Raw genomic sequence first — 47,857 nt, forward strand, 5'->3', positions numbered from 1 at the left:
TTGCTGGTGGAGCAGAACGCGCAGCAGGCGCTGTCGCGGGCGCACCGGGCGTACGTGCTGGAGACCGGCCGCATCACCCGCGCCGGCACCGGCCGGGAGCTGCTCGCGGATGCCGGTGTGAAGGAGGCCTACCTCGGGGTCGCCTGACGGCGGTGAGGTGGGGCGGTGCCCCTGGCCGCGGCGCGGCGCGGTGGCGTGGTGGCGCGCGGATGCGAGGCCGATGCCGCGAAGCCTTGCGGCGGGGCGCGGCGGCCCATCGGCTGCCGGGCCGGTGCCGCGAAGGCGAGGCGGCTCCCGCCTGCCCGGCCAGGTCCGTGCGGCGAAGTCTTTCCCAGGGGCGGCGGCCCGTCCGCTGCCGGGCCGGTGCCGCGAAGGCGATGCGGCTCCCGCCTGCCCGGCCGGGCCGGTGCCTTTCCCAGGGTGTGGCCCATCGACTGCGGCCGGTGCCGCGAAGGCGGCGCTCCCGCCTGCCCGCCCGAGTCCGTGCGGCGAATGCCTTCCCGGGCGCGACGGCCCGTCCACTGCCGGGCGGATGCCGCGAAGGCGGCGCTCCCGCCTACCCGGCCGGGCCGGTGCCGCCAGAACTCCGTGGCACAGCTCCTGCCGTGAAAACCGCCACCGCCTCCGGGGGTGTGGCGCCCCCTCGACCGCCGCGCCATGCCGCCAAGGCGGCGCGGCATCCACCCGCCCCCCCGCGCCCGTGCCGCCAAGACCTCCCGCCACCGCCCCCGCCACCGCTGACCACCGCCACCGCCCCAGCCACCGCTGACCACCGCCCCCGCCACCCGCGCCACCACGGCGAGGCCCCGTCACCCCACCGAAGCCCGCCGGAACTCCGCGCGCCACAGGTCCAGTTCCTCCACCCGCACGAGAGCCAGCCCGCCCGCGGCGAACGCCTCCACCTCCTCGCGGGTCAGCGGCCACGGCGGCCCCGCCTGCTCGCCCTCGTCCCGCCGCGCGATGACGAGCAGCGTGCCGCCCGGCGCCACGAGCGACGCCACCGCCGCCGTGGCCGCCGCGCGGTGCGTGCGGGGGAGCGCCTGCACCGTGAAGTTCTCCACCACCAGGTCGAAGGCGCCCACGAGCTCCGCAGGAAGCGCCAGCAGGTCCGCCACCCGGTAGTCCACTGTGGACTCCGGGTACCGCTTCGCCGCCACCTCGATCGCCGTCGGGGAGACGTCGAACGCCGTGGTGGCCCAGCCCAGCTCCGCGAGGTACTCGGCGTCCGCGCCCAGCCCGCAGCCGACCACCACCGCCCGTCCGCGTGCCGTCCGCTCCCGCGCCCAGTCCACGAGCAGCGGCGAGGCGCTTCCGCGGTCCCACGGCATCGGCACCTCCCCGGCCACTCCCGCCGAGTACAGCCGGTCGAACCAGCCCGTCGGATCGTCGCAGGCGATGGACCGTGCTGCGAGCCGTCCGGCCTGTGCGTCCCAGCCGCCCGAGGTGTGCCGCAACAGCGCGGGCACCACGGTGTCCCACGAGGACGGCGGTGGCATCTGGTGACCGACACCGTCGAGCGGCAGCAACTCGGCACCGGGGATCTCGCGTGCAAGCGCTTCCGCGTGCTCGAAGGGGAACAGCGGATCGGCCGTGCCGTGGACGACCAGTGTGGGCACCGCGATCTCGCCCAGCCTGTGCCGCACCGGCTCCGGCGGTTCGATCAACGCGTGGTTGGAGGCGCACGCCAGCCCGCCGGACCGCGCGATCACGCGCTCGGCCACGGCCCGCGTGCGGGCTTCGTCGAAGTATGCGGGCGCGGCGAGTTGCCGTTCGAACTCCACCAGGTGCTCCGCGGTCGAGGGCATGGGCTGCACGGCGAAGTACTCCTCCAGCCGCGGGGACATCGGCGGCAGCCCCGCCCAGCCAGGGCTGGTGGAGATCAACGTCAGCGACTCGACCCTGGCGGGATGGCGCACGGCGAGGTGCTGCGCGATCGTCCCTCCCATGGAGACACCGACGACGTGCGCGCGCTCGATCCCGTACTCGCCGAGCACCCGCAACGCGTCGGTGACCAGGTCGTCGAAGCCGTACCCCGGCTCACCCGGCGGGTAGTGCACGGACTCGCCGGTGTCGCGGTGGTCGTAGCGCAGCACGAACCGGGCGCCCTCGGCGAGCCGGCGGCAGAAGGCGGGATCCCACCAGTCCATCGTCGCGCCCCCGCCACCGATGAGCAGGATCGCCGGATCCCGGGGTTCGCCGAACGCGTCGCTGCGCAGATCCATTCCCCGACACTAGGGACGGGACGGCAGCAGCACCACCCCGTCGTCGTCCGAATACAGGACGTCACCCGGATGGAACGTGATCCCGCCGAACCCGACCGGCACGTCCACCGCGCCCGCCCCGGCCTTGCTGCTCTTGCGGGGGTTCGTGCCCAGCGCCTTGATCCCGATCGGCAGGCCCGCGAGCACCGCGCTGTCGCGCACGGCGCCGTTGATCACCAGCCCGGCCCAGCCGTTGTCCACGGCCGCCTTCGCGATCAGGTCCCCGGTCAGCGCGCTGTGCAGCGAACCGCGCCCGTCCACGACGAGGACGGCGCCCTCGCCGGGCGTGTTCAGCAGCTCCTTGACGAGCCCGTTGTCGTGGTAGCAGGAAACGGTCCGCACCGGGCCGGTGAAGGCCCGGTGGGCGCCGAACTGCCGGAACTGCGTGTCGCAGACCTGGAGCCGGTCCCCGTGCTCGTCCACCAGGTCCGCGGTGCTGAAGGAAGGTGTCACGGCCGCCATGATGCCCGATCGGCCACGACGGCGCGGGTCATGGTCCTCAGTAGACGGTCAGCGGAAGAACAGCCGGGCGACGAGACCCGTGACGACGACCCAGAAGATCGCGGCGAGCCCGTAGTTCACCAGCACGGCCAGCTGCGGGTTGTCGATGGGGAACAGGCCGGGGAAGAACAGGGCCAGCGGTTCCGCGATCGCGCGGATGAAGCGCGTGAAGGCGTTGCCCGCGTTGGCGCCCAGCAGGATCAGCAGGATGTAGATCACTTCGATGAGGGCGAACACGGCCCCGACGCCGGTGACGATCCTGGCGGCGGAGGCGCGGCCCGAGTATGTTCGTGTCCTGGTCATACCGGAGAAATTCCTCCCCTGGCCGGGTGAGAAACTCCCGTGGGGGCCAAATACTCCGTTCGTCGGCGGCCACTGCTCCATCCGCTCCAGCGCCGCCGGGATCCGCGCGGCCCCCGGAACTACTGTAGGTATTGTTCAGCCACCCTGGCCGGAGGACATCGAGGCGGTACGCGGGAGATGAACCAGGACAGGGCGGCCAGGGTCTGGTCGTCCATCGTCGAGTGCGCACGTCGGGAAGCCGCTGCCCTGTCACTGCGGCACGCGTGCCTGGCCTGCGCGGAGGCCGTCTCAGCCGATGCGGCGGTGTTGTTGCTGACCAGTAGTCTGCAGACGGGGCATCTCGTGTTCGCCACGAACCCACTTGGCGAGGAGCTGGTGGAGCTGCAGACCACATCGGGACAGGGTCCGGCGCTGGACGCCGCCGGCGGGTTCGGCCCTGTCCTCGTACCGGACCTCGCGAGCGCCGAGAGCCGGGCCCGGTGGCCGGGCTACGCCCCCGAAGCGGTGCGGGCCGGCGCGCGGGCGCAGTTCTCCATCCCGCTGAGGATCGGTGCGGTGCGGGTGGGCGCGCTGGACCTCCACCGTCGTGAGGCGCGCGACCTGACCCCTGATGCACTGGCGGACACGATCGTCTACGCCGACGCCGCGCTCGCGATCGTCCTCGACAGCAGGGCGGGGACGAACGGTGGGGAAAGCGGGGAAACCTTCTTCGGACACGGGGCCGAACTCCACCAGGCCGCGGGCATGGTGTCGGTGCAACTCGGAGTACCGGTGGGGGAGGCCATGGTGCGGCTGCGCGCACACGCATACGCTCGCGGTGAGCGACTGGGGGCGGTGGCGAAGGCGGTTGTGCAGCGCCGGCTCAGGTTCGCTCCCAGTGACAAGTCCGAAGGGGAGCACCGATGAGCGGGCCCGACACGAGGGTGACACGGGTGTTCGTCGAACTCGCCGACACCCTGGTCGCCGACTTCGACCTGATCGACTTCCTGCACGGGCTGGCCGCCCGCTGCGTCGAGTTGCTCGCGGTCGACGCGGCCGGGCTGCTGCTGGCGGACGCGCACGGGGTCCTCAACGTCGTCGCCGCGTCCGACGAGCAGGCCCGGCTGCTGGAACTGCTGCAGCTGCAGAACGAGGAGGGCGCCGCGATCGACTGCTACCGGCTGGGCCGCCCGGTGCAGTGCGCCGACCTGAGCCAGGCGCCGCAGTGGCCGAGTTTCTCCCGCGCCGCGCAGGACGCGGGCTACCAGGCCGTGGTGGCCGTGCCGATGCGCCTGCGGGACGACATCGTGGGCGCGGTGAACCTGTTCGCGGCCACGGCCGGCGAGCTGGGTGAGGAACGGATCAGCGTCGGGCAGGCGCTCGCGGACATCGCGACCATCGGCATCCTGCACGAGCGGACCCTGCGGCGGCACGAGGTGCTGGTCGAGCAGCTGCAGACCGCGCTGACCAGCCGGATCACGATCGAACAGGCCAAGGGGGTGCTCGCCGAGCGGCTCGGCATCGGCGTGGAGGACGCGTTCGTCGCGTTGCGGCTCTACGCCCGCAGCCACCGCCGCCGGCTCGCCGAGGTCGCGCTGTCCGTCGTGGAGCGGCGGCCGGAGGGTGACGACGTCGTGGCGGCGTACCTGCGCGCGCACTGAGGGCCGCTCAGCCGATCCGCAGGTCCACGCAGGAGTAGAACGCGTTGGTCGTGTCGGCGATGTTCCAGACGGCGAGCAGTTTCTGCTGGCCGGTGAAGTTGCCCAGATTCACGGTGTGCGACACCGTGGTCGGGGGCTGGGCATCGCCGCCGTCGACCGTCTGGACGAGCGTGTCGCCGATGTAGTACTCCCAGTTGCTGGTGCGGTGCGCCGCGGTCATCGTCCACGTGAACGTGACCGTCCTGCCGACCGACGTCACCCGCCAGCCCTTGGCGTCGTCGTCGAGTTCGGCGAAGCGGGTGTTGCCGCCGCTGCAGCTGCGCAGCCCCTTGGGTCCTTCGACGCTCTGCGGCTCGTACTTGATGTCGCCGCACGCGACGATGCCCTGCGCGCACTGCGCCTGGCGGCTCGGCGGGGAGTTGATGTAGCCGTGCGCGCTGGCGACGCCTCCCGGCAGTGCGAGCGCGACGAGCGGGGCGAGTGCCGCTCCGGCGACGAGGGTCCTGACGTGTTTCCCGATCATGGTCGCGCCTCCTCTTCCGCTGGCTGCGGGACGGAGTTGTCTGAACCTTTGTGGTCTAGACCATAACGCCGGGTAATGGGTCGGTCAAGTACCGTTATGGTGGAAATTCCCCTACTTTCCTTGCGGGTCAATGGATCTTGACCGAGGCGAGCAACGCGCGCCACTGCGCGCCGGTGGTGAAGGCGGGCCCGAGGTCGGGCAGTTCGGCCAGATCCGCGTCACTCACCGGCGGCACGTCCGCGCCCAGCCGGTTCAGCTCCAGCGTCACGCGCGCCAGCGTTTCGAGCGCGATCGTGCGCACCACCGCCTCCTCGACGCTCGCCCCGGTCACCGTCACCCCGTGCCCGCGCAGCAGGCACACCGGCCGGTCACCCATCGCCGCCAGCATCTCCTCCGCCAGCTCCCGCCGCCGGATCAGCACCGACCTCGGGTACACGGGCACGCCGCCGACGGCCAGGCGCATACCGGGGATGTCGAACGCGCCGTAGACCGGCCGCAGCGGCAGGCCCGCGAGCCCGCACACGAGCAGCGCGGGCGGGTGCGCGTGCACCACCGCACCCACCTCCGGCCGGGTGCGCAGCACCTCGGTGTGGATCGGCAGCTCGTTCGGCACCCGCCATTCGCCGAGGTCGTCGCCCCGCCCGTCCAGGTCGACGAGCCGCACGTCGGCGGGTTCGGTGTACCGCAGCCCGCGTTCGCGGGGGCCACGGGTGCGCACCAGGAGGTGGCCGGGGTCGACGCGAGCGCTGACGTGGCCCAGTATCCCGTCCACGACGCCGTGTGCGGCCAGCACCCGGCACGCGTCCGACACCGTCTGCCACAGTTCGTCCACAGTGGACCTCACAGCTTGAACGAGTCGGCGGCGGAGGCCAGCACGATCTCCTCCGCCGTGCGGAGCCGGGAGGCCAGCCCCTGCTCGTGCGAGTAGCGGGCGAACGTCTCCAGCACGTGCCGGTTGCGCTCCAGGCCGTAGTCCCAGTAGCCGGGGCCCAGCACCTCCAACGTCTCCGCGAGGTGCTGCTGCAGCCACGGCAGCATCACCTTGAACGCGTTGCGGTGGTGCAGATCCGCGTACGCCACCTCCAGCGAGCGCGTGAACGCCTTCGTGAGCGAGCGCGCGAGCCACGGGTGCCGCTCGTGCAGCTCGCGCCGCAGCACCACGGTGTGCATGATCGGGAAGATCCGCGTCCGGCGGTAGTAGTCCTTCTCCACCGCCGCGAAGTCCTCGAACAGGTGCCGCACGGTGGGCACGCGGCCGAAGCACGACGGCTGCGTGGCGCTGTAGATCGCGTCGAGCTCGCCGTCGGCCAGCATCGCGGACAGGGTCTGCCCGGGGCCGATCGGCGTGACGCTGACCGAGTCCGGCAGGTTCAGCGCGATCTTCTCCGACCGGCCGGGTTCCTCGACGCCGCCGGTGAAGTACCGCACCGAGTCCACCGGCACGCCGTACTCCTCGGCGAGGATCCCGCGCTGCCACACGCACGCGGTCAGCTGGTACTCGGGCAGCCCGACCCGCTTGCCGACGAGGTCCTGCGGGCGCTCGATGCCGCTCGCGGTGTTGATGTAGATCGACTGGTGCCGGAAGACGCGCGACGGGAACACCGGCAGTGCGACGAACGGCGGGGCGTCGCGGTCCAGCGTGAGCAGGTAGGAGGACAGGCTCATCTCGCTGACGTCGAACTCCTGGTACCGCAGCTGCCGGTAGAAGGTCTCTTCGACGGGCAGGGACAGGAAGTTGAGGTCGACGCCCTCCGGGCGGACGCGCCCGTCCTGCAGCGCGTGCATCCGGTCGTAGTCCCAGCAGGCGAAGGACAGCTGGAGGCGGGTCATGCGGGAACTCCTTCGAGGTCGGGAACGGGGGTGGGCCGGCGCCGGGCGAGCGGCACGCACAGCAGCAGCGCGACGAGCGCGCACAGCCCGCACACGGCGAACCCGGCGAGGTAGGAACTGAGCGCCGGGGTCCCGGCGGGGGTGGTGAGGCTCGCGAACAGCACCCCGGCGACGGCGCTGCCGCTCGCGTTGCCGACGGCGTACATGACGACGGAAAGTCCCAGTGCGATCCCGGATTCGGCGGCGGGCACGGCGCGCAGCACGAGCAGTTGCGTGGCGGCGAGCGCGACCGCGAGGCCCATCGAGTCGAAGCCGAGTGACACGATTTCGACCACCGGCACGGCGTGCCCCAGCGCGAAACCGGCGAAGCCGACCGTGATGGCGGCGAACCCGAGCGCCGACGTGAGCACGAGCCCGCGGGGCCGGGCGGCGCGCAGCACGACGATGCCGAGCACGCTGCCGACGGCCTGGGGCAGCGCGAACCAGCCCGCGGTCAGGCTGCTCCAGCCGTAGCCGAAGCCGGACGAGACGGGGGTTTGCGCGAGGCGGGTGACGGCGGAGAGCGAACCGTAGATGCCGAAGGCGATCAGGAAGGTCATCGCGTAGGGGAGCGCGACCTGGGGGCGCAGCAGGTACGAGACGTCGATGAGCGGTGTGCGGGCGGTGCGTTCGCGCCACCACCACAGGGCGCCGAGCGCGACGCCACCGATCAGCAGGCCCAGCACCTGCGGCGAACCCCAGCCCCACGACGGTCCCTGGCTGAGGCCGAGCAGCAGCGCGACGAGCGCGAGGGTGAGCAGCACGGCGCCGGGCACGTCCAGCCCGCCGCGGGCGCGCTCGGGCGAGTCGCGGACGAACACCGCGGTCGCGGCGAGCCCCAGCAGGCTCGCGACCGCGCCCGCCACGAAGAAGAGGTGCCAGTTCTGCGGGTGGATGCCGACGATCGCGCCCAGCAGCAGGCCGCCCGCGATGCCGAGGCCCGTCCCGACGTGGATCGCGCTGATCGCGGTGTGCGCCTGTTTCGGGGGCAGCGTGTCGCTCGCGATCGCCTCGGGCAGGGCCAGCATGGGCAGTTGCGCGCCGATGAGGACGCGGCCGAGCAGGACGAGCGGGAGGTTCGTGGCGAAGCTGTCGATCAGGCAGCCGGCGAGTACGAGCGCCATCGCCAGCAGGATCACGGGTTTCTTGCCGATCAGGTCGGCGAGGCGGGTGAGGACGGCGAGGAAGACGGCGCCGGAGAGCAGGCCGGATGTCAGGATCCAGGACGTGCCCGCGGCGGAGGCGTGCAGTGCCTTGCCGATCGCGGGGAGGAGGGGCAGGAGGCCGACCTGCATGAGCTGCAGGGCGAAACCGAGGTAGGTCAACGTGACGACGGCGGCGCGGCCGTTCGCGGGTGCGCTCATGGGAGGAACTCCGATCGTCGATGATCGAGCGAGCCGTACGCTAGCACAAGTACGTAAGCATTTACGTATGAAGTTACATATTTGGAGGCCCCGATGTCCCTGCGCCACGCGCTGCTCGCCCTGCTCGAGGCCGGGCCGATGACGGGGTACGAGCTCGCGAAGCAGTTCGACCAGTCGGCGGACCGCGTCTGGCACGCGCCGCACCCGCAGATCTACACGGAGCTGCGGAAACTGGAGCGCGAGGACCTCGTGGCAGCGGACGAGGTGGCGCGGGGGACGAAGGCGGTGAAGCGGGCGTACCGGCTGACGGAGGCGGGGGAACGCGAGCTGCGGAGGTGGGTGTCGGAGGTCGAAGCGCCGTCACCGGTTCGTGACGCGGCCTACCTGAAGGCGACGTACTTCGAGTACGCGGACCCCGAGGTGGTGCGGCGGCAGTTCGAGGCGCACCGGGCGCACCACCAGGAGCAGCTGCACCGGTGGGAGCGGCACGCGGCGCAGCTGCGGGCGCGGGAGACGGAGCTGCTGCAACGCCGCCTGGCGCACGCCCCGCAACCCCAACACGAGGCGATCGTCGCGTACAAGGTCCACGTGTACGAGGGCATGGCGGAGCGCGCCAGGGCGGAAATCGCCTGGGCCGAGCGAGGACTGGCACTGGTGGAGAAGCTGGGGTGAGGGGGGTGGGGGCTTCGGGCGGAGCCCGGGGTGGCTGGGCTTCAGGCGGGTTTGGCGCGCTGCGGGTTGGGCTTCGGGCGGGTTTGGCGCGCTGGTCGGTCGGCTTTCGGGCGGCTGGGGTTTGGGGCCGGAGGGCTTCGGGCGGGTTCGGGTGTGCTGGGGGCTGGGCCTCAGCACGGCAGGGCTTCGTTCGGGTTTCGTGGCAGGACTTTGGTGGCGGTTAGCGCCTCCGAGCATCCTGGCTTCGGGGCGGAGGTCAGGGCGGCAGGACGTTGCCCGGAGTTCGGGGCGACCAGTCGCGGGCTCTGCGATGGCGCCACGCGAGTCGGCGCGGGTTGCCGTTGAGGCGGTTCGCGCGGGGACGGAGTTTCCGGTCATCGATCGGTTCGGTGACCGGGTAGTGCCAGTCGGAGGAATCGGGTCTTCGCGCTGGCGCCTTTCCCGTCCCTTGGCGGCAGTCGCGCGGGCGTGGTTCCGCGCTGGCGCCCCTCGGCCCCGCGGCTGATGGCCATGCATCGGCCGAGGCTCAGCGTTCGCGTGGGTGGGCCTTCGCCGCTGCGCAGCCGCTGAACGTCCCGTCAGTCGAGGTCGGCGAGGCGCTTCTCCGCTGCCGAGGCGGTGCGCTTGGCGGACGTGAGTGCCTTCCGCGCGGCGGAGACCTCTGCTCGGAGTGCACGTTCGATCTGGGTCGCTTCCGCGAGCTGCGCCCGGAGATCGGCCACGGCGTCGGCTGCTTCCGCGGCCCGCTGCTCCGCCTCGGAAAGGGCTTCCTCGGCCGCTTCCCGTGCCTCGATCGCCGCGGCCGCCTCGTCGCGGATGGCTTGGCGGCGGGCCTCCTCCGCGCGCTCTCGCTGCCGGGCCGCTTCCGCCTGCTTCCGCTCGGTCTCTCGCTGCCGGTCGGCCGCTCGCTTGCGGTCGGTTTCCTGCCGCTTGCCGGTGGCTCGCTTGCGGTCGGTTTCTCGCCGCTGGTCGGTGCGCGCCTGCTTCCGCTCGGTCTCCCGCTGCCGGTCAGCGGTCGCTCGCTTGCGGTCGGTTTCCTGCTGCCGTTCGGTGGCTCGCTTTCGCTTGGTCTCCCGCTGCTGGTCGGTGGTTCCCTTGCCGTCGGTCTCCCGTCGCCGGTCAGCGGTCGCTCGCTTGCCGTCGGTTTCCTGCTGCCGGTCGGTGGCTCGTTTTCGCGTGGTCTCCCGCTGCTGGTCGGTGGTTCCCTTGCCGTCGGTCTCCCGTCGCCGGTCAGCGGTCGCTCGCTTGCCGTCGGTCTCCTGCGTCCGCTGGGTGGTGCCCCGCTTCCCGGCGCGGTCCGGCCGCTCCGTGGCGCCCTGCTTCCCGGCGCGCTCCCGCCGCCCCTCCGCCCCGCCGGCGTCCCGCGTCCGGGTGCTGCCCGGCTCCGGGAGCACCGCCGCCGTCAGCCATTGTTCCGGCGTGCCGGGCGCCAGTGCGGCGCTCAACCGAGCGGCGCGGACCGCCTCCAGCGCTTGTTCGTCCGACACCGCGGCTTCGAAGGTGTCATCGATCTGCCTGCTCGTCGCGTCGCTGTAGGTGTAGGCCGCCTTGCGCGCCAGCCACTGCGCCCGCTTGTTCAGCAAGCCGATCAGCTCGTGCCGCCGCCGCGACAACGTCCGCAGCTCGTCCCCCGCCAGCGACTGGTGCGCCGCCCGCAACGCGGCACCCACCTCCGCCAGCCGGTCGATCTCCTCCGGGCAGTTCCGGCTCACCTGGTTGACCAGCCACGCCGCCACCGTCGGCTTGCGCAGCCCCGCGATCCGGTCCGCCAGCGCGCGATCCGGCCGCGCCTGCTTCGCCCGCTCGTCCCGCAGCGCGGTGAAGTCCTCCCGCTTCGCGGCGAACAGCTCGTCCGACACCGTCTCGAAGTCCATCGCGCCCAGTCAAGCACGATCCCGGTGCCTACGCCCCGCAGCCGATTGGCATAGACCACGACTCTTTCGGGTGACGACGTTGTGCGGGGGCCGCGCAACCCGGAACGTTCGTGCGAAAGCCGCGAAAAGGGAAGGAAGTTCTCACGAAATCCTCGCGGAAAAGGGAAAACGGCAACGCCTGCTAGTGTCGGTCCTCATGAGCGAGGCAGCCGTCCGCGTCGAACGCCGTGGCCCCGTCACCACGGTCGTCCTGCACCGCCCCGAAGCCCGCAACGCCGTCGACCGACCGACGGCCGAAGCCCTCCGGCAGGCCTTCGAGGACTTCGACGCCGACCCGGACGCCTCCGTCGCCGTCCTCTGGGGCGATGGCGGCACGTTCTGCGCCGGCGCCGACCTCAAGGCCATCGGCACGGACCGGATGAACCGCCTCGCTCCCGACGGTCCCGGTCCGATGGGCCCGACCCGCCTGCGCCTCGGCAAGCCCGTCATCGCCGCCGTCGCAGGTCACGCCGTCGCCGGCGGCCTGGAACTGGCCTTGTGGTGCGACCTCCGCGTCGCGGCGGAGGACGCTGTCTTCGGGGTGTTCTGCCGCCGCTGGGGAGTGCCGCTGATCGACGGCGGCACCGTCCGCCTGCCCCGCCTCATCGGGGAGAGCCGGGCGATGGACCTCATCCTCACGGGCCGCCCCGTCGAGGCCGCCGAAGCGCTTCAGATGGGCCTGGTGAACCGCGTCGTGCCCGCGGGCGAGGAGCGGGCCGCGGCCGAGGAACTGGCCGCCGCGATCGCCCGGTTCCCGCAGACCTGCCTGCGTCACGACCGCCTGTCCGTGCTCGACCAACAGGGCCTGCCCGAGGCGGAAGCGCTTTCCCGGGAATGGGAGCACGGAATGGCGTCGTTCGCGGCGGACGCGGCCGCCGGGGCGAACCGTTTCGCGGCCGGAGCGGGCCGCGGCGGATCATTTTCGGATATTTGAGCGAAAGCGCGTTCGAAATACTTCTGGTCACGGTGGGTCACCAGCGAGGGGCATGCTTTCGGACGATGTCGGCGCGGGGCGGGTCCGTGCCAGCATGGGCCGGATGGTGATCTTTCCCGCGCGGGCACGGCAAAGTCCGCGATTGTGACCCGTTGCTCAAAGCGGTGTTGGTCTCGTTCGCGAGCCTTTCGGGTACTCGCGCGGCAAAGTGGGTATTGCCATGGGTGTTCGCCACGTAAGCTGGGAAAGGGGGACTGGGGACCGTGAACGGACCATTCGGGCGTACAGCCCGATTCTGGCGCCGTATCCACCTTGGTCGTAATCCGCTGGCCAGACGCTCCGACCGCGTCGAGGCCGTCGTGCTGCTGGTCGCCGTACTGGGGTTGCTCATCGCGCTGCCGCTCGCCGCGCTCGTCGGGACCAACACCTATCGCGGGCAGCTCGCCGTTTCCGCGCAGCAGCAGGCCTCGCGCCACCTCACCACCGCGACCCTCGTCGAGAACGCCCCGACGCCCGTGCCCGCCACCGACGGCGCCTACCTGAGCGCGAACGGCGGCACCACCGGCACGCACGCCCGCTGGACCCTTCCGGACGGGGCCGAGCGGGTCGGCACCGTCGCCGCGGATCCGGGTTCGCCTGCCGGGACGCGGGTGCCCGTGTGGCTGTCGGACGCCGGAAACCCCGTGCCCGCGCCGATGACCTCCTCCGACGCCACGACGACCGGGATCCTCGCCGGGATCTTCGCGTGGCTGGTGGTCGCGCTGGGGCTCACCGCGGTGTACTGGAGCGTGCGCCTCGTCCTGGACCGCCGTCGCGCCGTGCACTGGGAGCGGGAGTGGCAGTACGCGGGAGAACGCTGGGCTCGTTTCTGAGCCGTCGCGCGGTGACGTGGGGGGCTGGGGCCCTGCGGTGTGGACTGTGGGTGATGACTGTCGGGACCGCGGCCTCCGGGTGATGTGGGGTCACGGGGGCTGAAGACGCCGCGGTGCGGGACTTCGCGGATGGATGCCCGAGCCGGTGCTGTCGAGTGGGGAAGCGCCCCGGTGGGCCGTGGGTTTCGGGACCGCGGCCTCCGGTGACATGGGGGATCAGGAGAGGCGGGCATCCCGCCTGGAGCGGCGCGTGCCCGCACTGCGGGCGGGCGCACGCGGGGCGCGTGACGCCGCGCCCCGCCGGAAACTCGCCGTGCGGCCGCCCGAAACCTGCCGTGCCCCGTCGGAAACCTGCCGTGCCCCGTCGGAAACCCGGCGTACCCCGTCGGAAACTCGCCGTGCGCCGCTCGGCCCCGCCGCGCCGCGTCGGAAACCCGCCGTGCGCCGCCCGAAACCCGCCGCGCCCCGCCGGAGACCCGCCGCGCCGCACCCCCGAAACCGCCCCTAACGCACCCCCCGCGGCCGGAACTGGATGCTGATCCGCGGCCCGACCGGCTTGCCCGTCTTGGGAATCGCGTGCTCCCAGGTCCGCTGGCACGAACCGCCCATGACGATGAGGTCGCCGGGGCCCAGGGCCTGCCGGATGGTCTGCCCGCCGCCACGCGGCCGCAGCAGCAGGCTCCGTGGCGAACCCACCGACAGGATCGCCACCATCGTGTCCTCACGGGAACCGCGGCCGATCGTGTCCCCGTGCCACGCCACGCTGTCCCTGCCGTCCCGGTACAGGCACAGCCCCGCCGTGCGGAACGGCTCCCCGAGCTCGGCCGCGTAGTGCTCGCTCAGCGCCGACCGCGCCTCCACCAGCACGGGATCCGGCAGCTCGTCCTGCTCCCCATAAAAACTGAGCAGCCGCGGCACGTCGACGACCCGGTCGTACATCCGGCGCCGTTCGGCGTGCCACGGCACGCGCTCCATCAGCCGTTCGAACACCGTGTCCGCACCACGCAGCCAGTCGGGCAGCACGTCGATCCACGCGCCGTCACTCAGCGGCGTGCGCCGGATCGCCGACAGCGGCCGGAGCGACGTCTCGTCGGTCTGCCCGAACAGCGAGCACTGGAGTCCCACGGTCATGTCCGCCAGTGTACCCGCTGTTCGAACACCTGTGCGAACTTTTCACCCCTTCACGCACACCACCTGCTTGAGGTGCGCCACCACCTCGACCAGATCGGTCTGCGCGGCGATCACGGACTCGATGTCCTTGTACGCCGCGGGGATCTCGTCCACGACACCCGCGTCCTTGCGGCACTCGACCCCGCTCGTCTGAGCGGCGAGGTCCGCTTCGGTGAACGTCTTGCGCGCCTTGGTCCGCGACATCCGCCGTCCCGCGCCGTGCGACGCCGACAGGAACGACGCCTCGTTGCCGAGCCCGCGCACGATGTAGGACCCGGTGCCCATGCTGCCCGGGATGATCCCCAGATCACCCGAGCCCGCGCGGATCGCGCCCTTGCGGGTCACCAGCACGTCCACCCCGTCGTACGTCTCCTCCGCCACGTAGTTGTGGTGGCACGAGACCGGCTCGTCGAACCGCACGCCCGGCACCTCGTCCGCGAGCGCCCGCTGCACGAGCGCGACCATCGCGGCCCGGTTGCGCGCCGCGTAGTCCTGCGCCCAGAACAGGTCCCTGCGGTACGCGGCCATCTCCGGCGTGCCCGCGACGAACACCGCGAGGTCCCGGTCCGGCAGATCGGCGTTGTGCGGCAGGCGGCGCGCGATGTCGATGTGCCGCTTCGCCAGCTCGTTGCCGATCCCGCGCGAGCCGGAGTGCAGCATCAGCCACACGCGGCCCTCGTCGTCCCCGCCCTGTTCCAGGCACACCTCGATGAAGTGGTTGCCACCACCGAGGCTGCCGAGCTGCGCCCGCGCGCGGTCACGCAGGTTCTGCACGCCCGCGTGCAGTTCCCCGAAGGACGACCAGAACTCGTCCCACCCGCCGACACCGGGCACCCGCGCCGGGTTCACCGGGGTCTTGTGCATCGCGAACCCCACGGGCACCGCCGATTCGATCCGCCGGCGCAGCCTGCCGAGGTCGTCGGGGAGGTCGCTCGCGGTCAGGGAAGTGCGCACCGCGCTCATGCCGCACCCGATGTCGACGCCGACCGCGGCGGGGGAGACGGCGTCACGCATCGCGATGACACTGCCGACCGTCGCGCCCTTGCCGTAGTGGACGTCCGGCATCACCGCGAGACCGTGCACCCACGGCAGGTTCGCGACGTTGCGGAGCTGCCGCATCGCGGCGTCCTCCACCGACGACGGGTCGGCCCACATCCTGATCGGTACCCGCGCGCCTTCCAGTGCGGCGTGCATCTTCGTTTCCTCTCCTCGGCTACTGCTTCTTCACGGTATCCGCATGCGGCAACTGGTTTGCTCGTTCCCGATGACCACGAAACGCGCCGGGCTGACGGTGGTCGCACTGGTGTCCCTGCTGGTGTTCGCCGCGACGGGCGTCGGCTGGAGCCAGGTGCACCGGCTGACCGCGGGACTGTCCACAGCCGACGTCCTCGACCCGGGTGCGGCGAGCACCACGGGCGAGCAGAACATCCTGCTCGTCGGCCTGGACAGCAGGACGGATGCGCAGGGCGAGCCGTTGCCCCGGAACCTGCTGGACCAGTTGCACGCGGGGGATTCGAGTGACGGCGGCGACAACACCGACACGATGATCCTCGTCCACATCCCCGCCGGCGGCGGGGCGGCGACGGCGTTTTCCATCCCGCGTGACTCCTATGTCCGGCTCGCGGGCGGTTTCGGCCGGCACAAGATCAATTCCGCCTACACCTACGCGCAGGTCGCGGCGGCGAACCGGTTGCGGGCCCAGGGAGTCACGGGCGCGCAGCTGAACGTCCAGGCGGCGCAGGCGGGGGCGAAGAACGCGGTCCAGACCGTCGAGCAGCTGACCGGGCTGACGGTGACGCACTTCGCGTCGGTGAACCTCGTGGGCTTCTACGACATCAGCGAGGCGATCGGCGGGATTCCCGTGTGCCTCAACGCTCCTGTGCGCGATGCGTACTCCGGTGCGGACTTCCCGGCGGGTGAGCAGACGATCTCCGGCGCGCAGGCGCTCGCGTTCGTGCGGCAGCGGCACGGGCTGCCGAACGGGGACCTCGACCGGATCCGGCGGCAACAGGCGTTCCTGGCGAGCATGGCGCACACGGTGCTGGCCGCGGGAACCCTCACGGATCCGGCGAAGCTGACGAAACTCGTCGGCGCGCTCCAGCAGTCCGTCACGATCGACCAGGGGTGGGACGTCTTCTCCTTCGCCCAGCAGCTGCGGAACCTCAGCTCCGGGCAGATCCGGTTCGAGACGATCCCGGTCGGGAACACCGACCTCAAGACGTCCGACGGGGACGCCGTGCAGGTCGATCCCGCACAGGTCCAGGCCTTCGTCCAGCAGGCGACCGGCGGTGCCGCTCCGTCCACAGTGGCGCCGCCCACGACGGCGAGCAGGGTCACGTCACGGCCCGCGACGCCGCCAGCGGCGCCGCCCGTGACGGCCGGGAACGTGACGTGCGTCAACTAGTGTCCACTCAGGAACGGCAGGAGTGCCGCGGTCAACTGCGCCGGGGCGTCCTCCTGCACGAGGTGCCCGGCGCCCGCCACGCGGTGGAGCCTGCTCCCGGGGATCCGCGCCACGAGCCGCTCGCCGTGCTCGATGGGCAGCCACTCGTCCTGCTCGCCCCAGCACACCAGCACGGGTAGCGCCAGCGAGCCGTAGCGGTCCTCGATCTCACGGGTGTACCGCTCGTCCGCCTGCGCCACCTGGCGGTAGAAAGCGGCCTGCCCCGTCGCGCCGAGCCACGGTTCGACGAGCCGGTCGCGCACGTCCGGCAGCAGGCCCACGGCACTGGCACTGCTCACGTACTCCCGCACGAGAGCCCCGTGCAGATGCGGCGGCAACTGGTGGAAGACCGGGGCGTTCTCGCGGACGAGGCGGAAGAACGGGGTGCCCCACGTGCCCTGCGCGACGGCGTCGACGAGCGCGAGCCTGCCGTGGCGGGCGCCGTGCAGCAGCAGTGCGCGCAGCGCCACGGCGCCGCCGAAGTCGTGTGCGACCACGGCGGGGGAGTCCAGCCGCCAGTGCTCGAGGAGTCCGGCGAAGATCCGTCCCTGCGCGGCGAGCGACACGTCCTGCCCGTCGCGCTTCTCCGAGGCGCCGTAGCCGAGCAGGTCCCAGACGAACACCTCGTGCGTGCCGGCGAGCGCCCGCGCCACGTTCCGCCACACGAAGGAGGAGAACGGGGTGCCGTGCAGCAGGACGACGGGCGGGCCCTCCCCGAGCCGGTCCCAGCGCACGGCGCCGTCAGGGGTGTCGAAGGTTCGCGTCAGCTCCATGGTTACCGACAATAGGGTTCAGCTGGTAACTTCGCCGGGTGAGCTACTCGCGGCCAGGAGCGCCGGGCGCACTGGCGCTGCTGGAAACCTTCTGCAACTCCGCGCGCTTCCTCTACGGGGAGGACGCGTTCGCCGACGTGCCGAGCGCGGAGAAGTGGCTGCGGGAGCACGGGATGCGGGTGCCGGCGCTCACCGAGCGCGAACTCCGGCGCCTCGTCGAGGTCCGCGAAGCCATCAGGGACCACCTCGGCGGCGAGTCCCCGGCCGTGCTCAACCGCCACGCCCGTGCGGTGTTCACGGCTCCCCAGTGGACTCCGGGAGGAACTCCCGTGCTGGCCGCCAAGGAGCGGGGCGGGCTCGTCGCGGACCTGCTGTCCGTGTTGTTCCTCGGGGACGTGACGGGGGAGACGGCGCGGCTCAAACCGTGCCGGGCGCCGGAGTGCCGGTGGGTGTTCTACGACCGCTCACCGGGCCGCAACAGCGTCTGGTGCAGCATGGACATCTGCGGCGCGCGCCACAAGATGCGGGGCTACCGCGCCCGCCGGGGCTGAGGGCGCGAAAAGAGCGCCGGCGCGGCACCGGATGGCGCCACGCCCGCGGACGTTCCTCCTCAGAGGCGTTCCTGCAGCCGTTCGGCGGCTTCGAGCAGATCGCTCGCCCAGCGGGCGCCGGGCTTGCGGCCGATGCGTTCCACCGGACCGGACACCGAGACCGCCGCGATGACCGTGCCCGAGGAATCCCGTACGGGCGCGGAAACACTCGCTACCCCCGGCTCGCGCTCGGCGACGCTTTGTGCCCAGCCGCGGCGGCGCACCTCCAGCAGCGTCCGTTCGCCGAACACCGCGTCCGCCAGGATCGCGCGCTGCGTGTGCGGATCCGCCCACGCGGCGAGGACCTTCGCGCCCGAACCGGCCGTCATCGGCAGCCGGGAGCCGACGGGCACGGTGTCCCGCAGCCCGCTGGACGGTTCCGCCGCCGCGACGCACACGCGCTGCACGCCGTCGCGGCGGTAGAGCTGCACGCTCTCGCCCGTGCTGTCGCGCAGCTTCGGCAGGACGGACCCGGCGGCGTCGAGCAGCGGATCCGCTGTGCCACCGGCGAGTTCCGCCAGCGCCGTGCCCGGCCGCCACCGGCCGTCGGGGCCGCGCCGCAGCAGCCGGTGGACCTCGAGGCCGACGGCGAGGCGGTGCGCGGTCGCCCGCGGCAGTCCTGTCCTGGTGCACAGTTCCGCGAGGCCGCACGGATCCTCGGCGACCGCCTGGAGCACGGCCACTGCCTTATCGAGCACACCGATACCGCTCTGCTGGTTCGAAGGGCTATGCTGTCCCACGAAGCGATATTAGCTTCCCGAATCATGGGAAGTCCACAATCTGGGAAACAACGAACTCGAGCTGCCCGCGCGCGGCTCGGCGGGCGTGGTCGAGTTCCTTTGCTCCCAACCAACCTCTTGGGAGGAGCGCAGATGACCGCCACACGGCCCCGCACGCTGGCCGAGAAGGTCTGGGATGCGCACGTCGTGCGCAAGGGCGAGGGCGCGGAGCCCGATCTGCTCTACATCGACCTGCACCTGGTGCACGAGGTCACCAGCCCGCAGGCGTTCGACGGGCTGCGGCTGGCAGGCCGCCCGGTCCGCCGTCCGGACCTCACGATCGCGACCGAGGACCACAACGTCCCCACGGTCGACATCGAGCTGCCCATCGCGGACCCGGTGTCCCGCACGCAGGTCGACACCCTTCGCCGCAACTGCAAGGAGTTCGGCATCCGGCTGCACCCGATGGGCGACGCGGAGCAGGGCATCGTGCACGTCATCGGCCCGCAGCTCGGCCTGACGCAGCCGGGGATGACCGTGGTGTGCGGCGACAGCCACACCTCCACGCACGGCGCGTTCGGCGCGATGGCCTTCGGCATCGGCACCTCCGAGGTCGAGCACGTGCTCGCCACGCAGACGCTGCCGTTGCGGCCCTTCAAGACCATGGCGATCAACGTCGACGGGCAGCTCCGGCCGGGTGTCACGGCGAAGGACATCATCCTCGCCGTCATCGCGAAGATCGGGACCGGCGGCGGCCAGGGCTACGTGCTGGAGTACCGCGGCAGCGCGATCGAGGCGCTGTCGATGGAAGCCCGCATGACCATCTGCAACATGTCCATCGAGGCGGGCGCCCGCGCCGGGATGATCGCCCCGGACGAGACCACCTACGCCTACCTCAAGGACCGCCCGCACGCCCCCAAGGGCGCGGACTGGGACGCCGCGGTGGCGGAGTGGAACGAGCTGCGCACCGACGAGGGCGCGGAGTTCGACGCCGAGGTGCACCTCGACGCCGACAGCCTGACCCCGTACGTGACGTGGGGCACCAACCCGGGGCAGGGTCTTCCGCTGGGCGAAAGGGTGCCGGACCCGGAGACGATCGCGGACGAGAACGAGCGCTTCGCCGCCGAGAAGGCCCTGTCCTATATGGACCTGAAGCCGGGCACCCCGCTGCGCGAGATCAAGGTCGACACGGTCTTCCTCGGCTCCTGCACGAACGGCCGGATCGAGGACCTGCGGGCCGCCGCGAGCGTGCTGCAGGGGCACAAGGTGGCCGACGGGGTGCGGATGCTCGTCGTGCCGGGCTCGATGCGCGTGCGCCAGGCCGCCGAGGCGGAGGGACTGGACAAGGTGTTCCTCGACGCCGGTGCCGAGTGGCGGCAGGCGGGCTGCTCGATGTGCCTGGGCATGAACCCGGACCAGCTCAAGCCGGGTGAGCGCAGCGCGTCGACCTCCAACCGCAACTTCGAGGGCAGGCAGGGCAAGGGGGGCCGCACGCACCTCGTCTCGCCGCTCGTGGCGGCGGCCACGGCCGTCCGCGGCACCCTGTCCAGCCCCGAGGACCTCTGACCCGAAGGAGTCTCCCACCATGGAACCGTTCAAGACACACACCGGTGTCGGGGTGCCCCTGCGCCGGTCCAACGTGGACACTGACCAGATCATCCCGGCCGTCTACCTCAAGCGGGTCAGCCGCACCGGCTTCGAGGACGGCCTGTTCGCCGCCTGGCGGGGCGACGAGACCTTCATCCTCAACCAGGAGCCCTTCAAGGCGGGCAGCGTGCTGGTCGCCGGGCCGGACTTCGGCACCGGCTCCTCGCGCGAACACGCTGTCTGGGCATTGCTGGACTACGGCTTCCGGGTCGTCATCTCCGCCCGCTTCGCGGACATCTTCCGCGGCAACGCCGGCAAGGGGGGCCTGGTGGCCGCCCAGTGCGAGCAGATGGACGTCGAGCAGCTGTGGAAGATCCTCGAGAACGACCCCGGCACGGAGGTCACGGTGGACCTCGAGGAGAAGACCGTGCGGGCCAAGGACTTCGTCGCGAGCTTCTCGATCGACGACTACACCCGCTGGCGGCTGCTGGAGGGGCTCGATGACATCGCTCTCACCCTCCGCCACGCCGAGGAGATCGACGCGTTCGAGTCCCAGCGTCCCAACTGGAAGCCGGTGACTCTCCCGCAGGGGGCCTGACCGGCACGGATTCCCTGCTCAGCAAGGGAATCGGGAGCCCGAAACACCTCGCCGAACGGCGCGCGGAAGCCCCCCAGGGGGTCGCTCGGAGGGCGGAAAGCACGCCCCGAGCCGGAAAAAATTCCGCGCGCCGTTTGGAATTTCCGGCCGATTGGTAATACCGTGTGCGCAAGTCGGCCGAAGTGGCCGTGTGACAAGTAGTTCTTCATGGAGGACTGGAATGGCCAACAAGGCCCAGCTGATCGAGGCGCTCTCCGAGCGTTTGGGCGACAAGAAGGTTGCGTCGGAGGCCGTCGACGGTCTCGTCGACATCATCATCCGGACGGTCAACAAGGGCGAGAAGGTCAACATCACCGGCTTCGGGGTGTTCGAGAAGCGCGCCCGCGCCGCCCGCACCGCGCGCAACCCGCGCACCGGTGAGACCGTGAAGGTGAAGAAGACCAACGTGCCGGCCTTCCGCGCCGGAACCACGTTCAAGGATGTCATCAGCGGCGCGAAGAAGCTGCCGAAGGCCACCGCGGTGAAGCGTGCCACCGGCACCACCAGCCGCAGCACCGGCACCACGGCTTCGCGCGCCACCACCACGACGCGTGCCACCGGCACCCGCGCGACCGGCACCCGTGCCACCACGAGCCGCAGCACCACGGCGACCCGGCCCACCGCCACGCGCAGCACCACCACGCGCAGCACGCGGACCGCCGCCGCCACGAAGACCGCTGCCGCTCCGAAGACCGCGGCGAAGTCCACCACGGCGAAGAAGGCGTCCACCGCCAAGGCGGCGCCGAAGGCCGCGGCCAAGACCACCGCGAGCAAGACCACGGCGGCGAAGAAGACCACCACTTCGCGCGCGAAGAAGAAGTAGCAGTAGCCCGTTCACTCGAACGGCGTCCCGGCAGGGCCCCCGCGATCACTTTCGCGGGGGCCCTGCCGCGTTTCGGGGGCTGGCTTGGGAGTGGGGGCGGCGGCGGGGGAAGCCGGGCGGGGCGGGGAGGTTCGATGGGGGGGGGCCGCCTGCAGGGCGGGAAGTCCGATGGGGCGGGGGAAGCTCCGCGGGGCGGGGAGACTGGCGGGGCGGGGCGGCGGAGGCCGACAGGCGGGGGAAGCCCAGTGGGCGGGGGAGCCGGACCGGGCGAGGGAAGCCGGGCGGGGCGGGGGAGCCGGACCGGGCGAGGGAAGCCCTGGGGAAGGGGAAGCCGGGCAGGGCTGGGAAGCTCGATGGGGTGGGCGCCGCCTGCAGGGCGGGAAGTCCGATGGGGCGGGGAAGCTCCGCGGGGCGGGAAGACTGGCGGGGCGGGGGAAGCTGGGTATGGCTGGGAAGCCCAATGGGGCGGGCGCCATGTGCAGGCCAGGAACCCCGCTGCGGAGAGGGAAGCCAGGCAGGGCGGGCGAGCCCGACGGCGGGAAGACCCCAGTAGGGCCGGGGGAAGCCAGGCAGGGCGGGGAAGCCCGATGGGCGGGGGCAAGCCTAGTGGGCGGGGAAGCCGGACCGGGCGAGGGAAGCCCCTGGGTAAGGGGAAGCCGGCAGGAAGTCAGGCGGGCAGCGCCATAGGGGCGCGAGCCGCCCGCGCGGCGGGAAGTCCTCCTGCCGGTGGAAAGCCCAAGGCGGGCGGTGACAAGCCCCTACGGCGAGAGGCCCCTGGCGCCGGGTGAAGACTTGGCATGGCGGCAGAACTCCCGTGGCAGAAGCTCACAAGGCCAGGAGCGGCCCGGTGGCCGAAAGCCCCTACGCCCCCAGAGCAGCCAACACCACCCGCCTCAGAAGCCCCACACCGCCTGAGAAGCCCCGCAGAAGCCCCCCGCGCCGCCGCAGAAGCCCGCCCACACCGCTCCCAAGCCCTCCAGCAGCCGGAACCCCGACCACCGCGCCCCAAAACCCACCCCCCCGAAAACCCCCCCCCCCAGCCCCGAAAGCGCTCACAGCAACCCCACCCCCCTCGGGAATGGACCCCCGCGAGTACCAAACCCCGGCCCGCTATATCCCCGCCCCGGACCCCCTTTCCGGACGTTCGAAAGGCCCCCGGAAAAGCCGCCGCGAACAATGCGCCAAACGTCAGGACCGGGTGGCGCTGGGATGGGGAAGTGCGGTCGGGTGGTAGTCCGCCGCCACGAGACGGGGGCCGCCGTTGGAACCGGGCGCGCTGAACGACAGCACCCAGACCGAACCCTTCTTGCTCGGCACACCGCCGTTCTTGCCCGTCGGCAACGGCAGGCCCGCCGCCAGCCGCGACACGACGTCCGGGATCACGCCACCCTGGCTGCACACGGCAGGCGTGCCCCCGCCCGCCGCGATCGCCAGCAGCCGCGCCAGTCCGCGGTCCGGCTCCGCCCAGTACGCCTCCTCCGCCAGCAACGGCTCCTGCACGACCTCCGCCCCGAGGTCCTCCGCGAGCCCCCGCACCGTCTGCACACAACGCAGCCTCGGCGCCGAGAACACGTGGTCTACACCGAACAACGGCAGCAAGCGCCGCAGCGCCTCCGCCTGCCGCTGCCCCGCCGGCGAAAGCGGGCGCAGGTCGTCGTCGCCGTTCCACTCCTCCCGCTTGCCCGCCTTCGCGTGGCGGACGAGCAGCAGGGTGCCCAGCGCGGGCGGCAGCGCCCTGAACTCCGCCAGCACCGCCACATCCGTCTCGTACGTCAGCACGTCCGCCGCCTCGCCCACGGGCAGCCAGCGCAGCTCGTCGACCTCCTCGTTCGGGGAGAACGCCCCGGCACCGGCACGGGCGCTGTAGTACTCGACGACCTTCTCCTCGCCGCGCACCGGATACCGCACGACCCGCAGCCGCCGCCCGAGCACGACACCGAACCCCGTCTCCTCGGCCAGCTCCCGCACCGCCGCGGCCGGGAACGTCTCACCGGGGTCGAGTTTCCCCTTCGGCAACGACCAGTCGTCGTAGCGCGGCCGGTGCACGACCGCGACCTCCGTGCCCCGCCCGCCGTCCCGCCAGAGCACCGCCCCCGCCGCGGAAATCACCCCTGTGCCCCGTGGCGGACGAGCAGCTCGACCTGGTGGTCCCGCACGTTCGAACCCTCGGCGGGCGAAGGCGACCACTCGCCGGTGGACGTCAACACCCAGCAGCGCGTGGCCGGGTCGAGCGCCGAGTCCAGCACCTGCTCCAGCTGCGCCGTCAGCTTCGGGTCCTTCACGCACACCAGCGCCTCGATCCGGCGGTCGAGGTTGCGGTGCATCATGTCCGCGCTGCCGATCCAGTGCGTGCCCCCGGCGCGGAAGTGGAAGATCCGCGAGTGCTCCAGGAACCGGCCGAGGATCGAGCGCACCGTGATGTTGTCGCTCAGCCCCGGCACACCCGGCTTCAGCGCGCAGATCCCGCGCACCACGACCTGCACCGGCACCCCCTGCTGCGACGCGCGGTACAGCCCGTCGATGACCTGCTCGTCCACCAGCGAGTTGCACTTGATGCGAATGCCCGCCTGCCGGCCGGCGTGCGCGTGCTCGATCTCCTCGCCGATGAGCCGCAGGATGCCGCGGCGGATGCCGTTGGGGGAGGTGAGGATGTTGCGGTAGGTCTCCTGCCGCGAGTACCCGGTGAGCACGTTGAACAGGTCCGTCAGGTCCGCGCCGATCGCCGGGTCGGCGGTCAGCAGCCCGAGGTCCTCGTACAGGCGCGCCGTCTTCGGGTTGTAGTTGCCCGTGCCGATGTGGCAGTAGCGGCGGATCGTCGAGCCCTCCTGCCGCACCACCATCGCGATCTTGCAGTGCGTCTTGAGCCCGACGAGCCCGTAGACGACGTGCACGCCGGCGCGCTCCAGCGTGCGGGCCCACGTGATGTTGGCCTCCTCGTCGAAGCGCGCCTTGATCTCCACGAGCGCCACGACCTGCTTGCCCGCCTCGGCCGCGTCGATGAGCGCGTTCACGATGGGGGAGTCACCCGAGGTGCGGTACAGCGTCTGCTTGATCGCCAGCACCTTGTCGTCGGCCGCGGCCTGCTCGATGAACCGCTGCACGCTCGTGGAGAACGAGTCGTACGGGTGGTGCACCAGCACGTCACCCTCGCGCAGCGTGGCGAAGACGCTCTTCGGCGTCTCCCGCTCCGCGAACGCCGGGTGCGTCGCCGGCACGAAAGGGCGGTCCTTGAGCTCCTTGCGGTCCAAACTGGACAACTGGAGCAGGCAGGTCAGGTCGAGCAGGCCCGGCACCTCGACCACGTCGTGCGGGTCCACCTCCAGCTCCCGCAGCAGCAGGTCGAGCATGTGCTCGCTCATGTCCTGCGCGACCTCCAGCCGCACCGGCGGGCCGAACCGCCGCTGCGCCAGCTCGCGCTCCAGCGCCTGCAGGAGGTCCTCGTCGCGGTCCTCCTCGACCTCGAAGTCGGCGTTGCGGGTCACGCGGAACACGTGGTGCTCGGTGACCTCCATGCCGGTGAACAGCTCACCGAGGTGCGCGGCGATGAGCTCCTCCAGCGGCAGGAACGTCGCCCGCCGGCTCTCCCGTTGCTGCTCCACCCGGATCAGCCGCGGCACGTTGTTCGGCACCTTCACGCGCGCGAACCGCTCTGTGCCCTCCTCCGGGTCGCGGACCGTGATGGCGAGGTTGAGCGAGAGGCCCGAGATGTAGGGGAACGGGTGGGCCGGGTCGACGGCGAGCGGCGTGAGCACGGGGAAGATCTGCTCGCTGAAGTAGTGCGACAGGCGCAGCTGGTCGGCCGCGTCGAGGTCGGACCAGCCGACGATGTGGATGTCGTGCTCGGCCAGCTCGGGGCGGACGTGCTCCTCGAAGGCCAGCGTGTGCCGCTCCACCAGGTCCTGGTTGCGCTTGGCGATGTAGGCCAGCTGCTCACGCGGGGTCAGCCCGTCCGCGCTGCGCACGGGCAGCCCGGTCTCGTCGCGGCGCTTGAGCCCGGCGACCCGCACCATGTAGAACTCGTCCAAATTGGACGCGAAGATCGCCAGGAACTTGGCCCGCTCCAGCAGCGGCTGGGAGGCGTCCTCGGCGAGCGCGAGCACGCGCGCGTTGAAGTCCTGCCAGGACAGTTCGCGGTTGAAGTACCGGTCGTCGGGCAGTGACTCGCCGCTCGCGGCCACGGGCGCGGTCACCGCGGGCGGCGCGGAGGGCACGGCGCGGAACTGTGTGCCCCTGCTGTCGTCGGTAGCGGGTGCGGTCGTGTCCGGGGTGGTGCTCTCTTCGCTGCTCACACCCGCATTGTTCCTCACTTCGCCCGTGTTCGCCGCTACGCCGATCGCCGCATTCAGCACAGCGCTGGTGAAACGGACAGTGATCTTCAGAAGTTGCCCCAGTGGTCGCGGGAAGTTCACGCGGCGCTCCCCTCGCAGAGCAGTTGCCCGGTGTGCCGCCCGAGGCCCAGCTCCCCGGCCCGTGCCAGGTCGGCGGGGGTGTCCACATCGCGCCGGAGGCTCGGCGCCGGCAGGCCGAGCGGGACCGCACCCGTCGCCGCGTGCGCGAACGCCGAGCCGGCGCCGAAGCGCGGTTCCAGTGCCGCGCCCGGTGCGGACAGCAGGAGTGTGGTGCCGGTGCCCGCCGCGTCGGCGGCGAACGCCCGGCGCCCGCCGGCTTCGGCGAGCGCGGCCGTCAGTTCCTCCGGGCGCAACGCGGGCAGGTCCGCCTGCAGCGCGCCGACGACCGCGGCCGGATCGTCCGCGCGCAGCAGCGCCTCGCCCCGGCGCAACGCGGCGTTGAGATCACCGGCCCCGTGCTCGCCGACGACCTCCGCGCCGGTTTCGCGGAGCGTGGCGACAGCGGCGGGATCGGCGGCGACGACGAGCACGCGCCGCACGACGGACACCGCCGCGGTGACCGTGTCCGCGGCCAGGGCCAGCACCAACGCCGGGTGCCGGGCGTCGGCGACCGCGCCGCGGAGGCGCGACTTGCCCAGCCGCGGCGGCTTCAGCGGCACGATCAGGTCGACGGGGACGGGCACGGCCCCCATCTTTCCCGATGCCGCCCCCTAGGATCAGCCGGTAGCAGCACAGACCACAGGAGGAGCTTTGTCCGGTCGCGAGAAGGGCGGGTTCTGGGTCGGATTCGCCGCCGCCCTCTTCTACCCCGTCACGTACCTGGCGCGCCGCGTGTACGAGGGGGGCGACCGCATCCCGCTCGAGGGCGGGGCCCTCCTGGTGATGAACCACGTCTCCCACATGGACCCCGCGGTCGACGCGGTGTTCGTGCACCGGCAGAAGCGCGTGCCGCGGTTCCTCGGCAAGGACAGCCTCACGCAGGTGCCGGTGTTCGGCAAGATCTTCCTGGGCGCCGGCAGCATCCCGGTCTACCGCGGCACCAGCAGCGCGGGGGACAGCCTGCGGGCCGCGCACCAGGCGCTGCGGGACGGCAAGGTCGTCGTGATCTACCCCGAGGGCACCATCACCAAGGACCCCGAGGGCTGGCCCAAGCGCTCGTACACCGGCGTCGCGCGGCTCGCGCTCGGCAGCGACGTGCCGGTCATCCCGATCGCGCGCTGGGGCACCAGCGAGATCCTGGACTTCTACCACAAGAAGATCCGCCTCTTCCCCCGCAAGACGATCACGCACAAGGTCGGTGAGCCGGTCGACCTTTCCGCCTACCGCGGTCAGGAACCCACCGCGGCGGTGCTGCGCGAGGTGACGGAGCTGCTGATGGACCGCGTCACGGAGCTGCTGGCGGAGATCCGTGGCGAACAGCCGCCGTCGAAGAAGCCGGAGCCGGCGGACGGGCAGTGATGGACGTCCAGCGCATCACGGTGCTCGGGGCGGGGTCGTGGGGCACGGCCTTCGCGAAGGTGCTCGCGGACGCGGGCCGCGACGTGACGATGTGGGCGCGCCGCGAGGAGGTGGCGGCGCGGATCCGGGACGAACACGCCAATCCCGGGTACCTGCCGGACATCCGGCTGCCCGCCAACCTCACGGCGACGGCGGACGCGGCGGAAGCACTTAACGGCGCCGAAGCGGTGGTGCTCGCGGTGCCGAGCCAGAGCCTGCGCGCGAACCTCACCGGCTGGCGCGAGCTGCTGCCGCCGGACGCGATCCTCGTCAGCCTCGCGAAGGGCGTGGAACTGGGCACGCGCAAGCGGATGAGCGAGGTGATCGCGGAGATCTCGGGCAGGGCGGAACACGAGATCGTCGTGGTGTCCGGCCCGAACCTGGCGCGGGAGATCGCGCAGGAGCAGCCCGCCGCGGCGGTGCTGGCGTGCAGTGACCACGAGCGCGCGGTCGCGATCCAGCACGCGTGCGCCACCGCGTACTTCCGGCCGTACACCAACACCGACGTCGTCGGCTGCGAACTGGGCGGGGCGTGCAAGAACGTCATCGCGCTCAGCTGCGGAATGGCGACGGGCATGGGGTACGGCGCCAACACCACGGCCACGCTCATCACGCGGGGCCTGGCCGAGATGGCCCGGCTGGGCGCGAAACTCGGGGCGGACCCGCTGACGTTCGCCGGGCTCGCGGGGGTCGGTGACCTCGTCGCGACGTGCTCGTCCCCGTTGTCGCGCAACCGCACCTTCGGGGAGCGGCTCGGCCGCGGGGAAACGGTGGAGCAGGCCCAGCGCGCGACGGGCGGGCAGGTCGCGGAGGGCGTCATGTCGTGCTCGTCGATCCGGGAACTGGCCCAGACCAATGGCGTGGACATGCCCCTGACCGACGCGATGCACCGCGTGTGCCACGAAGGACTGGACCCCAGGGAAGCCGGGGCCGAACTCCTGGGCAGGCAGAAGAAGCACGAGTGGTCCTGAGTTCCACCCACTGGGAACGAGTTGCCGGGGGCGGCCGGGCCTGGTTTCCTTGGCGCCATGTTCGCGCTGTGTCCCTGTCGCTGATCCACCCCAGCGACCCCTTTTTCCCTTTTTCACCCCGAGGACACAGCACCCATGTTCGCCGTTCCGGACAACACCGTCGCCCTGGCCGAAAAGCCCGCGCTGCGCCACCCGGTGCGCGTCGCACTCGAGTACGCCGCCGACCGCGACCGCTGGCGGGACCTGCTCCGCTACGACCCCGACCAGCGCTTTTCCACGCGCATCGCCGGTGACGAGCACGAAGAGGTCTGGCTCATGGGCTGGCTGCCCGGCCAGCACACCGACCTGCACGACCACGCCCGCGCCACCGGCGCCTTCACCGTCGTCAGCGGCGGTCTCACCGAGACGGTCGCGCGGCGCGCGCCGGACGGCCGCCCGGTGACCGAGCTGCACGTGCTGTCCGCCGGGCAGTCCCGCGTGTTCGCCCCCGGCTACGTGCACCAGGTGCGCAACGAGGGACCGGACCCGGCGATCAGCATCCACGTGTACCGCTCGGGTGGCCGCGCGATGCGGCCCTACCACCTGGACCCGGTCAGCGGCCCCGTGCGCGACTGACGTGCGGCGGCACCGGGAAGTCCGCGGGCACGTAGTCCGCGGGCACCGGGGCGCCGAAGGTGGTCTGGACCGGTACCACCCCCGCCCACACGCCGGTGGCGTCCACGTCCTCCGGCTCCTCGCCCGGACCACCGCTGCGGATCTTCACCGACGCCTCCTCGAGCCCGATGGCGAGCACCGACACCGACGCGAACTCCTTGGGGTTGACCGCCCGCGCGTGCTGCCACGAGCCCGGCGTCAGGTGCTCGGTCACGACCTTCAGGCCGTGCATCTTCTCCTCGGGATCGGTGACCAGCCGCGCCTGCCCGTGCACGACGGCGCTGCGGTAGTTCATCGAGTGGTTGTTCAGCGAGCGCGCGTACACGAGCCCGTCCAGCAACGTGACCGTGACGCACACGTCGATCCCCGTCGCGGCCGCGCGGAGGTTGCCCGCGCCCGTCGAGCCGTGGAAGTAGAGGGTGTCGCCGTCGCGGCCGTACCCGGTGGGCAGCACGACGGGTGAGCCGTTCAGCACGAGCCCCAGGTGGCAGATGAGCGCCTCGTCCAGCACGTCGTAGAGCGCCTGGCGGTCGGTGGCGGCGCGGTCCTTCTTGCGGGTCAGCGTGCTGCGGGGTGTGGGCGAAAGCGTGCTCATGCTCCCCAGCGTGCCTGGCGTAGTGGACCGGTAGAATAGCCACTATCGGCCCATTTGAAAGGTCCACTTTGGCATGACGCACTCCGGTACCGCTCTGCCCGTGACGCTCGACCGCGAGTCCCCGGTGCCGCTCGCGGTGCAGCTCGCCGACGCCTTGCGCGAGTCCGCGGCCAGTGGTCACCTGCGGGGCGGCGACCGGCTGCCCTCCACGCGCGCGCTCGCCGAACGGCTCGGCGTCAGCAGGACCGTGACTTCCGCGGCGTACGAACAGTTGCACGCCGAAGGCTGGATCGCCGGGCGGCACGGTTCGGGCACGTACGTCACGACGTCGCCGCCCAGCGACCGTCCGGTCCACCGCACGGTACCGGGGGAGCAGCACGAACCCGACGGAGTTCTGGACCTCACCCCGGGCACGCCGTGGGCGGCTGGTCTGGACCGCGCGGCGTGGCGCCGCGCGTGGCGGGCCGCCGCCGACGCGCCGCCGTTGTCCCGCGCGCACCGCGCCGGCCTGCCGGACTACCGCGCGGCGATCGCCGAACACCTGCTGCGCCACCGCGGGCTCGCCGTCGGCACGGATTTCGTGCTCGCCACCGGCGGTACGACGGCGGCCGTCGTCGAACTCGCCGGCGCGGTCTTCGAGGCCGGTGACGCGGTCGCCGTCGAGGAACCGGGGTACCAGCGCGCGGTGCAGGCGCTGCGGTCGGCGGGGCTGACGGTCGTGGGGGTGCCGGTGGACGAGGAGGGGCTGCGGCCGGACGCGATTCCCCCTGGTGTGCGGGCGGTCTACTGCTCGCCCGCGCACCAGTACCCGATGGGCAGCAGGATGAGCGCGGGCCGCCGGGTGGACCTGGTGGAGCGCGCCCGCCGGGAGAACCTGCTGATCATCGAGGACGACTACGACGGCGAGCTACGGTTCGACGTCGCCCCGTTGCCGCTGCTCGCCGCGCTCGCCCCGGACGTCGTCGCACACCTGGGCACCACGAGCAAGATCCTCACGCCGACGCTGGGCGCGGGCTGGATGGTCGCGCCGCCCGCGGTCACCTCGGCGGTGCTGGCCTACCGCGACCGCACCGGCACGCGCCCTTCGCCCGCGGGGCAGCGGGTGCTGATCGAGCTGGCGCGGCACGGGGATCTGGGGCGGCACCTGCGGAAGCTGCGGCGTGAGCTGTCCGAGCGGCGGATGCTGCTGGTTTCGGCGCTGCGGGCCGGTGGGGTGCCGGTGCTGGGGGACGAGGCGGGCGCACACCTGGTGGTACCACTGGATTCCCCGGCGGCCGAGCGGGAGCGGTTGCGTGCCGCGGAACGGCGGAACATCCTGCTGGACGGGCTTTCCCGGCATTTCGCGGGTACCCCGACCGCATCCGGTGTGACGATCGGGTACGCCGGCTGCTCGCGGGAAGCCCTGCGTGACGCACTGGATGTCCTGGTGGAATTACTGCGCTGAGGCTGTGACGGCAAGCGCCCGGTAGGGTGACGGCTCATGACGGATCGAAAGACGCGGGTTGCCGTGGTGTTCGGCGGCCGCAGCACCGAGCACACCATCTCCTGCGTCTCCGCCGGCAGCGTGCTGGCGCACCTCGATCCGGACCGGTTCGAGGTCGTGCCGATCGGTATCACCAAGGAGGGCGGCTGGGTGCTGGGCACCGCCGACCCGGAGCGGCTGAGCATCCGCGGTTCGGAGCTGCCGAGCGTCGACGAGTCCGGCCAGGCGCTCGTGCTCGCCGGTGACCCGACGCGGCACGAACTGGTGTCCGTCGAACCGGGCGCGGCCGCGCTCGGCGGCGTCGACGTCGTGTTCCCCGTGCTGCACGGCGCTTTCGGTGAGGACGGCACCATCCAGGGGCTGCTGGAGCTGGCCGGGCTGCCCTACGTGGGCGCCGGCGTGCTCGCCAGTGCCGCGGCGATGGACAAGGAGTACGCGAAGAAGCTGCTGGCGGCGGAAGGGCTTCCGGTGGGCGAGTACGTGGCGCTGCGCCGCGGCGAGTCCACCGTCAGCGAGGCCGACCGCGAACGGCTCGGGCTGCCGGTGTTCGTGAAGCCCGCGCGCGCGGGTTCGTCCATCGGGATCAGCAAGGTGACCGACTGGGCCCAGCTGGACGACGCGATCGCACTGGCCCGGGAGACGGATCCGAAGGTGCTGGTGGAGGCCGCGGTCGTGGGGCGCGAGGTCGAGTGCGGGGTGCTGGAGTTCCCCGACGGGCGCGTCGAGGCGTCGCTGCCTGCGGAGATCCGGGTGCTGTCGAACGACGAGGGCGCCTGGTACGACTTCGAAACCAAGTACCTGGGTGAGGACGCGGAGCTCGACATCCCCGCGAAGCTCGACGACGTGGTGACCGAGCGGCTCCGCGAGCAGGCCGTGCGGGCCTTCCACGCGCTGGACTGCCAGGGCCTGGCCCGCGTGGACTTCTTCGTGGGCGCGAACGGTGAGCTGACGGTCAACGAGGTCAACACGATGCCCGGCTTCACGGCGACGTCGGCGTACCCGAAGATGTGGGCCGTCACGGGCCTGGACTTCCGCACCCTGCTGACGACGCTGATCGACACCGCGCTCGCGAGGGGCACCGGCCTCCGCTGACCGGCGCCGCGCTAGAAGCGCAGCGGCACCGCGGGGAGCTTGGCGGCCACGAGGTCCGAGATGGTCTGCAGCGGCCCGGTCCCCGCGGAGTCCGGGACCGTGAGCGCGACGTAGACGTTGCGGTCGACGACGTACCACGTCGAGGTGCCGTCGCCCTCGATCGGGAGCCATTGGACGCCCGAGACCGTCCGCAGCTGGGAGGTCTGCGTCAGCTCGGCCGGGCGGTCGATGCCGCAGCGCAGCACGATCGCGTCGGGGGCGCCCCATGCCACGGTCGCCGGCGGCGCGGGCTCGGCGATCTCCCTCCGGTTCAGCGTCGTGCCGTTCGACGTCAGCTGCGCGGGCAGCGCGGGCACGAGCGTGGCGCACTCCGGCGAGTCCGCCTGGGAGGCCGGCACGGTCACGAGCGCGAGCGGGCCATCGGCGGGTTTGTCCTGTTCGGAGCGTGTGACCAGGCTGAGCACGGCGACGCCCGCCGCGAGCGCCACGGCCAGCACCGCGGCGAGCACGAGCACGCGCCGCGGCGGGGCGCCGGTCTGTTCTTCGGGCACGGTCTAGAGGTGTACCACCGGGCAGGTGAGGGTGCGGGTGATGCCCTCCACGCCCTGCACCTTCGCGACGACGAGCTGTCCGAGCTGGTCGACGGTGTCGGCCTCGGCGCGCACGATCACGTCGTACGGGCCCGTCACGTCCTCGGAGGTGGTGACGCCGGGGATGCCCGAGATCTCCGCCGCGACCGCCGCGGCCTTGCCGACTTCGGTCTGGATGAGGATGTATGCGTGGACCACGGCGCGCCCCTTCGTCTTCTTCGTCGCCCTCACGGTAGGAACGTGGGAAGAACCTACCCCAACGGGGAGACCATAGGTCATCCGACTTTCCGACTTACGAGGGACGGAGCAGGCGAGTGTCGTCACAGCACGTGCCGAACGGCAGCACCGTCGCCGAACTGGGTGAGTTCGGTCTCATCCGGGCGGTGACGGAGAACAGACGACAGCCGGAGAGCACGCTGCTCGGGCCGGGTGACGACGCGGCGGTGGTCGCCGCGGCCGATAGCCGGGTCGTCGCCAGCACCGACGTGCTGGTCCAGGGCGTGCACTTCCGGCTGGACTGGTCCACCCCGCAACAGGTCGGCCGCAAGGCGGTCGCGGTGAACCTCGCCGACATCGCGGCGATGGGCGCGGTGCCGACGGCGGTGCTCGTGGGGCTGGCGTGCCCCGCCGACACGCCGGCCGACCTGGTGCGGGGCCTCACCGACGGCATGTGGGAGGAGGCCGCGGGCGCGGGCGCGGGTGTCGTGGGCGGGGACATGGTGCAGGCCGATCAGCTCGTGGTGAGCATCACGGCCCTCGGTGACCTGCGTGGGCGAGCGGCGATCACGCGTTCGGGTGCCCGGCCCGGTGACGTCGTCGCGGTGTGCGGACGGCTCGGCTGGGCCGCGGCGGGACTCGCCGTGCTGCACCGCGGTTTCCGCTCGCCGGTCTCGGTCGCCAACGCCCAGCGCTTCCCCGAGCCGGTGTACGCCGCCGGTCCCGCCGCGGCGAAGGCCGGCGCGACGGCGATGATCGACGTGTCGGACGGCCTGCTCGCCGACCTCGGGCACATCGCCGAGGCCTCGGGCGTCGGCATCGACGTGCGCACCGAGCTGCTCGACGTGCACCCCCGGCTCGTCGAGGTCGGCACGGCGCTGGGCGCGGACCCGCTGCACTGGGTGCTCACGGGCGGTGAGGACCACGCGCTCGCGGCGACCTTCCCGCCGTTCGCGGACCTGCCGGAGGGCTGGCGGCGCATCGGCGCGGTGACGATGCCGGATTCCGGGGTCACGGTCGACGGAGCCGCGTACGCCGGGGAAAGCGGTTGGCAGCACTGGTTAAGTTGATCGCGTGGACCTGCGTGTGACCCCTTTCGACGCTCCCGACGCCGTCAAGCTGACCGAGGAGGTTCAGCAGGAGTACGTCGTCCGCTACGGCGGCCCCGACGAGACGGCCGTCGATCCCGCGGAGTTCGCGCCGCCGCGCGGGCTGTTCCTGGTGGGCTACCTCGACGGCGCCCCGGTGGCGTGCGGCGGCTGGCGCACGCACGAGGAGCCGCCGCCGGGACTGCTGCCGGGCGATGCCGAGTTCAAGCGGATGTACGTCGTGAAATCCTTGCGTGGCAACGGTTTGGCGCGGGCGGTGCTGGCGGAGCTGGAGCGCACGGCGGCCGCGGCGGGGCACCGGAGGGCCGTACTGGAGACGGGCCAGAAGCAACCCGAGGCGATCGCGCTGTACCGCTCGTCCGGCTACGAGGAGATCCCGAAGTTCGGCTACTACCGGGACGACGAACTGAGCCTGTGCCTCGGAAAGGCGCTGGGCTGAGGTCACTCCTCGCCGGAGGTTCCGTTGCACCTGCGTCCCGGCGACCCACGAGCACCCTGCGGTGCGAGTGCTATGCACTCGTCGTAGAGAACAGCGTGCCCAGAGCCTTCACGAAAGGAACCGCATGGCCATCTACGCGCTCGGCGACCGCGTCCCCCGCATCCACCCCCAGGCCTACGTCCACCCGGACGCGACCGTGATCGGCGACGTGCGGATCGGCGCCTACGCGTCGGTCTGGCCGCAGACCGTGCTGCGCGGGGACCACGGCTACATCGAGGTGGGGGAGCGGTCGAACATCCAGGACGGCTGCGTCGTGCACTGCACCGCCGAGGACCCCACGATCCTCGGGCCCGGCTCGGCGATCGGGCATGCCGTGCACGTCGAGGGCGCGCGGATCGGCAGCGGCTGCCTGATCGCGTCGGGATCGGTGGTGCTCAACGGAAGCGTCGTCGAGGACGGCGGCATGGTCGGGGCGGGCGCCGTCCTGTCGTACCGCTCGCACGTGCCGTCCGGGCACATCGCGCTCGGCGTGCCCGCGAAAACCCGGCCGAACTCGTCGTTCGGGGCGGAGCAGATCCAGCGCGTGGTGGACGGGTACGTGGAGCGCGCGAAGGTGTTCCGAGCCGAACTCCGGCGGCTCGACCCGGCGGACTAGAGTCGCGGGCCGTGGCTGCGAAACCGTTGGCGGAAGTGGTGGAAGCGGGCTGGGCTGAGGCGCTGGCGCCGGTCGGCGACCGGATCGCCGCGATGGGCGACTTCCTGCGGGCGGAGATCGCCGCCGGCAGGCGGTACCTGCCCGCGGGGGAGCACGTGCTGCGGGCTTTCCAGCAGCCCTTCGCGGACGTGCGGGTGCTCATCGTCGGCCAGGACCCGTACCCGACGCCCGGCCACCCGATCGGCCTGTGCTTCGCGGTGGCGCCCGACGTGCGCCCGCTGCCCAAGAGCCTGATCAACATCTTCCAGGAGTACTGCGCGGACCTCGGCTACCCGCCACCCGCCAACGGCGACCTCACGCCGTGGACCGAGCAGGGCGTGCTGCTGCTCAACAGGGCGCTGACCGTGCGCCCCGGCTCGCCGAACTCGCACAAGGGCAAGGGCTGGGAGGAGATCACCGAGCAGGCGATCCGCGCACTGGCCGAGCGCGGCGGCCCGCTGGTGGCGATCCTGTGGGGTTCGCAGGCGCGGAGCCTGAAGCCGCTGCTGAAGGGGGTGCCGTGCATCGAATCGGTGCACCCCAGCCCGCTTTCGGCGCACAACGGGTTCTTCGGCTCGCGGCCCTTCAGCCGCGCGAACGAACTGCTGGAACAGCAGGGCGGCAAGCCGATCGACTGGAAATTGTCCTGATTCCGGACAACGAGCTGTCCATCGAGTACGCTGAGTTCCGATTTCGAGCCGATCAACAGGAGCCGGCGTGCTGGGGAGTGTGGAATTCCGTTGCGCGGAAGCGCCGGAAGAGCTGCGGTCGCTGGAGAAATGGCTGACACCCGCTCGTGAGCTGCGTGGCCGGACACGGCTGGGGCACGCCGCCATCGCCGAGGGGGAAATGGGAGGAGCGCTCGAAGTCCTGACCGTCGGCCTCGGCAGCGGAAGTGCGCTGACGGTCCTGATCCAGAGCGTGTTCTCCTGGCTGGAGCGCCGCCGGGCCGGCTCGACCATCAAACTCAAGCTCAAGCAGCCGGACGGCCGCGAGGCGGACCTGGAGATCGACGGTGCGCAGCAACCAGACGCCATCGTCGAACGCGTCTTCGATTTCTTCGGCGAACGGCGGCGATGAGCAGATATCCGGACGGCGCCCGATCCCGGGTCGTTCTGATCGGAACGAGCGATTACGAGCGGCATCCCTCCCTGCAGAACCTGCCCGCGGTCAGGAACAACCTCAGTGGTCTCCACCGCGCCTTCGTCGAAGCACCGGGTGCGGTGTTCGATCACCTCGGCTGCACTGTCGTCGACAGTCCTGACTCACCGCGAAGCCTGCTCGTCCGGCTCCGCCGGGCCGCGGAGACAGCCGAAGACGTCCTCCTCGTCTACTACGCAGGGCACGGGGTGCTCGACCGGAACGGCGATCTGCACCTGACGGTCCGGGAAACCGATCCGGACCCGTACGGGATCGACGGCACCGCGGTGCCCTTCGCCACGGTCAAGAAGATCATCGAGGACAGCCCGGCTCAAGTGCGAGTGCTGGTTCTGGACTGCTGCTTCTCCGGGCGTGCCGTCGGTGCCATGTCGGCGCAGTCCGCCGCTGCCGAGCAGGTCGAGGTGGCCGGCACCTACATCCTCACGTCCAGCCAAGCGGACCGGGTTTCCCTGGCGGTTCCGGGTGAGCGCTACACGGCTTTCACCGGTGAGGTGGTGAGGTTGCTCACCGAAGGGGACGGTTCGCTGACCCTGCACGAGCTGGATCGACAGTTGCGGGTCGCACTGGCGAAGAAGGGTTTGCCCCGGCCGATGGCCCGTGCGGACGACACCAGCCAGGATCTCCTGGTCAAGAAGCCTTTCGCCGCTCCTGCCCCGGCGGAACCCGTGCCGGTCACCGCCGCGGCACCGCCGAAGCCGGCGGATGCGGTACCAGTGGCGTTCGTGCCGCCCGTCGCGCCTCCCGCGGCAACGGCGTCCGAGGTGCACCAGCCTGCCGCGGCGCCGGCGGAGCCCGTGCGGGCCAAGGTGATCGGAGCCGCCTGGGAGGGTCTTCTGTGGGCAGCGGGAGTTTTCGGTTTGCTTATGGTCGCGACCGGCCTGTCGGAGCTGGCGACCAACCCCGAGCCCAAGGGAGGGGTCGCCCTGTCCGTCGTGATGGTGATCCTCTTCGCGGCCTTGAGCGCGGGCTGTGGTTACGGCATCGTCAGGCGACGCCGCGGGAGGCACTGGGAAGTCGTCCCCCCGGGCACGCCAAAAGGCCCGGGGGACGGCAGTCTCCCCGGGCCTGGAAGCTGATCAGATCAGCCGCGGACGACCTTGCCTGCCTTGAGGCACGAGGTGCACACGTTCAGGCGCTTGCGCTGGGACACACCGACCTTGGCATGGACGGTCTGGATGTTCGGGTTCCAGCGGCGGTTGGTACGCCGGTGGGAGTGCGAGACCGCCTTGCCGAAGCCGGGTCCCTTGCCACAGACGTCGCACACGGCAGCCACGTCGAACTCCTTTGACATTCAGGGAAGACAAACCACGCCCAGCGGGGCCGGGCAACTCGACCATAGTAACGACTGTCCGCACCGCTCCCGCGCCCGGGTCGATACGCTGCCGGGAACCGGGGTGAGGAGGTCGGCGAAGTGCGGGCGTTGGACGGGGCTGCGGTGGTGGCCTGGGCGTCGGCGTGCGTGCACAGCCTCGACGTGCTCCGGCCCGCCATCGACGGCATCAACGTGTACCCGGTGGCCGACTCCGACACCGGCTCCAACCTGCTCCACACCATGATCGGGGCGCGGGCGGCGCTCGCCGAGCCGACGGCGGGCGCGGGGGAGGCGCTGACCGTGCTCGCCCGCGGTGCCGTCCGCAGCGCCCGCGGCAACTCCGGCGTCATCCTCTCCCAGGTCCTGCGCGGGCTCGCCGAGGCCGCGGACGGCCGTGCGGAGCTGGACGGCGAGGCGCTGGCGCAGGCTCTCGTGCACGCGGACCGCGTCGCCACGGATGCCGTCGCCCGGCCGGTCGCGGGCACGATGCTCACCGTCCTGCACGCGGTCGCCACCGCCGTGCGGGGCCAGGACCTGCACGAAGTCGTCACGACGGCCGCCAAGGCCGCGTCGGAGGCGCTCGAACAGACCCCCCAGCAGCTGCCCGTCCTCGCGTCGGCCGGTGTGGTCGACGCGGGCGCGAGGGGACTCGTCGCGGTCCTCGACGCTCTCGCCGGTGTGGTCACGGGCACGGCAACCGAGCCCGTCCACTCCTGCGAAGCGCAGACGGAGTCCGAGGACGCCGAGCCCGCGCCGTACGCGTGGGAAGTGATGTACCTGCTCGACGAGGCCGTCGAGGAGGACCTGCCCCAGCTCCGTCACGCGTTGAGCGCGCTCGGCGACAGCGTGACGGTCGCGGGTGACGGCTCGGGCGCGTACGCGGTGCACGTCCACTGCGCCGACATCGGCGCCGCCATCGAGGCCGGGCTGGAAATCGGCCGCCCCCGGGGCATCCGCGTCGAGCCGCTGATCACACCGACGCCGATCGAAGCGCCCTCGGGGCCCGATCGCACCGTCGTCGCCGTCGTGCGCGGCGAGGGTCTCGCCGAGTTGCTGCGCGAAGAGGGCGTCGCGGTCCTCGCGGCGCCTCAGGGCACGAAGCCGAGCGTGGCGGAAATGCTGGGCCTGGTCACCGACCGCGCTGTCGGCCACATCACGATCCTCGCCGGGGATCCGCAGCTCACCGAGGCCGCGGACGAGACGGCCGCGCACGCCATGATCGGAGACCGGGAGGTCGTCGTGATCCCGTGTGCCTCCCCGGTCCAGGTGCTCGCCGCGCTCGCGGTGCACGACCCGGGACGCCGCGTGAACGACGACGTCGTGGCCATGGCGGAGGCCGCGGCGGCGACGCGGCGTGGCGAACTCGTGGTCGCCGAAGAGGAGTCGATAACCTGGGTGGGGCTGGCGCACCCCGGCGACCTCGTCGGGTTCGTCGACGGTGAGGTCGTGCTGGTGGAGCCGCTGTCGGAGGAGAACCTGGTGACCGCGGCGATGACGGTGCTGCGGCGGATGCTGGCGGTCGGCGGCGAGCTGGTCACGGTGCTGACCGGCGCCGCGGCGCCCGAGGGGGTGGCGCGGGAGCTGGCGGACCGGCTGCGCGAGGAACGGCCGGAGGTCGAGTTCGCGAGCTACCCCGGCGGCCAGACCGAAGCGGTGCTGCTGATCGGCGTGGAGTAGGAAATGACAGTCCTTGGCGACAAGCTGACCCCGTTGCTGGGCAAGAAGACGGCGACGGCACTGGACGAGGCCCTCGGCATCGTCACGGTCGGCGACCTGCTGCGGCACTACCCCCGCCGCTACGCCGAACGCGGCGAGCTGACCGACATCGCGGGCCTGGAGATCGGCGAGCACGCCACCGTGATGGCGCGCATCGAGAAGGTCAACAAACGTCGGATGCGGAACAAACCCGGGTGGATCCTCGAAATGACGATCACCGACGGGTACCGCAGGCTGGAGTGCGCGTTCTTCGGCAACGCCCACCAGCGCGAACGGGAGCTGCAGCTCGGCAAGACGGGCCTGTTCGCCGGCAAGGTCACGGCGTTCCGCAACAAGCTGCAGCTGGCCAACCCCGAGTACCAGATGCTCGACGAGAACAACGAAAGCGCCATGGACGACTTCGTCGGCGCGATCATCCCCGTGTACCCGGCGGCGTCGGGCGTCCCGTCTTGGTCCATCGCCCGGTGCGTGCGGCAGGTGCTGGACACACTGGAGCGCGAACCGGACCCGATGCCGGCCGAACTGCTCAAGCGGTACGGCTTCCTGGAGCTGTTCGACGCGCTGCACGCCATCCACCGCCCGCAGGACCAGCGCGCGCTGGAGGCCGCGCGCGAGCGGCTCAAGTGGGACGAGGCGATGGCGATCCAGCTGATCTTCGCGCAGCGCCGGTTCTCCGCCGTGTCACGGCCGGCGCCCGCGTGCCCGCCGAAGCCGGGCGGCCTCCTCGAAGCGTTCGACCAGCGGCTGCCGTTCGAGCTGACGAGCGGGCAGCGCGAGGTGGGCGAGCACATCGCCGGCGACCTGTCCGGCGAGCACCCGATGAACCGGCTGCTGCAGGGCGAGGTCGGCAGCGGTAAGACCGTCGTCGCGCTGCGGGCGATGCTGCAGGTGGTCGACGCGGGCCGCCAGGCGGCGATGCTCGCGCCCACCGAGGTGCTCGCGGCGCAGCACGCGCGGTCGCTGCGGGAGATGCTCGGCGAGCTGGGGCAGGCGGGTGAGCTGGGCGCGGCCGAGCAGGCCACGAAGGTCACGCTGCTCACCGGGTCGATGTCGGCCAAGGAGCGCAAGCAGGCGCTGCTCGACGCGGCGAGCGGCGCGGCGGGCATCGTCGTCGGCACGCACGCGCTGATCCAGGACACGGTGTCCTTCGCGGACCTGGGGTTCGTGGTCGTGGACGAGCAGCACCGGTTCGGCGTCGAGCAGCGGGACGCGTTGCGCACCAGGGGCGCGAACGACACGAGCCCGCACGTGCTCGTCATGACGGCGACGCCGATCCCCCGCACGGTCGCGATGACGGTGTACGGCGACCTGGAGACGTCGGCGCTGCGCGTGATGCCGGTGGGCCGTTCGCCGATCTCCACGACCGTCGTGCCGGTCGCCGAGAAACCCGCGTGGCTGGACCGCGTATGGCAGCGGGTGCGCGAGGAGGTCCAGAAGGGGCACCAGGCGTACGTCGTGTGCCCGCGCATCGGGGACGAGCCGCCGTCGGACAAGAGCGACAAGCGGCCGCCGCTCGCGGTGCTGGACGTCGCCGCGGAGCTGGAGGCCGGGCCGCTCGCGGGGTTGCGGATCGGCGTGCTGCACGGGCGGCTGCCCACCGACGAGAAGGACGCCGTGATGCGGGCCTTCGCCGCGGGGAAGCTGGACGTGCTCGTGGCGACGACGGTGATCGAGGTCGGCGTGAACGTGCCGAACGCGACCGCGATGGTGATCATGGACGCCGACCGGTTCGGCGTGAGCCAGCTGCACCAGCTGCGTGGCCGCGTCGGCCGGGGCAGCGTGCCCGGCCTGTGCCTGCTGGTCACGGAGGCGATCGACGGGACGTCCACGCGGGAGCGGCTGGCCGCGGTGGAGTCCACAACGGACGGTTTCGAACTGTCCCGGCTGGACCTGGAACTGCGCCGCGAAGGCGACATCCTGGGGGCGGCGCAGTCGGGCAAGCGGTCGAGCCTGAAGCTGCTGTCGTTGCTGCGGGACGAGGAGATCATCGCGGAGGCGCGGGAGCGGGCGCAGGAGGTCGTGGCGGAGGACCCGTCACTGGCGAAGCACCCCGGGCTGGCGCACCTGGTGGCCTCCGTCGTCGACGACGAGCGGGCGGAGTACCTGGAGAAGACGTAGTCCCCTGATGGTGGGACAGCGTTTGTGCCCTGTGGGTGAGCGGTTCACGCTGCCGGATGTGAACAGGTTTCCGGCTCGCACCGCGATCTCGTTGCTCCTGACCCTCGCCGCCACGGTCTCGGCGGCGGCGCCGGCGCTGGCCGATTCCGGCCGGCAGGACAACCCGCCGAGCTGGGGCCTGGACCGCATCGACCAGCGTGACGGGGCCACTGACCACCTGTACCGCTATGACACGACGGCCGATCAGGTGACGGTGTACGTCATCGACACCGGCGTGGACGCGACGCAGCCGGAGTTCGGCGGGCGCGTGCAGCCGGGACAGAACTTCGTCGACGGCAACACCGACACGACCGACCGCAACGGCGACGGCACGCGGCTGGCGAGCATCCTCGGCGGCAGTGAGTACGGCGTCGCGAAGGGCGTGCGGATCGTGCCGGTCAAGGTGCTCGACGACAGCGGGAACGGGAACCTGCTGAGCATCATCTCGGGCATCGGCTGGGTCGCGCAGAACGCGGCGCAGCCCGCGGTCGCGATGCTCGGCATCGGCGGACCCGGAAACGACCAGCTGGACACGGCCGTGAAAGCGCTCGCCGGGGTGATGCCGGTGGTCGTGCCGGCGGGCTGGGCGTCGGCGGACGTGTCGACGTCGTCGCCGGGCCGGGTGCCGGAGGTGCTCACGGTCGGCGCGATGGACGTCAACGGTGCCGTCGCGCCGAAGTCGAACTTCGGGGCGGGGATCGACCTGTACGCGCCCGGGGTGGACATCCCGTCGGCCGCGCCGGGCGGCCCGGTCACGACGTCGGGCACCTCGATGGCGGCGGCGTTCGTCGCGGGCGCGGCGGCGCTCTACCGCGCGCAACACCCGTCCGCGACGCCCGCGGAGGTCGCGTCGGCGGTCGTCGCCAACGCCACGACGGGCGTGCTGACCGGTGTCCCCCAGGGCACGCCGAACCGGCTGCTCTACACCGGCTCCGCGGCCCAAGCGGGCTGAATCCGGAGTCCACTTCGGGCGCGGGCGCCAGTACCACAGCGCATGCCGGACCGGCTCGTCTGCACCGTTTCCGAGACCGTTTCCGAAGGTGGATGACGTCCATCACCCGGGACAGAACTCCCGCGTCACGGGATCGGCAAGGTAACGTCAGCCATCCACCGATCCAACTCCAGAGGAAGGACCGGGCATGTTCCGGAAGGTACTCGTCGCCAACCGTGGCGAGATCGCCATCCGTGCCTTCCGCGCCGGCTATGAGCTGGGCGCGGGCACGGTAGCGGTGTTCCCGTACGAGGATCGCAACTCACTGCACCGGCTGAAGGCCGACGAAGCCTACGAGATCGGCGTCCAGGGCCACCCCGTGCGCGCGTACCTGTCCGTCGACGAGATCGTCGGCGCGGCGCGCAAGGCCGGTGCCGACGCCATCTACCCCGGTTACGGCTTCCTGTCCGAGAACCCGGACCTCGCGCTGGCCTGTGAACGGGCCGGGATCACCTTCATCGGCCCCAGCGCGGAGATCCTGGAACTGACGGGCAACAAGGCCCGCGCCGTGGCCGCGGCCCGCGAGGCCGGCGTGCCCGTGCTCGGGTCCTCGCAGCCGTCGACCGACGTGGACGCCCTCGTCGCCGCCGCCGACGAGATCGGGTTCCCCGTGTTCGTCAAGGCCGTCGCCGGTGGTGGCGGGCGCGGTATGCGGCGCGTGGACGACCCCGCGCACCTGCGCGAGTCGATCGAGGCCGCCTCGCGCGAGGCCGAGTCCGCGTTCGGCGACCCCACCGTGTTCCTGGAGAAGGCCGTTGTCGACCCGCGCCACATCGAGGTGCAGATCCTCGCGGACGGCGAGGGCAACGTCATCCACCTCTTCGAGCGCGACTGCTCCGTCCAGCGGCGGCACCAGAAGGTCATCGAGCTGGCCCCCGCGCCGAACCTCGACCCCGAGACCCGCGAGCGGATCTGCAACGACGCCGTCGCGTTCGCCCGCCGGATCGGCTACCGCAACGCCGGCACCGTCGAGTTCCTGCTCGACAAGAACGGGCAGCACCACTTCATCGAGATGAACCCGCGCATCCAGGTCGAGCACACGGTGACCGAGGAGGTCACCGACGTCGACCTCGTGCAGTCGCAGATGCGCATCGCGTCCGGCGAGACGCTCGCGGACCTCGGCCTGTCGCAGGACAAGGTCTACCTGCGGGGCGCCGCGATGCAGTGCCGCATCACCACCGAGGACCCGGCCAACGGGTTCCGCCCGGACACCGGGATGATCAGCGCCTACCGCTCGCCCGGCGGCTCCGGCATCCGGCTCGACGGCGGTACGGCGTTCGCGGGCACGGAGATCAGCGCGCACTTCGACTCGATGCTCGTCAAGCTCACCTGCCGCGGGCGTGACTTCAAGACTGCCGCGAACCGCGCCCGCCGCGCGCTGGCGGAGTTCCGCATCCGCGGTGTCGCCACGAACATCCCGTTCCTGCAGGCCGTCCTGGACGACGAGGACTTCCGCAACGGCCGCGTGACGACGTCGTTCATCGAGGAGCGTCCGCACCTGCTCACCGCGCGGCACTCCGCCGACCGCGGCACGCGGCTGCTGACCTACCTCGCCGACGTCACCGTGAACAAGCCGCACGGCGAGCGCCCGCGCCTGATCGACCCGGCGAGCAAGCTGCCGGAGCTGCCCAGCGGCGAGCCGCGGGCCGGGTCGAAGCAGAAGCTGACCGAGCTGGGCCCGGAGGGTTTCGCGCGCTGGCTGCGGGAATCGCCGACGATCGGGGTCACCGACACGACGTTCCGCGACGCGCACCAGTCGCTGCTGGCCACCCGCGTCCGCACGAAGGACCTGCTGGCCGTCGCGCCGGTCGTGGCGCACACCCTGCCGGAGCTGCTGTCGCTGGAGTGCTGGGGCGGCGCGACCTACGACGTGGCGCTGCGGTTCCTCGCGGAGGACCCGTGGGAGCGGCTGGCGCGGCTGCGTGAGGCGGTGCCGAACATCTGCCTGCAGATGCTGCTGCGCGGGCGGAACACCGTCGGCTACACGCCCTACCCGACCGAGGTGACGAACGCCTTCGTCGAGGAGGCCACGAACACCGGGATCGACATCTTCCGGATCTTCGACGCCCTCAACGACGTCGAGCAGATGCGCCCGGCGATCGAAGCCGTGCGGGAGACCGGCAAGGCCGTCGCCGAGGTCGCGTTGTGCTACACCTCGGACCTGTCGGACCCCGGCGAGAAGCTGTACACGCTGGACTACTACCTCAAGCTGGCCGAGCAGATCGTCGGTGCCGGTGCCCACGTGCTGGCGATCAAGGACATGGCGGGCCTGCTGCGCGCGCCGGCCGCGGCGAAGCTGGTTTCCGCGCTGCGCAAGGAGTTCGACCTGCCGGTGCACATCCACACGCACGACACGGCGGGTGGCCAGCTGGGCACGTACCTGGCGGCGATCAACGCCGGGGCGGACGCCGTGGACGGCGCGGTCGCGTCGATGGCGGGCACGACGTCGCAGCCGTCGCTGTCGGCGATCGTCGCCGCGACGGACCACTCCGAGCGGCCGACGGGCCTGAGCCTGCGGGCGGTCGGGAACCTGGAGCCGTACTGGGAGATCGTGCGCAAGATCTACGCGCCGTTCGAGGCGGGGCTCGCATCGCCGACCGGGCGCGTGTACGACCACGAGATCCCGGGCGGTCAGCTGTCGAACCTGCGCACGCAGGCGCGGGCGCTGGGGCTGGGTGACCGCTTCGAGGAGATCGAGGCGATGTACGCGGCGGCGGACCGGATCCTCGGTCACCTCGTGAAGGTCACGCCTTCGTCCAAAGTGGTCGGTGACCTCGCGCTGCACCTCGTGGGCGCGGGGGTCTCACCGGAGAAGTTCGAGGCGGAGCCCAACCGCTACGACATCCCGGACTCGGTGATCGGGTTCCTGCGCGGCGAGCTGGGCGACCCGCCCGGCGGCTGGCCGGAGCCGTTCCGCACCAAGGCGCTGGAGGGCCGTGCCGAGCGGAAGCCGGTCGCGGAGCTGTCCGCCGAGGACCGCGAGGCGCTCGCGACGGACCGTCGCCGGACGCTGAACCGGCTGCTGTTCCCCGGGCCGACGAAGGAGTTCGAGGCGCACCGGGAGGCCTACGGTGACACGAGCGTGCTGCCGAGCAAGGACTTCTTCTACGGGCTGCGGCCGGGGGAGGAGTACCAGGTCGACCTGGAGCCCGGGGTGCGGCTGCTCATCGAGCTGGAGGCGATCGGCGAGGCCGACGAGCGCGGGATGCGCACGGTGATGTCCACGCTGAACGGGCAGCTGCGGCCGATCCAGGTGCGTGACCGGTCGGTGGCCTCGGACCTGCCCACGGCGGAGAAGGCGGACAAGGCCAACCCGAAGCACGTGGCCGCGCCGTTCGCCGGGGTCGTCACGCTTTCGGTGCGCGAGGGTGACGAGGTGGCCGCCGGTGCCACGGTCGCCACGATCGAGGCGATGAAGATGGAGGCGTCCATCACCGCCGCGACGGGCGGCAAGGTGGCCAGGCTCGCCATCAACTCGGTGCAGCAGGTCGAGGGCGGCGACCTCCTGCTGGTGCTGGAGTAGCAGAACGGCCGTGTGCTTTCCCGCGGCATTGCTGTGGGAAAGTACACGGCCGTATTTCCGGCAGTTCGGGCGAATCACCTCGCGGACCTTCGCGTGAACTCCGTGTGAGTGCTTGAATGAGGTACGTGGTGACCTCGCGAAATGCTGCCGCCGAATCCGTCTACGGTTTGGTCCGTGCGGTCCTGGGCGGCGAAATCCCGCTCCGTATCCGCTGCTGGGACGGGAGCGAGGCCGGTCCGCCGGACGCGCCCGTGCGGCTGGTGCTGCGGCGGCGCCGGGCCCTGCGCAGGCTGGTGTGGGCGCCCAACGAACTGGGCATCGCCCGGTGTTTCGTCTCGGGCGATCTCGACGTGGAATCGGATTTCTTCGAGAGCCTTTCCCACCTGGAGCGGGTTGTCGGCTCGCAGTCCGGGACGCTGGACGTGGACGGCGCGGTCAAGTGGGACGTGATCAAGACCGGGCTGCGGCTGCGTGCGTTCGGCCTGCCGCCGAAGCCGCCCGCGGAGGAGATCCGGCTGGGTGGCCGGCTGCACTCGAAGCGCCGTGACGCGGAGGCGATCAGCCACCACTACGACGTCGGCAACGACTTCTACGCCCTCGTGCTGGGCCCGTCGATGACGTACTCGTGTGCCGTGTGGGGCGAGGGGGTCACCTCGCTGGAGGAGGCGCAGACCGCGAAGGTCGACCTCGTGGCGCGGAAGCTGGGGCTGCGCGAGGGCATGCGGGTGCTCGACGTCGGCTGCGGCTGGGGCACGTTCGTCATCCACGCGGCGCGGGAGTACGGCGCGCGGGCCGTCGGGGTCACGCTGTCGCAGGCGCAGGCGGATTTCGCCCGCAAGCGCGTCGCGGAGGAAGGCCTGTCGGACCTGGTGGAGATCAGGGTCCAGGACTACCGCGACGTGCGGGACGGCCCCTACGACGCGATTTCGAGCATCGGCATGGCGGAGCACGTGGGCCAGTCGATGCTGCCCACCTACGCGAAGGCGCTGTACGACCTGCTGAAGCCCGAGGGCAGGCTGCTCAACCACGCGATCTCGCGGAAGGCGGGCGTCCCGGGCCGCACGACGGACAAGACGTCGTTCATCAACCGCTACGTCTTCCCGGACGGCGAACTGGAGCCGGTCAGCGTCATGGCGGGCGCGATCGAGGAGGCCGGTTTCGAGATCCGGGACGTCGAGGCGCTGCGTGAGCACTACGCCCTGACCCTGCGCGCGTGGGTCGCGAACCTCGAAGAGCACTGGCAGGACGCGGTCCGCCTGACGAGCGAAGGCAGGGCACGGGTCTGGCGCCTGTACATGGCGGCTTCGGCGCTCACCTTCGAGCGGGGTTCGATCGGCGTGAACCAGGTACTGGCCGTGAAGACCAGCGACAAGGGAAAGTCAGGATTCCCAAGGACCAGGACGGCACTGCTGTCGTAAGACAGCCCCCGAGAGTTGGGTGATCATCCCGTCGCCTGAAACCGGTGGATCACTTTGAGGAGCAGCCGCAACCTTTTTGCTCGCTTGCGGTTGCCTCGCCAAGCTTGCGGCTGGTCCTCAAAGTGATATGCACAAACCGCAGGCGACGGGATGATCACTCAACTCGGCCACCCACCCCAGGTGAGATCCCTTTGGGCCCCGATCATCCTGGAGCCTGCCCGCCGGCCAATACCGCTAAGTTAGGCGGTTTGGGTGAGGAGTCGGATGCGTGGTGGCTGGGGGTATGTGGTGGTGTG

45 protein-coding genes and 1 pseudogene are annotated in these 47,857 nt (G+C 71.6%); 27 read left to right on the forward strand and 19 right to left on the reverse strand.

The features are described from left to right. Positions 1–147: pseudogene (locus BMZ92_RS38455) on the forward strand (ABC transporter ATP-binding protein); the annotation flags it as partial. Between the two features lie 662 nt (positions 148–809). Here the strand turns inward: BMZ92_RS38455 and BMZ92_RS38460 are convergent. The 3 genes from BMZ92_RS38460 to BMZ92_RS34095 are packed head-to-tail and all read right to left on the reverse strand — an operon-like array spanning position 810 to position 3,065. Continuing rightward, positions 810–2,222, reverse strand: a complete 1,413-nt coding sequence (locus BMZ92_RS38460; protein WP_091516320.1) for an alpha/beta fold hydrolase — start codon at positions 2,220–2,222, stop codon at positions 810–812. Between the two features lie 9 nt (positions 2,223–2,231). Beyond that, positions 2,232–2,723, reverse strand: a complete 492-nt coding sequence (rraA, locus tag BMZ92_RS34090; RefSeq protein WP_091516323.1) for a ribonuclease E activity regulator RraA — start codon at positions 2,721–2,723, stop codon at positions 2,232–2,234. A 48-nt stretch (positions 2,724–2,771) separates the two neighbouring features. Further along, positions 2,772–3,065, reverse strand: a complete 294-nt coding sequence (locus tag BMZ92_RS34095) for a hypothetical protein (RefSeq protein WP_177228997.1) — start codon at positions 3,063–3,065, stop codon at positions 2,772–2,774. A gap of 177 nt (positions 3,066–3,242) precedes the next feature. On the opposite strand from BMZ92_RS34095, the gene BMZ92_RS34100 reads away from it, so the two are divergent. Both BMZ92_RS34100 and BMZ92_RS34105 read left to right on the forward strand, forming a co-directional pair. Further along, positions 3,243–3,971, forward strand: a complete 729-nt coding sequence (locus BMZ92_RS34100; RefSeq protein WP_091516325.1) for a GAF and ANTAR domain-containing protein — start codon at positions 3,243–3,245, stop codon at positions 3,969–3,971. Continuing rightward, positions 3,968–4,705 (forward strand): GAF and ANTAR domain-containing protein, encoded by a 738-nt coding sequence (locus tag BMZ92_RS34105; RefSeq protein WP_091516327.1) that lies wholly within the window; start codon positions 3,968–3,970, stop codon positions 4,703–4,705. The genes BMZ92_RS34100 and BMZ92_RS34105 overlap by 4 nt, the downstream gene beginning before the upstream one ends. A gap of 7 nt (positions 4,706–4,712) precedes the next feature. On the opposite strand, the gene BMZ92_RS34110 is transcribed toward BMZ92_RS34105, so the two are convergent. The 4 genes from BMZ92_RS34110 to BMZ92_RS34125 all read right to left on the reverse strand — a co-directional run bounded on the left by BMZ92_RS34110 (position 4,713) and on the right by BMZ92_RS34125 (position 8,461). Continuing rightward, positions 4,713–5,228, reverse strand: a complete 516-nt coding sequence (locus tag BMZ92_RS34110) for a lytic polysaccharide monooxygenase auxiliary activity family 9 protein (protein WP_091516330.1) — start codon at positions 5,226–5,228, stop codon at positions 4,713–4,715. 127 nt (positions 5,229–5,355) lie between these two features. Further along, positions 5,356–6,060: a 3,4-dihydroxyphthalate decarboxylase gene (gene phtC, locus BMZ92_RS34115; protein ID WP_245783417.1), complete on the reverse strand. Its 705-nt coding sequence runs from the start codon at positions 6,058–6,060 to the stop codon at positions 5,356–5,358. Positions 6,061–6,068: 8 nt separating this feature from the next. Next, positions 6,069–7,058, reverse strand: a complete 990-nt coding sequence (locus tag BMZ92_RS34120; protein WP_091516334.1) for a substrate-binding domain-containing protein — start codon at positions 7,056–7,058, stop codon at positions 6,069–6,071. Then, on the reverse strand, positions 7,055–8,461 hold the full coding sequence (locus BMZ92_RS34125; protein WP_091516335.1) for an MFS transporter: 1,407 nt from the start codon (positions 8,459–8,461) through the stop codon (positions 7,055–7,057). The genes BMZ92_RS34120 and BMZ92_RS34125 overlap by 4 nt, the downstream gene beginning before the upstream one ends. A gap of 93 nt (positions 8,462–8,554) precedes the next feature. Here BMZ92_RS34125 and BMZ92_RS34130 point away from each other — a divergent pair, with 93 nt between their 5' ends. Continuing rightward, complete coding sequence (locus BMZ92_RS34130) at positions 8,555–9,133, forward strand: PadR family transcriptional regulator (protein ID WP_091516338.1); 579 nt, start codon at positions 8,555–8,557, stop codon at positions 9,131–9,133. A gap of 578 nt (positions 9,134–9,711) precedes the next feature. On the opposite strand, the gene BMZ92_RS34135 is transcribed toward BMZ92_RS34130, so the two are convergent. Continuing rightward, on the reverse strand, positions 9,712–11,007 hold the full coding sequence (locus BMZ92_RS34135; RefSeq protein ID WP_091516341.1) for a hypothetical protein: 1,296 nt from the start codon (positions 11,005–11,007) through the stop codon (positions 9,712–9,714). Positions 11,008–11,203: 196 nt separating this feature from the next. On the opposite strand from BMZ92_RS34135, the gene BMZ92_RS34140 reads away from it, so the two are divergent. Then, the gene (locus BMZ92_RS34140) at positions 11,204–11,980 is read left to right on the forward strand and encodes a crotonase/enoyl-CoA hydratase family protein (RefSeq protein ID WP_091516416.1); all 777 of its coding nucleotides are present in this window, start codon (positions 11,204–11,206) and stop codon (positions 11,978–11,980) included. 263 nt (positions 11,981–12,243) lie between these two features. Further along, positions 12,244–12,852 (forward strand): Rv1733c family protein, encoded by a 609-nt coding sequence (locus BMZ92_RS34145; RefSeq protein ID WP_091516343.1) that lies wholly within the window; start codon positions 12,244–12,246, stop codon positions 12,850–12,852. A 504-nt stretch (positions 12,853–13,356) separates the two neighbouring features. Here the strand turns inward: BMZ92_RS34145 and BMZ92_RS34150 are convergent. Together BMZ92_RS34150 and BMZ92_RS34155 are read right to left on the reverse strand one after the other, a co-directional pair. Then, complete coding sequence (locus tag BMZ92_RS34150; protein WP_091516346.1) at positions 13,357–13,983, reverse strand: alpha-ketoglutarate-dependent dioxygenase AlkB; 627 nt, start codon at positions 13,981–13,983, stop codon at positions 13,357–13,359. A gap of 42 nt (positions 13,984–14,025) precedes the next feature. Continuing rightward, on the reverse strand, positions 14,026–15,216 hold the full coding sequence (locus tag BMZ92_RS34155) for an RtcB family protein (RefSeq protein ID WP_091516349.1): 1,191 nt from the start codon (positions 15,214–15,216) through the stop codon (positions 14,026–14,028). A 43-nt stretch (positions 15,217–15,259) separates the two neighbouring features. Here BMZ92_RS34155 and BMZ92_RS34160 point away from each other — a divergent pair, with 43 nt between their 5' ends. Continuing rightward, the gene (locus tag BMZ92_RS34160; protein WP_245783419.1) at positions 15,260–16,426 is read left to right on the forward strand and encodes an LCP family protein; all 1,167 of its coding nucleotides are present in this window, start codon (positions 15,260–15,262) and stop codon (positions 16,424–16,426) included. On the opposite strand, the gene BMZ92_RS34165 is transcribed toward BMZ92_RS34160, so the two are convergent. Beyond that, complete coding sequence (locus tag BMZ92_RS34165) at positions 16,423–17,238, reverse strand: alpha/beta fold hydrolase (protein WP_091516353.1); 816 nt, start codon at positions 17,236–17,238, stop codon at positions 16,423–16,425. The two genes, BMZ92_RS34160 and BMZ92_RS34165, sit on opposite strands and share 4 nt — an antisense overlap. Before the next feature lie 38 nt (positions 17,239–17,276). On the opposite strand from BMZ92_RS34165, the gene BMZ92_RS34170 reads away from it, so the two are divergent. After that, the gene (locus tag BMZ92_RS34170; RefSeq protein ID WP_091516355.1) at positions 17,277–17,789 is read left to right on the forward strand and encodes a CGNR zinc finger domain-containing protein; all 513 of its coding nucleotides are present in this window, start codon (positions 17,277–17,279) and stop codon (positions 17,787–17,789) included. A 59-nt stretch (positions 17,790–17,848) separates the two neighbouring features. On the opposite strand, the gene BMZ92_RS34175 is transcribed toward BMZ92_RS34170, so the two are convergent. Next, a complete protein-coding gene (locus BMZ92_RS34175) occupies positions 17,849–18,568 on the reverse strand; it encodes an IclR family transcriptional regulator (RefSeq protein WP_177228998.1) in 720 nt (239 codons plus the stop codon). A 132-nt stretch (positions 18,569–18,700) separates the two neighbouring features. Here BMZ92_RS34175 and leuC point away from each other — a divergent pair, with 132 nt between their 5' ends. The 3 genes from leuC to BMZ92_RS34190 all read left to right on the forward strand — a co-directional run bounded on the left by leuC (position 18,701) and on the right by BMZ92_RS34190 (position 21,594). Next, positions 18,701–20,113, forward strand: coding sequence for a 3-isopropylmalate dehydratase large subunit (gene leuC, locus BMZ92_RS34180; RefSeq protein ID WP_091516359.1), 1,413 nt, complete (start codon positions 18,701–18,703; stop codon positions 20,111–20,113). Positions 20,114–20,132: 19 nt separating this feature from the next. Beyond that, positions 20,133–20,732, forward strand: a complete 600-nt coding sequence (leuD, locus tag BMZ92_RS34185) for a 3-isopropylmalate dehydratase small subunit (protein WP_091516361.1) — start codon at positions 20,133–20,135, stop codon at positions 20,730–20,732. A gap of 220 nt (positions 20,733–20,952) precedes the next feature. Next, entirely contained in the window at positions 20,953–21,594 is a 642-nt protein-coding gene (locus BMZ92_RS34190) for an HU family DNA-binding protein (RefSeq protein WP_091516363.1), read from the forward strand. 1,188 nt (positions 21,595–22,782) lie between these two features. Here the strand turns inward: BMZ92_RS34190 and BMZ92_RS34195 are convergent. The 3 genes from BMZ92_RS34195 to cofC form a co-directional block, all read right to left on the reverse strand. Beyond that, a complete protein-coding gene (locus BMZ92_RS34195) occupies positions 22,783–23,700 on the reverse strand; it encodes an NUDIX hydrolase (protein WP_245783422.1) in 918 nt (305 codons plus the stop codon). Beyond that, positions 23,700–25,883 (reverse strand): RNA degradosome polyphosphate kinase, encoded by a 2,184-nt coding sequence (locus tag BMZ92_RS34200; protein WP_091516365.1) that lies wholly within the window; start codon positions 25,881–25,883, stop codon positions 23,700–23,702. Before BMZ92_RS34200 ends, BMZ92_RS34195 begins: the two co-directional genes overlap by 1 nt. A 116-nt stretch (positions 25,884–25,999) precedes the next feature. Then, a complete protein-coding gene (gene cofC / locus BMZ92_RS34205; RefSeq protein WP_245783420.1) occupies positions 26,000–26,626 on the reverse strand; it encodes a 2-phospho-L-lactate guanylyltransferase in 627 nt (208 codons plus the stop codon). A 67-nt stretch (positions 26,627–26,693) separates the two neighbouring features. On the opposite strand from cofC, the gene BMZ92_RS34210 reads away from it, so the two are divergent. The 3 genes from BMZ92_RS34210 to BMZ92_RS34220 all read left to right on the forward strand — a co-directional run bounded on the left by BMZ92_RS34210 (position 26,694) and on the right by BMZ92_RS34220 (position 29,026). Next, on the forward strand, positions 26,694–27,401 hold the full coding sequence (locus tag BMZ92_RS34210) for a lysophospholipid acyltransferase family protein (protein ID WP_091516370.1): 708 nt from the start codon (positions 26,694–26,696) through the stop codon (positions 27,399–27,401). Continuing rightward, entirely contained in the window at positions 27,401–28,411 is a 1,011-nt protein-coding gene (locus BMZ92_RS34215; RefSeq protein WP_091516372.1) for an NAD(P)H-dependent glycerol-3-phosphate dehydrogenase, read from the forward strand. The genes BMZ92_RS34210 and BMZ92_RS34215 overlap by 1 nt, the downstream gene beginning before the upstream one ends. A gap of 135 nt (positions 28,412–28,546) precedes the next feature. Beyond that, complete coding sequence (locus tag BMZ92_RS34220) at positions 28,547–29,026, forward strand: cysteine dioxygenase (protein WP_091516373.1); 480 nt, start codon at positions 28,547–28,549, stop codon at positions 29,024–29,026. Here the strand turns inward: BMZ92_RS34220 and BMZ92_RS34225 are convergent. Further along, a complete protein-coding gene (locus BMZ92_RS34225) occupies positions 29,004–29,660 on the reverse strand; it encodes a pyridoxamine 5'-phosphate oxidase family protein (protein WP_091516375.1) in 657 nt (218 codons plus the stop codon). The genes BMZ92_RS34220 and BMZ92_RS34225 overlap by 23 nt on opposite strands. 73 nt (positions 29,661–29,733) lie before the next feature. On the opposite strand from BMZ92_RS34225, the gene pdxR reads away from it, so the two are divergent. Further along, positions 29,734–31,104, forward strand: coding sequence for a MocR-like pyridoxine biosynthesis transcription factor PdxR (gene pdxR, locus BMZ92_RS34230; protein ID WP_091516377.1), 1,371 nt, complete (start codon positions 29,734–29,736; stop codon positions 31,102–31,104). A gap of 36 nt (positions 31,105–31,140) precedes the next feature. Then, the gene (locus BMZ92_RS34235) at positions 31,141–32,235 is read left to right on the forward strand and encodes a D-alanine--D-alanine ligase family protein (protein WP_091516379.1); all 1,095 of its coding nucleotides are present in this window, start codon (positions 31,141–31,143) and stop codon (positions 32,233–32,235) included. Between the two features lie 11 nt (positions 32,236–32,246). On the opposite strand, the gene BMZ92_RS34240 is transcribed toward BMZ92_RS34235, so the two are convergent. Then, complete coding sequence (locus BMZ92_RS34240) at positions 32,247–32,786, reverse strand: DUF3515 domain-containing protein (RefSeq protein ID WP_091516383.1); 540 nt, start codon at positions 32,784–32,786, stop codon at positions 32,247–32,249. 3 nt (positions 32,787–32,789) lie between these two features. Continuing rightward, on the reverse strand, positions 32,790–33,023 hold the full coding sequence (locus tag BMZ92_RS34245) for an Lrp/AsnC ligand binding domain-containing protein (protein WP_091516423.1): 234 nt from the start codon (positions 33,021–33,023) through the stop codon (positions 32,790–32,792). 116 nt (positions 33,024–33,139) lie between these two features. On the opposite strand from BMZ92_RS34245, the gene BMZ92_RS34250 reads away from it, so the two are divergent. From BMZ92_RS34250 to BMZ92_RS34275, 6 genes are all read left to right on the forward strand, one after another. After that, positions 33,140–34,111 (forward strand): thiamine-phosphate kinase, encoded by a 972-nt coding sequence (locus BMZ92_RS34250; protein ID WP_245783421.1) that lies wholly within the window; start codon positions 33,140–33,142, stop codon positions 34,109–34,111. A gap of 4 nt (positions 34,112–34,115) precedes the next feature. After that, positions 34,116–34,589: a GNAT family N-acetyltransferase gene (locus tag BMZ92_RS34255; protein WP_091516385.1), complete on the forward strand. Its 474-nt coding sequence runs from the start codon at positions 34,116–34,118 to the stop codon at positions 34,587–34,589. Positions 34,590–34,713: 124 nt separating this feature from the next. Next, the gene (locus BMZ92_RS34260; protein WP_091516388.1) at positions 34,714–35,244 is read left to right on the forward strand and encodes a gamma carbonic anhydrase family protein; all 531 of its coding nucleotides are present in this window, start codon (positions 34,714–34,716) and stop codon (positions 35,242–35,244) included. A gap of 11 nt (positions 35,245–35,255) precedes the next feature. Further along, complete coding sequence (locus BMZ92_RS34265; RefSeq protein ID WP_091516390.1) at positions 35,256–35,933, forward strand: uracil-DNA glycosylase; 678 nt, start codon at positions 35,256–35,258, stop codon at positions 35,931–35,933. A 67-nt stretch (positions 35,934–36,000) separates the two neighbouring features. After that, positions 36,001–36,363 (forward strand): effector-associated constant component EACC1, encoded by a 363-nt coding sequence (locus BMZ92_RS34270; RefSeq protein ID WP_091516393.1) that lies wholly within the window; start codon positions 36,001–36,003, stop codon positions 36,361–36,363. Further along, on the forward strand, positions 36,360–37,520 hold the full coding sequence (locus BMZ92_RS34275) for a caspase family protein (RefSeq protein ID WP_091516396.1): 1,161 nt from the start codon (positions 36,360–36,362) through the stop codon (positions 37,518–37,520). The genes BMZ92_RS34270 and BMZ92_RS34275 overlap by 4 nt, the downstream gene beginning before the upstream one ends. Positions 37,521–37,525: 5 nt before the next feature. On the opposite strand, the gene rpmB is transcribed toward BMZ92_RS34275, so the two are convergent. After that, entirely contained in the window at positions 37,526–37,717 is a 192-nt protein-coding gene (gene rpmB, locus BMZ92_RS34280) for a 50S ribosomal protein L28 (protein ID WP_091516398.1), read from the reverse strand. Positions 37,718–37,855: 138 nt separating this feature from the next. Between rpmB and BMZ92_RS34285 the strand changes: the two genes are divergently transcribed. From BMZ92_RS34285 to BMZ92_RS34305, 5 genes are all read left to right on the forward strand, one after another. Then, positions 37,856–39,433, forward strand: coding sequence for a DAK2 domain-containing protein (locus tag BMZ92_RS34285; RefSeq protein ID WP_091516401.1), 1,578 nt, complete (start codon positions 37,856–37,858; stop codon positions 39,431–39,433). A gap of 3 nt (positions 39,434–39,436) precedes the next feature. After that, positions 39,437–41,590 (forward strand): ATP-dependent DNA helicase RecG, encoded by a 2,154-nt coding sequence (recG, locus tag BMZ92_RS34290; RefSeq protein WP_091516404.1) that lies wholly within the window; start codon positions 39,437–39,439, stop codon positions 41,588–41,590. Positions 41,591–41,648: 58 nt separating this feature from the next. Further along, entirely contained in the window at positions 41,649–42,581 is a 933-nt protein-coding gene (locus tag BMZ92_RS34295) for a S8 family peptidase (protein WP_342743533.1), read from the forward strand. Between the two features lie 187 nt (positions 42,582–42,768). Further along, positions 42,769–46,143 (forward strand): pyruvate carboxylase, encoded by a 3,375-nt coding sequence (locus BMZ92_RS34300; RefSeq protein WP_091516408.1) that lies wholly within the window; start codon positions 42,769–42,771, stop codon positions 46,141–46,143. 116 nt (positions 46,144–46,259) lie between these two features. Beyond that, a complete protein-coding gene (locus BMZ92_RS34305) occupies positions 46,260–47,561 on the forward strand; it encodes an SAM-dependent methyltransferase (RefSeq protein WP_091516412.1) in 1,302 nt (433 codons plus the stop codon). Positions 47,562–47,857 lie beyond the last annotated feature (296 nt).

Source organism: Amycolatopsis sacchari (assembly GCF_900114035.1).
Classification (GTDB): Bacteria; Actinomycetota; Actinomycetes; order Mycobacteriales; family Pseudonocardiaceae; genus Amycolatopsis_E; species Amycolatopsis_E sacchari.

Coding starts and splice junctions, on each gene's coding strand:
- leuC (WP_091516359.1), top strand. CDS start 18,701: ATGACCGCCACACGGCCCCGCACGCTGGCCGAGAAGGTCTGGGATGCG.
- BMZ92_RS34155 (WP_091516349.1), bottom strand. CDS start 15,216: ATGCACGCCGCACTGGAAGGCGCGCGGGTACCGATCAGGATGTGGGCC.
- leuD (WP_091516361.1), top strand. CDS start 20,133: ATGGAACCGTTCAAGACACACACCGGTGTCGGGGTGCCCCTGCGCCGG.
- BMZ92_RS34305 (WP_091516412.1), top strand. CDS start 46,260: ATGAGGTACGTGGTGACCTCGCGAAATGCTGCCGCCGAATCCGTCTAC.
- pdxR (WP_091516377.1), top strand. CDS start 29,734: ATGACGCACTCCGGTACCGCTCTGCCCGTGACGCTCGACCGCGAGTCC.
- BMZ92_RS34110 (WP_091516330.1), bottom strand. CDS start 5,228: ATGATCGGGAAACACGTCAGGACCCTCGTCGCCGGAGCGGCACTCGCC.
- BMZ92_RS34125 (WP_091516335.1), bottom strand. CDS start 8,461: ATGAGCGCACCCGCGAACGGCCGCGCCGCCGTCGTCACGTTGACCTAC.
- BMZ92_RS34160 (WP_245783419.1), top strand. CDS start 15,260: ATGCGGCAACTGGTTTGCTCGTTCCCGATGACCACGAAACGCGCCGGG.
- BMZ92_RS34120 (WP_091516334.1), bottom strand. CDS start 7,058: ATGACCCGCCTCCAGCTGTCCTTCGCCTGCTGGGACTACGACCGGATG.
- BMZ92_RS34225 (WP_091516375.1), bottom strand. CDS start 29,660: ATGAGCACGCTTTCGCCCACACCCCGCAGCACGCTGACCCGCAAGAAG.
- BMZ92_RS38460 (WP_091516320.1), bottom strand. CDS start 2,222: ATGGATCTGCGCAGCGACGCGTTCGGCGAACCCCGGGATCCGGCGATC.
- BMZ92_RS34235 (WP_091516379.1), top strand. CDS start 31,141: ATGACGGATCGAAAGACGCGGGTTGCCGTGGTGTTCGGCGGCCGCAGC.
- BMZ92_RS34100 (WP_091516325.1), top strand. CDS start 3,243: ATGAACCAGGACAGGGCGGCCAGGGTCTGGTCGTCCATCGTCGAGTGC.
- BMZ92_RS34150 (WP_091516346.1), bottom strand. CDS start 13,983: ATGACCGTGGGACTCCAGTGCTCGCTGTTCGGGCAGACCGACGAGACG.
- BMZ92_RS34190 (WP_091516363.1), top strand. CDS start 20,953: ATGGCCAACAAGGCCCAGCTGATCGAGGCGCTCTCCGAGCGTTTGGGC.
- BMZ92_RS34260 (WP_091516388.1), top strand. CDS start 34,714: ATGGCCATCTACGCGCTCGGCGACCGCGTCCCCCGCATCCACCCCCAG.
- BMZ92_RS34165 (WP_091516353.1), bottom strand. CDS start 17,238: ATGGAGCTGACGCGAACCTTCGACACCCCTGACGGCGCCGTGCGCTGG.
- BMZ92_RS34275 (WP_091516396.1), top strand. CDS start 36,360: ATGAGCAGATATCCGGACGGCGCCCGATCCCGGGTCGTTCTGATCGGA.
- BMZ92_RS34130 (WP_091516338.1), top strand. CDS start 8,555: ATGTCCCTGCGCCACGCGCTGCTCGCCCTGCTCGAGGCCGGGCCGATG.
- BMZ92_RS34095 (WP_177228997.1), bottom strand. CDS start 3,065: ATGACCAGGACACGAACATACTCGGGCCGCGCCTCCGCCGCCAGGATC.
- rraA (WP_091516323.1), bottom strand. CDS start 2,723: ATGGCGGCCGTGACACCTTCCTTCAGCACCGCGGACCTGGTGGACGAG.
- BMZ92_RS34140 (WP_091516416.1), top strand. CDS start 11,204: ATGAGCGAGGCAGCCGTCCGCGTCGAACGCCGTGGCCCCGTCACCACG.
- BMZ92_RS34215 (WP_091516372.1), top strand. CDS start 27,401: ATGGACGTCCAGCGCATCACGGTGCTCGGGGCGGGGTCGTGGGGCACG.
- BMZ92_RS34135 (WP_091516341.1), bottom strand. CDS start 11,007: ATGGACTTCGAGACGGTGTCGGACGAGCTGTTCGCCGCGAAGCGGGAG.
- recG (WP_091516404.1), top strand. CDS start 39,437: ATGACAGTCCTTGGCGACAAGCTGACCCCGTTGCTGGGCAAGAAGACG.
- BMZ92_RS34300 (WP_091516408.1), top strand. CDS start 42,769: ATGTTCCGGAAGGTACTCGTCGCCAACCGTGGCGAGATCGCCATCCGT.
- BMZ92_RS34220 (WP_091516373.1), top strand. CDS start 28,547: ATGTTCGCCGTTCCGGACAACACCGTCGCCCTGGCCGAAAAGCCCGCG.
- BMZ92_RS34105 (WP_091516327.1), top strand. CDS start 3,968: ATGAGCGGGCCCGACACGAGGGTGACACGGGTGTTCGTCGAACTCGCC.